At 62.1% G+C, this 57,671-nt stretch carries 46 protein-coding genes and 1 tRNA gene (2 of these 47 cut by a window edge); 27 read left to right on the top strand and 20 right to left on the bottom strand.

All coding sequences use genetic code 11. From position 1 onward, the window contains the following. Window positions 1-462 carry the 3' end of an alpha/beta fold hydrolase gene (locus EFQ99_RS20435; RefSeq protein ID WP_126923053.1) on the top strand. It extends 513 nt beyond the left edge of the window, so only the last 462 of its 975 coding nucleotides appear in the window; the start codon falls outside the window, past its left edge; its stop codon occupies window positions 460-462. Window positions 463-507: 45 nt separating this feature from the next. On the opposite strand, the gene hisN is transcribed toward EFQ99_RS20435, so the two are convergent. Further along, window positions 508-1,281: a histidinol-phosphatase gene (gene hisN / locus EFQ99_RS20430; protein WP_126923052.1), complete on the bottom strand. Its 774-nt coding sequence runs from the start codon at window positions 1,279-1,281 to the stop codon at window positions 508-510. 249 nt (window positions 1,282-1,530) lie between these two features. Then, window positions 1,531-2,412, bottom strand: coding sequence for an N-formylglutamate amidohydrolase (locus EFQ99_RS20425; protein ID WP_126923051.1), 882 nt, complete (start codon window positions 2,410-2,412; stop codon window positions 1,531-1,533). A 188-nt stretch (window positions 2,413-2,600) separates the two neighbouring features. On the opposite strand from EFQ99_RS20425, the gene cpdR1 reads away from it, so the two are divergent. From cpdR1 to EFQ99_RS20400, 5 genes are all read left to right on the top strand, one after another. Further along, window positions 2,601-2,963 carry a response regulator CpdR1 gene (gene cpdR1, locus EFQ99_RS20420; RefSeq protein WP_003542883.1) on the top strand — a complete coding sequence of 121 codons (363 nt, stop codon included), beginning with the start codon at window positions 2,601-2,603 and terminating at the stop codon, window positions 2,961-2,963. Between the two features lie 84 nt (window positions 2,964-3,047). Beyond that, a tRNA-Val gene (locus tag EFQ99_RS20415) sits at window positions 3,048-3,122 on the top strand. A 199-nt stretch (window positions 3,123-3,321) separates the two neighbouring features. Beyond that, window positions 3,322-3,663: a Rap1a family protein gene (locus tag EFQ99_RS20410; RefSeq protein WP_126923050.1), complete on the top strand. Its 342-nt coding sequence runs from the start codon at window positions 3,322-3,324 to the stop codon at window positions 3,661-3,663. Between the two features lie 456 nt (window positions 3,664-4,119). After that, on the top strand, window positions 4,120-5,163 hold the full coding sequence (locus EFQ99_RS20405; RefSeq protein WP_126923049.1) for a porin: 1,044 nt from the start codon (window positions 4,120-4,122) through the stop codon (window positions 5,161-5,163). A 454-nt stretch (window positions 5,164-5,617) separates the two neighbouring features. Further along, the gene (locus EFQ99_RS20400; RefSeq protein WP_126923048.1) at window positions 5,618-6,109 is read left to right on the top strand and encodes a hypothetical protein; all 492 of its coding nucleotides are present in this window, start codon (window positions 5,618-5,620) and stop codon (window positions 6,107-6,109) included. A 10-nt stretch (window positions 6,110-6,119) separates the two neighbouring features. On the opposite strand, the gene EFQ99_RS20395 is transcribed toward EFQ99_RS20400, so the two are convergent. From EFQ99_RS20395 to EFQ99_RS20390, 3 genes are all read right to left on the bottom strand, one after another. Next, window positions 6,120-6,839: a hypothetical protein gene (locus EFQ99_RS20395; protein ID WP_126923047.1), complete on the bottom strand. Its 720-nt coding sequence runs from the start codon at window positions 6,837-6,839 to the stop codon at window positions 6,120-6,122. A gap of 156 nt (window positions 6,840-6,995) precedes the next feature. Then, window positions 6,996-7,163 carry a hypothetical protein gene (locus EFQ99_RS35105; RefSeq protein ID WP_164736416.1) on the bottom strand — a complete coding sequence of 56 codons (168 nt, stop codon included), beginning with the start codon at window positions 7,161-7,163 and terminating at the stop codon, window positions 6,996-6,998. 42 nt (window positions 7,164-7,205) lie between these two features. Then, window positions 7,206-7,424, bottom strand: coding sequence for a hypothetical protein (locus EFQ99_RS20390; RefSeq protein ID WP_125848655.1), 219 nt, complete (start codon window positions 7,422-7,424; stop codon window positions 7,206-7,208). Window positions 7,425-7,776: 352 nt separating this feature from the next. Here EFQ99_RS20390 and EFQ99_RS20385 point away from each other — a divergent pair, with 352 nt between their 5' ends. Next, entirely contained in the window at window positions 7,777-8,868 is a 1,092-nt protein-coding gene (locus tag EFQ99_RS20385) for a DUF475 domain-containing protein (protein WP_126923046.1), read from the top strand. A gap of 103 nt (window positions 8,869-8,971) precedes the next feature. On the opposite strand, the gene EFQ99_RS35100 is transcribed toward EFQ99_RS20385, so the two are convergent. The 7 genes from EFQ99_RS35100 to EFQ99_RS20355 all read right to left on the bottom strand — a co-directional run bounded on the left by EFQ99_RS35100 (window position 8,972) and on the right by EFQ99_RS20355 (window position 16,314). Then, complete coding sequence (locus tag EFQ99_RS35100; RefSeq protein ID WP_164736415.1) at window positions 8,972-9,142, bottom strand: hypothetical protein; 171 nt, start codon at window positions 9,140-9,142, stop codon at window positions 8,972-8,974. Window positions 9,143-9,298: 156 nt separating this feature from the next. Continuing rightward, window positions 9,299-10,816 carry a tripartite tricarboxylate transporter permease gene (locus EFQ99_RS20380; RefSeq protein ID WP_126923045.1) on the bottom strand — a complete coding sequence of 506 codons (1,518 nt, stop codon included), beginning with the start codon at window positions 10,814-10,816 and terminating at the stop codon, window positions 9,299-9,301. Window positions 10,817-10,904: 88 nt separating this feature from the next. Continuing rightward, on the bottom strand, window positions 10,905-11,396 hold the full coding sequence (locus tag EFQ99_RS20375; RefSeq protein ID WP_126923044.1) for a tripartite tricarboxylate transporter TctB family protein: 492 nt from the start codon (window positions 11,394-11,396) through the stop codon (window positions 10,905-10,907). Then, window positions 11,393-12,337, bottom strand: coding sequence for a Bug family tripartite tricarboxylate transporter substrate binding protein (locus EFQ99_RS20370; RefSeq protein WP_126923043.1), 945 nt, complete (start codon window positions 12,335-12,337; stop codon window positions 11,393-11,395). The genes EFQ99_RS20375 and EFQ99_RS20370 overlap by 4 nt, the downstream gene beginning before the upstream one ends. Before the next feature lie 397 nt (window positions 12,338-12,734). Then, complete coding sequence (locus tag EFQ99_RS20365; protein ID WP_126923042.1) at window positions 12,735-13,781, bottom strand: ABC transporter substrate-binding protein; 1,047 nt, start codon at window positions 13,779-13,781, stop codon at window positions 12,735-12,737. 95 nt (window positions 13,782-13,876) lie between these two features. Beyond that, window positions 13,877-14,353 (bottom strand): chemotaxis protein CheW, encoded by a 477-nt coding sequence (locus EFQ99_RS20360; protein ID WP_126923041.1) that lies wholly within the window; start codon window positions 14,351-14,353, stop codon window positions 13,877-13,879. Beyond that, the gene (locus tag EFQ99_RS20355) at window positions 14,353-16,314 is read right to left on the bottom strand and encodes a methyl-accepting chemotaxis protein (protein WP_126923040.1); all 1,962 of its coding nucleotides are present in this window, start codon (window positions 16,312-16,314) and stop codon (window positions 14,353-14,355) included. The genes EFQ99_RS20360 and EFQ99_RS20355 overlap by 1 nt, the downstream gene beginning before the upstream one ends. A 681-nt stretch (window positions 16,315-16,995) precedes the next feature. On the opposite strand from EFQ99_RS20355, the gene EFQ99_RS20350 reads away from it, so the two are divergent. The 14 genes from EFQ99_RS20350 to EFQ99_RS20285 all read left to right on the top strand — a co-directional run bounded on the left by EFQ99_RS20350 (window position 16,996) and on the right by EFQ99_RS20285 (window position 40,994). After that, entirely contained in the window at window positions 16,996-18,864 is a 1,869-nt protein-coding gene (locus EFQ99_RS20350) for an adenylate/guanylate cyclase domain-containing protein (protein ID WP_126923039.1), read from the top strand. A 98-nt stretch (window positions 18,865-18,962) separates the two neighbouring features. Continuing rightward, window positions 18,963-19,640: a response regulator gene (locus tag EFQ99_RS20345; protein ID WP_126923038.1), complete on the top strand. Its 678-nt coding sequence runs from the start codon at window positions 18,963-18,965 to the stop codon at window positions 19,638-19,640. After that, the gene (locus EFQ99_RS20340) at window positions 19,637-21,019 is read left to right on the top strand and encodes a sensor histidine kinase (RefSeq protein WP_126923037.1); all 1,383 of its coding nucleotides are present in this window, start codon (window positions 19,637-19,639) and stop codon (window positions 21,017-21,019) included. The genes EFQ99_RS20345 and EFQ99_RS20340 overlap by 4 nt, the downstream gene beginning before the upstream one ends. A gap of 102 nt (window positions 21,020-21,121) precedes the next feature. Next, window positions 21,122-24,448, top strand: coding sequence for a transglutaminase family protein (locus tag EFQ99_RS20335; RefSeq protein ID WP_126923036.1), 3,327 nt, complete (start codon window positions 21,122-21,124; stop codon window positions 24,446-24,448). A 37-nt stretch (window positions 24,449-24,485) separates the two neighbouring features. Next, entirely contained in the window at window positions 24,486-26,906 is a 2,421-nt protein-coding gene (locus EFQ99_RS20330) for a circularly permuted type 2 ATP-grasp protein (RefSeq protein ID WP_126923035.1), read from the top strand. After that, on the top strand, window positions 26,903-27,790 hold the full coding sequence (locus tag EFQ99_RS20325) for a transglutaminase family protein (protein ID WP_126923034.1): 888 nt from the start codon (window positions 26,903-26,905) through the stop codon (window positions 27,788-27,790). The genes EFQ99_RS20330 and EFQ99_RS20325 overlap by 4 nt, the downstream gene beginning before the upstream one ends. A 113-nt stretch (window positions 27,791-27,903) precedes the next feature. Then, window positions 27,904-29,121, top strand: coding sequence for a TadE/TadG family type IV pilus assembly protein (locus EFQ99_RS20320; RefSeq protein WP_126923211.1), 1,218 nt, complete (start codon window positions 27,904-27,906; stop codon window positions 29,119-29,121). Between the two features lie 275 nt (window positions 29,122-29,396). After that, window positions 29,397-31,859: a glycogen/starch/alpha-glucan phosphorylase gene (locus EFQ99_RS20315; protein WP_126923033.1), complete on the top strand. Its 2,463-nt coding sequence runs from the start codon at window positions 29,397-29,399 to the stop codon at window positions 31,857-31,859. Then, window positions 31,856-34,063, top strand: a complete 2,208-nt coding sequence (glgB, locus tag EFQ99_RS20310; RefSeq protein ID WP_126923032.1) for a 1,4-alpha-glucan branching protein GlgB — start codon at window positions 31,856-31,858, stop codon at window positions 34,061-34,063. The genes EFQ99_RS20315 and glgB overlap by 4 nt, the downstream gene beginning before the upstream one ends. 18 nt (window positions 34,064-34,081) lie before the next feature. Next, window positions 34,082-35,344, top strand: a complete 1,263-nt coding sequence (gene glgC / locus EFQ99_RS20305; RefSeq protein ID WP_126923031.1) for a glucose-1-phosphate adenylyltransferase — start codon at window positions 34,082-34,084, stop codon at window positions 35,342-35,344. Between the two features lie 3 nt (window positions 35,345-35,347). Beyond that, window positions 35,348-36,790: a glycogen synthase GlgA gene (gene glgA / locus EFQ99_RS20300; RefSeq protein ID WP_126923030.1), complete on the top strand. Its 1,443-nt coding sequence runs from the start codon at window positions 35,348-35,350 to the stop codon at window positions 36,788-36,790. A 6-nt stretch (window positions 36,791-36,796) separates the two neighbouring features. Continuing rightward, window positions 36,797-38,428 (top strand): alpha-D-glucose phosphate-specific phosphoglucomutase, encoded by a 1,632-nt coding sequence (locus EFQ99_RS20295; protein WP_126923029.1) that lies wholly within the window; start codon window positions 36,797-36,799, stop codon window positions 38,426-38,428. Between the two features lie 12 nt (window positions 38,429-38,440). Further along, entirely contained in the window at window positions 38,441-40,414 is a 1,974-nt protein-coding gene (gene glgX, locus EFQ99_RS20290; RefSeq protein WP_126923028.1) for a glycogen debranching protein GlgX, read from the top strand. 91 nt (window positions 40,415-40,505) lie between these two features. Continuing rightward, window positions 40,506-40,994, top strand: a complete 489-nt coding sequence (locus EFQ99_RS20285) for a MaoC family dehydratase (protein ID WP_126923027.1) — start codon at window positions 40,506-40,508, stop codon at window positions 40,992-40,994. Window positions 40,995-41,008: 14 nt separating this feature from the next. On the opposite strand, the gene EFQ99_RS20280 is transcribed toward EFQ99_RS20285, so the two are convergent. The 5 genes from EFQ99_RS20280 to EFQ99_RS20260 all read right to left on the bottom strand — a co-directional run bounded on the left by EFQ99_RS20280 (window position 41,009) and on the right by EFQ99_RS20260 (window position 46,691). Next, the gene (locus tag EFQ99_RS20280; RefSeq protein WP_126923026.1) at window positions 41,009-41,410 is read right to left on the bottom strand and encodes a VOC family protein; all 402 of its coding nucleotides are present in this window, start codon (window positions 41,408-41,410) and stop codon (window positions 41,009-41,011) included. Window positions 41,411-41,455: 45 nt separating this feature from the next. Continuing rightward, entirely contained in the window at window positions 41,456-42,004 is a 549-nt protein-coding gene (locus EFQ99_RS20275) for a sarcosine oxidase subunit gamma (RefSeq protein WP_126923025.1), read from the bottom strand. Beyond that, window positions 41,997-44,990, bottom strand: a complete 2,994-nt coding sequence (locus EFQ99_RS20270; protein ID WP_126923024.1) for a sarcosine oxidase subunit alpha — start codon at window positions 44,988-44,990, stop codon at window positions 41,997-41,999. Before EFQ99_RS20270 ends, EFQ99_RS20275 begins: the two co-directional genes overlap by 8 nt. Beyond that, window positions 44,987-45,328, bottom strand: coding sequence for a sarcosine oxidase subunit delta (locus EFQ99_RS20265; protein WP_126923023.1), 342 nt, complete (start codon window positions 45,326-45,328; stop codon window positions 44,987-44,989). The genes EFQ99_RS20270 and EFQ99_RS20265 overlap by 4 nt, the downstream gene beginning before the upstream one ends. A 109-nt stretch (window positions 45,329-45,437) precedes the next feature. Continuing rightward, window positions 45,438-46,691: a sarcosine oxidase subunit beta family protein gene (locus tag EFQ99_RS20260; RefSeq protein WP_126923022.1), complete on the bottom strand. Its 1,254-nt coding sequence runs from the start codon at window positions 46,689-46,691 to the stop codon at window positions 45,438-45,440. Between the two features lie 308 nt (window positions 46,692-46,999). Between EFQ99_RS20260 and EFQ99_RS20255 the strand changes: the two genes are divergently transcribed. Continuing rightward, window positions 47,000-48,070: a FecR family protein gene (locus EFQ99_RS20255; RefSeq protein WP_126923021.1), complete on the top strand. Its 1,071-nt coding sequence runs from the start codon at window positions 47,000-47,002 to the stop codon at window positions 48,068-48,070. A gap of 7 nt (window positions 48,071-48,077) precedes the next feature. On the opposite strand, the gene EFQ99_RS20250 is transcribed toward EFQ99_RS20255, so the two are convergent. Beyond that, window positions 48,078-50,249, bottom strand: coding sequence for a CHASE2 domain-containing protein (locus tag EFQ99_RS20250; RefSeq protein ID WP_126923020.1), 2,172 nt, complete (start codon window positions 50,247-50,249; stop codon window positions 48,078-48,080). 229 nt (window positions 50,250-50,478) lie between these two features. Here EFQ99_RS20250 and EFQ99_RS20245 point away from each other — a divergent pair, with 229 nt between their 5' ends. From EFQ99_RS20245 to EFQ99_RS20225, 5 genes are all read left to right on the top strand, one after another. Continuing rightward, a complete protein-coding gene (locus EFQ99_RS20245) occupies window positions 50,479-52,101 on the top strand; it encodes an adenylate/guanylate cyclase domain-containing protein (protein WP_126923019.1) in 1,623 nt (540 codons plus the stop codon). A 158-nt stretch (window positions 52,102-52,259) separates the two neighbouring features. Beyond that, window positions 52,260-52,472, top strand: a complete 213-nt coding sequence (gene rpsU / locus EFQ99_RS20240) for a 30S ribosomal protein S21 (protein ID WP_003585885.1) — start codon at window positions 52,260-52,262, stop codon at window positions 52,470-52,472. A 135-nt stretch (window positions 52,473-52,607) separates the two neighbouring features. Continuing rightward, window positions 52,608-53,474, top strand: a complete 867-nt coding sequence (locus EFQ99_RS20235; protein ID WP_126923018.1) for a tetratricopeptide repeat protein — start codon at window positions 52,608-52,610, stop codon at window positions 53,472-53,474. Between the two features lie 404 nt (window positions 53,475-53,878). Continuing rightward, a complete protein-coding gene (locus EFQ99_RS20230; protein WP_126923017.1) occupies window positions 53,879-55,531 on the top strand; it encodes a sensor histidine kinase in 1,653 nt (550 codons plus the stop codon). Window positions 55,532-55,592: 61 nt separating this feature from the next. Continuing rightward, window positions 55,593-56,075, top strand: coding sequence for a DUF992 domain-containing protein (locus tag EFQ99_RS20225; RefSeq protein ID WP_126923016.1), 483 nt, complete (start codon window positions 55,593-55,595; stop codon window positions 56,073-56,075). A 51-nt stretch (window positions 56,076-56,126) separates the two neighbouring features. Here the strand turns inward: EFQ99_RS20225 and EFQ99_RS20220 are convergent, their stop codons facing one another. Both EFQ99_RS20220 and EFQ99_RS20215 read right to left on the bottom strand, forming a co-directional pair. Then, a complete protein-coding gene (locus EFQ99_RS20220) occupies window positions 56,127-57,521 on the bottom strand; it encodes an NAD(P)(+) transhydrogenase (Re/Si-specific) subunit beta (RefSeq protein ID WP_126923015.1) in 1,395 nt (464 codons plus the stop codon). 7 nt (window positions 57,522-57,528) lie between these two features. After that, window positions 57,529-57,671 carry the 3' end of a proton-translocating transhydrogenase family protein gene (locus tag EFQ99_RS20215; RefSeq protein WP_126923014.1) on the bottom strand. Its footprint extends 256 nt past the window's final position, so the window shows 143 of its 399 coding nt (coding positions 257-399); the start codon falls outside the window, past its right edge; the stop codon is at window positions 57,529-57,531.

Genomic DNA, 57,671 nt, shown 5'->3' with positions numbered 1-57,671 from the left:
GGTACGCTGACCGCCGTCGGCCTCGGCTTCATGCCGCTGACCTCGAAACTGAAGGAGCCGGATTTCCGCGACAACCCGCTGACCTCGGACGAACTCCGCTTCGAGCGCAATGTCGCGATGATGAAGGCCCATCCCGAGCTGACGGTCGGGCCACCCACAGCCCGCTGGCTGACCGAGGCCTTCCGCACGCAAGAGCGCGTCACCACGCCCAATCATCTCTTCTCGATCACCATCCCCACAATCGTCATTGCTCCGACGCGCGACGGCGTCGTGCCCTATACGGCGCAGGAGCGGCTCTCGCGCTATTTCCGCGCCGGTCAGCTGGTGCCCATCAACGGCGCCCGCCACGAGATCTTTCAGGAACGGGATATCTACCGCGCCGCAGCACTCGCCGCCTTCCACGCCTTCATTCCCGGCAGCGATGCCGAAGAAAACCAGGACGTCGCCGCCCTCGGCACGTAAGAGATCGGCTTTGCCGACTTGGGCATCGGCTTTGCCGAGCCCGGATTAACGCTGCAGGATGGCGATCGCCTGTTCGTAAACCGCCCGGCTGCCGGCGGCGATGATCGAGCCGCCGTTTTCCGGCCGTCCGCCGTCCCAGGTGGTGATGATGCCGCCCGCGCCCTCGATGACGGGAATGATGCCGCCGACGTCATAGGGCTTCAGGCCGTTTTCGATAACGAGATCGATATGGCCAGCGGCAAGCAGCGCATAAGCATAGCAGTCGCAGCCGTAGCGGAAGAGCCGCACTTGGCTCTCGATCTCGCGGTATTTCTCCATCTCCTCGCCGGCAAAGAGATGCGGCGAAGTGGTGAACAGGATGGCATTCGCCAGCGCCTCGCACTGGCGCGTCGCCAGCCGTCGCTCGCCTTCCGGCCCGGAATAGATCGATCCGTTCTGGTCAGCGAAATAACGTTCGCCGGTAAACGGCTGCTCGATCATGCCCATGATCGCCCGACCTTGCTTCTGCAGGCCGATCAGCGTCCCCCACACCGGCACGCCCGAGATGAAAGCGCGCGTGCCGTCGATCGGATCGATCACCCAGACGTGGTCGCGGTCGAGCCCGACATCGCCGTGCTCCTCGCCGAGAATGCCGTGGTCCGGGAAGTTCGCCTCGATCAGCGCCCGGATGGCAAGTTCGGCCGCCCTGTCGCCCTCCGTCACCGGATCGAAACCCGAGGAAAGCTTGTTCGTGACATCGAGGCCGGAGCGGAAGCGCGGCAGAGTCTCGGCCTTGGCGGCCTCCGCCAGGCGGTTGAAGAACGAGCGGTCAGGAAGCATGGTGGCACCGTTTGCTGGCGGGAATATCGCTTTCATAGCGAAAAGCAGCAGGAATGCAATTACGTGCCGGATGCCCAAAGATGTCGCAGCGCAATATATTGCTTGACATTTGTGCAATGCAATAGTAGCGTCCTTCGTACAGTCTTCTGACTGTAAATACCCTCCTTGGGTGTTTCCTCCCTAGACTAGCCGCGCTTCAAGCGCGGTTTTTTTTGGCCAGGGAAATCGAAGTCGCAGGGATAAGCGGCTTTATTCGGCGGCCAGCGCTCGATCGCCGGCGAATTTCTCGACATATTCCGCCATCTGCCGCATGAAACCGGTGACCGCATCGGCCACCGCGGCGAAATCGTCGCGCTTCTCCAGCGTCACTTCATCGACATAGATCGCCCGGTTCACCTCGATCTGCAGCGCGTGCAGCCCGCGTGAAGGCCGGCCGTAATGTTCGGTGATGAAACCGCCAGCGTAGGGCTTGTTGCGAACCGCCGCAAAACCCATTTCCTCGAGAATGGCGATCGCAGCGCGCGAAAGCTCGGCCGAAGCGCTGGTGCCATAACGATCGCCAATGATGAAATCGGGCCGCGCCGTACAGCCCGCGACTCGCACATTGCCGGGCATCGAGTGGCAGTCGATCAGCACGCCGAAGCCGAACTGCACGTGGGTTCGCGCAATCAGCCGGCGCAGCGCCGCATGATAGGGCTTGTAGACCGCTTCGACCCGGTCGAGCCCCTCCTGCACCGGCAGGCGCCGCGCATAGATTTCCATGTTCTCGGCGACGATGCGCGGAATGGTGCCGAGCCCGCCGGCGACCCTCAGCGAATTGATGTTGGCATAGGGCGGCAGCAGCCCGTCGAACATGCGCGGATCGAGCTCGTAGGGCTCGCGGTTGACGTCGAGATAGGCGCGCGGAAAGTTGGCCGCGAGCAGCGGCGCGCCGAGCGTTACGGCCGAGCCGAAGAGCTCATCGACGTAATGATCCTCGGAACGGCGGATGGCGATGCCCTCGAGTCTCGACTGGGCGATGAATTCCGGTGGATAAATCCGGCCGCTATGGGGGGAGTTATAGACGAAGGGAATGGTCTGCGACACGGGCTCAAGGACTTCAAAAAGCTCGTATTCGCCTATTTCCGGCACTTTCGGCCCTCTTTACCATGTCATGAACTGACTGCTTCGCCCATGTTGCCAGTTGCCTCGCCTCAAGTCCATACTATGTAGAAGGGATGGCGGTCGCATGCAGGCAATTCACCGGTTGTTTACCGGGTAAAGACTAGTGTAAACGGCTGGCAGCCCACCCAAAACCTATTGATCAGCGGTCTGGATTAATGACTCAGAAGATACTTCTCGCCGAAGACGACAACGACATGCGCCGTTTCCTGGTGAAAGCGCTCGAAAAGGCCGGCTACAAGGTCCTTTCTTATGACAATGGCGCCAGCGCCTATGATCGGCTGCGCGAGGAGCCGTTTTCCCTGCTGCTGACCGATATCGTCATGCCTGAAATGGACGGCATCGAGCTGGCGCGCCGCGCCACCGAGCTCGACCCCGACCTGAAGGTGATGTTCATCACCGGTTTTGCCGCCGTGGCGCTGAACCCTGATTCGAAAGCGCCGAAGGATGCGAAGGTCCTTTCCAAGCCTTTCCACCTGCGCGACCTCGTCGACGAGGTCAACAAAATGCTTGCCGCGTAAGGCTTGCCGGGCGGCTCGTCACAAAACTGAAAAAAGCCTATTGACGGCTCCAAAGGTTTTGTGATCTATGCGCCGCCATCGGATGGGCGTGTAGCTCAGCGGGAGAGCACTACGTTGACATCGTAGGGGTCACAGGTTCAATCCCTGTCACGCCCACCATCCTAATTCGCTGAAAAGCAAAGGCCTTTCGAGAAATCGAAAGGCCTTTATCGTTTTGGCGGTATCCCGGTTGAAAGCCTTCCTCACAGCCGTGCGGCGGAGCCGTTCTAACAGTGAGGCAGCCGCGTGAACTTCACGCGAACGAGGCTTGACCAGTCGGTTGCGATGTTGTTTCGGTCTCCATAGCTGGGGGGCACATATGAAAAAGCTTATTGGATTGATATTGCTGCTGGGACTGGGCGGGAGCCCGGTTTCCGCAAAAGACGACATGAAGTTCCGTACGCTGATGGAGAGCAAGGAAACGGATATCGTCACCATGCTTATTGGCGCGGCCGGATTGACGCTTTCATTTGTGAACAGCGAACTCGAAGGCCAAGGCAAGCAACCACTATATTGCCCGCCGCCGAAAGGCATTTCAAACAACGACTATGTCGCGATAGTGAAGAAATATCTGGAACACCACCCAAATGTCGGTGAGGAAACATTCCAGGTTTATCCCTATGTCTTGCTCGTATCGCTGAAGCAAATCTATCCCTGCTGAGAAGATAGGAAATCACGTCCGGCGCCCAACCGGGAAGCAAAGCGTGGCCACCGCTTCCAGATTTGCTTGCGCGATCATGCCAGTTGTCAGCACTTCCCCGATCCGCGCAGATCGCAGCCATGGCGGGTTCGCATATCAGCATATGCCTAAGCGAGCAAAAATTGCATACCTTCACACAAATTCAGCCCCTCGTTGGCCCGGCATCCAAAACTGCGATTTCGTGACGGCCAGATGACAACTTTATGACAAAATGCGTGTTATTTCAGCAACATAGAGGGTGTGGCCCAATGTCACAATCGGATATGTTGTTGCGGTGCAGCATCCCCTATGTCACTTCCGCGGCGAGGCAGGCGCCGAGCCAAAAAGGTGCCGCTTCAATCACACGGGGTGAAGATACGTAGGGACTGCCAATGGCAACGGTCTTCATCCTCTTGCATCTGAACTGGAGGTTATTCCATGAACATCAAGAGCCTTCTTCTCGGCTCCGCTGCTGCACTTGCTGCAGTATCCGGCGCTCAGGCTGCTGACGCTATCGTTGCTGCCGAACCGGAACCGGTTGAATATGTTCGCGTCTGCGACGCTTACGGCACCGGCTACTTCTACATCCCCGGCACCGAAACCTGCCTCAAGATCAACGGCTACGTTCGTTTCCAGGTTGACGTTGCTCCGCACGCCAGCTCGATCGGCGCCGGCGGCGGCGGTTCTGTCGCCAACGATTCGGACTGGGATGCCCGTACGCGCGGTCAGGTTCAGTTCACGGCCAAGAGCGACACCGAATACGGTCCGCTGACCGGCGTTATCGTCATGCAGTTCAATGCTGACAACGCTTCGGCCCAGAAGGCCCAGCTGGACTCCGCTTACCTCGACATCGCCGGCTTCCGCGCTGGTCTGTTCTACAGCTGGTGGGACGACGGCCTCTCCGGCGAAACCGACGACATTGGCTCTCCGGTCACGCTGCATAACTCCATCCGTTATCAGTACGAAACCGACGCCTTCTACGCTGGCATCAGCGTTGACGAGCTGGAAGACAGCCCGTTCTACAATGGCGAAACCGCCAACAACTGGGGCGTTGCCGTTGGTCTCGGCGGCAAGGCTGGTATCTTCAGCTACCAGATCACTGCTGGTTACGACACCGACAACGAAGAAGGCGCCGTCCGCGCTATGGGTACGGTTGCCGTCGGTCCGGGCACGCTCGGCCTCGCAGCTGTCTACGCAAGCAACCCGAACGCCTATTACAACAAGGCTGAATGGGCGATCGCTGCTGAATACGCCATCAAGGCGACTGACAAGCTGAAGATCACTCCGGCTGTTCAGTACTACGACAACTACGGTGTCACCGCTGGCAAGTTCAATGACGACGTCAACGCCTGGAAGGCCGGTGTAACGATCGACTACCAGATCGTCGAAAACCTCTCCGCAAAGGTCTCGGTTCAGTACCTCGATGCGGACAATGCCGATGACGTGACCTCGGGCTACTTCCGCCTGCAGCGCGCATTCTGATGAAAAGGCTGCCGGCCACTGCATAATTCCTTGAATTATGCAGCAATTCAAAGTGCTACAGCGTCCTTTGCGCGTCTGACAAGACGCGCGGCGCTGTAGGCCGGCAGCGACCAATTCCTGATCTGACTGACGTCCGATCGGGAAAGGATGGGTCCGGACTTCCCTGCCTGGGCCCATTCGCCTTGACCAGAAGTGCATCCGAGACGGCGGGCGCTCAATGAGCGCCTGCCATTGTCATGCACATCGGTTCGTCGTCGTCGATGTCAGGCCTCGCAACCAACAAGCTCAACCAACTTTTCGCTCATCTATCGCAGGTCGGCGAGCCAGCGCGGCCGCTGACGAAATCTTTGCGCTTCACGAAACACGAAACCAAATTCGGACACAGAACCGTGCCATGGCGAACTGAGGGCGAGGTAGCGATTCGCCTCGCCAGGACATGGGGTTTGAGATCGAAATGAAGTTATCCGCGCTTGCTGCCGCCGCAATTTTTTCCGCCCTCGCCTTGCCGGCCTTTGCCGCGTCGGCGCCTGCCCCCGAGACATTTCCCGGCGCGCCAGGCGTCATCACGCTTTCCGGCAAATGCGCCAAGCTCGTCGTCGCCAAGTTCGACGCCACCAAGGGCTGCAAGGACGAGCTTGCCAGCGTCACACTCGCCAATGGCTCGGTAACCTTCATCTTCACCTCGGACGGCAAGGCGCTCGGCTTCCAGGGCGACGGCAGCGGCATCAAGCCCGCCTCCAACGGCAATGCCCGGCTGCCGCTCAGCCTCGTCACCACGGGTGTCGGCAACAAGATGACTGGCCAGGTCAAGGTCGCCGGCTTCTGCACCTTCGGCAATCCCTATGCCGGCAAGCCAATAGCCATCGAATGCACCGCCGAAAGCAAGGATTCCTCCTTCGCCGGCAGCTTCCGCACCGGTGGCAAGCTGGTGAAGAAAGACAAATAGCCCAGCCTCGTCAGGCGGCGCACCATGCGCCGCTTGCAGCCCCCGGCTTGCGAGCCAGGCCCTCGTTGATCATCTGCACGCCGAAGGAGCGCCCCTCGCGCGAGACGACGCGTGGCGCGCCGGAGGGATCGGCCTTGCCCGCGGCATTCATGGTGAAGGGGCCGGCGTTCAGGAGCGCCAGAAGACGCGCCTTGCCGGCAAAGGCGACCCTGCGCTCGTCATCGCAACGCGCCCGGTCGACGATCGGGCTTGCCATGTCGGCGATCACGATCTTTTCGCCCTTGTACCAGAAGACGCCGCCGTCACCGACGCAGTTGATATGCGCGCCCTGCCCGCAATAGCCGAAAGCGGCCGTCCCGGTCTCCGTGGCGGCCGGAGAGGAAAGAGACGGTGTCGCCTTGACCGGCTGGACGGTCGGCGTGGGAATGGCTGCCGGCGGCAACGGCCCAGGCGTCGCCGGCGCGGCTTTCGGCACTGGCGCGGCGAGCGCCACCTGCTTCGGCGGCACATCCTTCCTGACGGCAGGCTTCTCCTCCGTCATTTCCCGTATCACCGCAGCCGGTTGCCGGCCAAGCATCGGCTTAATGCTCTTCCAATTGTCCGAGGCGGCGATGCCGGCGATCGCAGCTACGCCGATCACCATCCAGGGCAGCAGCCCGCTGCCGCTGCGCGCTTTGCTCTTCCCTCTCGCCGGCGCCTTGCGGCGGCTTCGTGTCGCTGTTTTGGCCATCTGTCCGATTCCCGTGAGGCCGGGATTATCGCCGCCCAATCCTTTCCGAAAGGTTGGCATGGCCCATCATCTTTGATGGGCGATCGGAACGAACCTCGATAGAAAAGCAAAACGCCCGGCATCATGCCGGGCGTCCATATCGTCGACTGCCTGTGCTCATTCAGGGTATGCGGTATCCCCGACCGGTGCCGGGCAACCGATGGACGAAGCAGGCGGCTTCGGACGCTTGCCGATATCGATGCGTTCGTCCGCCGCCTCACGGACGGCCTTCCATTCGTTCTCGTGCCGGATGAAGATGTCGCGGGGCACAAAATTCACGGTCATATGTTTCTCACCTGTTGCAAAATTGGAGACGTGCGAAAGCCGTTATTTCTTGCCCTTGATGTCGGGGCCGCCCTTGGAAAGATCCGCGCCGGTGACATGGGCCGGCACATGAATGTCATGGTAGACGCCCGGCGTGAGCGTCAGGTCGACATGGTGCGGCGGCAGCACCTGCGCCTTCTGCATCCGGTTCGGTCTTGCCCGCTTCATGCGGTCGGACGCCTCGGTGCGTTTGTCGGGAAGATGGGTCGAAGTGTGCATCATCGGCCTCCTTTTATTCAGCTCAACTGACCCTAACGGGTGAGCACCAGGATGGTTCCGGAGAAAATCGCAAATCGCATGTGACGACCGGCCTTGACTGGCCGGGGAAGTTCATTACCTAACAGCTACCCGCCCGCCTTCCAGACATCGGCTGACGGGGAAGTTTGGTGCCGGGCCCCTCTGGCGAGAGTTTTTACGGCGCTCTCGTGATGTCGGTACCGCCTGCAGCTTAGCCGGCGGATTTTTCATCGATGATAAAGCTCCCCATGCCTGACCCGCATGCCCGTTGTGGCATGTCGCGTTTCCCCAATATGCTCACCCTCTCCAACAAGGTTTGCGGCCGCGAGGTGCGGCCATGAACCAGTCAGCCACCCATAAATCCTCGCTCAGCTATTTCCACTGGGCCTTCATTGTCACCGTCCTTGGCCTCATTCTCGGCGCCGTGCTCGGTTGGCAGACGACGGGCACGATCGGCGGCATGGCGACCGTCTTCTTCATCTGCACAGTGCTTGCGGTGCTGGAGATCTCGCTCTCCTTCGATAATGCGATCGTTAATGCCAACAAGTTGAAGGAGATGACGCCGGTCTGGCAGAAACGCTTCCTCACCTGGGGCATCGTCATCGCCGTCTTCGGCATGCGCATCGTCTTTCCGCTGGCGATCGTCGCGATCGCGGCGCAGATCGGCCCCTGGGATGCGCTGGTGCTGGCTGCCCGCGAACCGGATGAATATGCCCGCATCATGAATGATGCCCATCTGCCGATCGCGGCATTCGGCGGCACCTTCCTGATGATGGTCGGCCTCAACTACTTCTTCGACCACAAGAAGGAAATCCACTGGCTTCCAGGCCTGGAAAGGGTGATGGCGCGTTCGGCCACCATCAAGGGCATCGAGATCGCCTTCGTGCTGGCGCTGATGCTTGTTTTCTCCTGGCTGATCGGCGGCGAAGAAGCCACTGTCTTCGTCCATTGCGCCATCTACGGCCTGCTCACCTTCCTCGCGGTCGAGGTGGTCGGCGGGTTGCTCGATGCCTCGCAGCAGACGATGAGCGCTGCCGCCAAGGGTGGTCTCGGCGCCTTCATCTATCTGGAGGTGCTCGATGCCAGCTTCTCCTTCGACGGCGTCATCGGCGCCTTTGCGCTGACGCAGAACCTCTTTGTCATCGCGATCGGCCTCGGCATCGGCGCCATGTATGTGCGCTCGATGACGATCATGCTGGTGGAGAAGGGAACGCTTGCCGAATACCGCTATCTCGAACACGGCGCCTTCTACGCGATCCTCATCCTCTCGGTGATCATGTATGCGCAGACCCTGGTGCATATCCCCGAGGTGATCACCGGCCTCGGCGGCGCGGCCTTGATCGGCCTGTCCCTCTGGTCGTCCATCCGCCACAACAAGCGTGAGCGGGTTGACGATCAGGAGACCCAGCGGGAAAAGCTTCACGCCTGACGATGCAGGCCGCAGCGCCCGGCGTTGCGGCCTGCATTCAGACAAAAATAAAGCCCGCGACCATCCGGTTGCGGGCTGTTTCATTCATGCATGCTTGTAGGTTTTAACGGATGACCTGGCCGAAGGAGACCGGGTCGATGCCGAGTTCCCTGAGGTCGCGGGCGCGCGGACGGCGGCCGGCTTCGACAGCGGCGCTGACGGCATTTGCGGCGCCGAGCGCGGCGAATGCGCGGCCAAGAAAACCAGTGTGGATTGCACTGCGGATAGCGGACATCGTCTTTTCTTTCGCTCTATGATTGACCCCTCATAGGTGGGAACGCCGGGATATCTCGACAACGCCTGTAAAATCACCTCAGCCATGCAAAAAAGAAGAGGCCGACCCATGTTGCCATGGCCGGCCTCCAGGGAGGGGTGGGCTCGTCTTCTTGTTTTAGTCTTCGTTTGCCGCGAGCTGCGACAGCACCTGGCCCCGGCCGCGAAGTCGCAGGATCAGCGGAATGAGGAAAGCGGCAGCCGCGACGATAAGCAGGCCCGCCGCGATCGGCGACATCACCAGCGTCGTGACGTCGCCCTGGCTGATCGCCAACGCCCGGCGCAGCTGCTGTTCGGCGAGCGGCCCGAGGATCAGGCCGACGACGGCAGGCGCGATCGGATAGCCGAAAAGCCGCATCACATAGCCGAGCAGGCCGAAGGCGAGCAGCATGCCGAGCTCGAACACCGACGGATTGGCGCCGATCGTGCCGAGCGTCGCAAACAGCAGGATGCCGGCATAGAGCCACGGCTTCGGAATGGTCAGTAGCCGCACCCAGAGCCCGATCATCGGCAGGTTCAGGACCAGGAGCATCGCGTTGGCGATGAGCAGGCTGGCGATCAGGCCCCAGACGAGCTGCGGATTGGTGGCAAACAGCAGCGGCCCCGGCTGCAGCCCGTATTGCTGGAAGCCGGCGAGCATGATCGCCGCCGTCGCCGTCGTCGGCAGGCCGAGCGTCAGAAGCGGCACCAGCGTACCGGCGGCCGAGGCGTTGTTGGCCGCTTCGGGACCGGCCACGCCTTCGATCGCGCCATGGCCGAATTCTTCCGGGTTCTTCGCCAGCCGCTTTTCGGTCGAATAGGACAGGAAGGTGCCGATTTCAGCGCCGCCCGCCGGCATCGCGCCGATCGGGAAACCGATCAGTGTGCCGCGCAGCCAGGGCTTCCACGAGCGCGACCAGTCCTCAGCATTCATCCAGAGCGAACCCTTGACCGCCTCAATCTTCTCCGCGATCCGGTTGCCCTGCGCGGCGATGTAGAGCGTTTCGCCGATCGCAAACATCGCCACGGCAAGCGTCGTCACCTCGACGCCGTCGAGCAGGTCTGGGATGCCGAAGGAAAGCCGCGCCTGTCCCGTCTGCTGGTCGATGCCGACCATGGCGAGCGCGAAACCGATGAACAGCGAGCTCAGACCTCTGAGCGCCGAATCACCGAAGGCCGACGAGACGGTGACGAAGGCGAGCACCATCAGCGCGAAATATTCGCGCGGTCCGAAGACCAGCGCCAGCTTGACGATATAGGGCGCGATGAAGGCGAGCCCGAGCGTGGCGATGAGGCCGGCGACGAAGGAGCCGATCGCCGCCGTTGCCAGCGCCGGTCCGCCGCGCCCGGCCCGCGCCATCTTGTTGCCCTCGAGCGCGGTGACGATCGAGGCGCTTTCGCCCGGCGTGTTGAGCAGGATCGAGGTCGTCGAGCCGCCATACATGCCGCCGTAATAGATGCCGGCGAACATGATCAGCGAACCGCCCGGATCAAGCTTGTAGGTGGCCGGCAGCAGCAGCGCCACGGTGAGCGCCGGGCCGATGCCGGGCAGCACGCCGACGGCGGTGCCGAGAGTGACGCCGACCAGCGCATAAACCAGGTTCATCGGCTGCATCGCAACCAGGATACCCTGCCATAGGAATTCGAATGTGCTCATCTTGGTGTCCCAGGCGGCATTCCCGGCCCTGCATTCCGCAATCGGGCGCCGCGAAAAATCAAAAGAGCTGACAGCACGTCCCGCGCGGTCAGAAGAACAGGTGTTCGAGCGGCCCAGCCGGCAGCGTCAGCTGCAAGAGCTGCGAGAAGATCGCCCAGACGACGAAGCTGAAAACGATGCCGAGGGGCAGCGAGATCCAAAGCTTGCGTTTGCCGAAGCCGCGCGCCGTCAGCGCAAACAGCACGCCTGTTGCAATCGAGAAGCCGGCTACGCGTAGAAGCAGCATCTGCCCGGCAAGACCGGCGACGATCCAGATGACGGGCGCCACTTCCTGCCTCTCACGTTCCGGAAATTCGCCGCGCCAGGCTTCGGCGACGGTCCAGACACCAAGACAGAAGAGGCCGAACGCCACCACTTCGGGCACCGTTGACGGGCCGATGCGGTCGTATTGCGCGATCGTTTTCAGGTGTGATGCATCCCAGGCCATCACGCCGGCGACGGCGAAGAGGAAAACGGCAATGATGAACGCCGCCCAATCAGGGCGGCGCTCGGTTGCCGAGGAGGTGTTTTCCTCGCTCATTGAACAAGTCCGATCTCTTTGAGAATGCCTTCGGTGGCGGCGACATCCTTTTCGAGCTGCGCCTTGAAGGCGTCGCCGGAGAGGTAAGTGTCGGCCCAGCCCTTGGTCTTCAGGGTTTCCTGCCAGGTGGCGGAACCGTGCAGCTTCTCGAAATCGGCGGTGACGGCTGCCACCTGCTCTGCCGAGAGGCCGGGGGCAGCAGCGACCATGCGCCAGTTCTGGATGCTGACGTCGGTGCCGGCTTCCTTCAGCGTCGGAGCATCCACGCCGTCGATACGCTTGTCGCTGGAGACGGCGAGCAGACGGAGCATGCCTGATTTGACCTGCGATTCGAACTCGCTGTAGCTCGAGACACCCGCGGTGACCTGGTTGCCGAGAATGGCGGCGAGCGCTTCACCGCCGCCGGAGAAGGCGACATAATTGATCTTGGTCGGGTCGACGCCGGAAGCCTTAGCGATCAGGCCGACGGTGATGTGGTCGGTGCCGCCGGCCGAGCCGCCGCCCCAGGAAACAGAGCCCGGATCCTTCTTCAGCGCCGCGACGAGATCGGCCATGGTCTTGATATCGGACGAGGCGGGAACGACGACGGCCTCATACTCGCCGGTCAGGCGGGCGATCGGCGTGACGTTCTTCAACGTTACCGGCGACTTATTGGTGAGGATCGCGCCGACCATGACATAACCGCCGACGATCAGCGAGTTCGGATTACCGGCAGCCTGGCTGCTGAACTGCGCAAGACCGATGGTGCCGCCGGCGCCCGGAACGTTCTGGACCTGTACGTTGCCGGCAATCTTCTCCTGCTGCAAAGCGGTCTGCAGCGAACGGGCCGTCTGATCCCAGCCGCCGCCGGGAGCGGCGGGCGCGATGATGGTGTAGTCGGCTGCATAGGCCGGCAGCGCGATGGCGGCTGCGAAAATGGTTGCGATGAAAGTATGCTTCACGATGTCCTCCGTGGGCGGCTGAGCGGCCGCCTGTTATTCTCAGGGAATCGGGAAGGATGGCCGGCCAGCGGACAAACTTGTCCTGTGTGACGAGCGGAACTCCTCCCAAGGCTTCAGCTCTCCGCCTCCACGGAGAAGAAGTAGCCAAAGCCACCACAACAAGCTGTCATCTAGCTGACACCAGCGAGATATCCAGAAGGAATGGACACTTTTTTGCCGTAATTGGTGGGCGCCGGTCTGAATTCGGCTCTTCAACGCCGCTCTGAGTGCAGGTTATCTCAGCAGAGTACTGACCGCAGACCTCATCTGAGATCCTCCAACTGGGCTCCCACCTCCAGCATCGTCCAAAAATGCGGAAACGTGTGAAAAGGATGAACCCGCCGAAGCGTGACGCGTTTCACTGCGCCCGCAGAACCTCGTTCCAATGCGCGATCAGCCGCGCCCGTTTCACCTGGTCGAGATAGACCATCAGCCCGGGGCTGACCGGCACCGGCCGAAGTTGGGCGCCGAGCAGTTCCTGCAGCGTATTGGCGGTATTTTCCCCCGCCACCTCGGGGCTGACGGCCGGGATCTGCAGCTCGCGCGCCATGATCGTCTGGCCCTCCTTCGACATGAAGAAGGCGAGATATCGGCGCCCGAGTTCCGGTTCGGCGGCGGCCTGCGGCACCAGTCCGATCCGCGACATGACCACCGTATAATCCTTCGGCAGCACGATGCCGACATCGGGGTCTCGCGAGGCCCAGTCGGCCGCATAGGAGCCGAGGATGTTGTAGCCGAGCACGAAGCGGCCGTCAGCGACGCGTTCGAGGATCGCCGAACTCGTCGAATAAAGCTTGACGCCCGCCGCCCCCATTGCCCCGATCACCGACCAGATGTCGCCGAACTGTTCCTGGTCGCGCGCCATGAAGAGAAAGCCGACGCCGGAGCGCTCGATATCGTAGGTGCTGATCCGGCCATAGACCGCATTGCCCTTGCGCTTCAGATATTCCACGAATTCCGCCCGCGAACTCGGCACCGGTTCATGCGTGAAGCTCGGCTTGTGATAGACGAAGACCGCCGGTTCGAAGGTCAGCGCATAGGCGGTGTTGCGCCAGTTCGCCCATTTCGGCCATGCCGCACTCATCGGCAGATTGCTGACCTGCGCATATCCGTCGTTGGAAAGCTTCACCTGCAGGTCCATCGCCGAAGAGAAGGCAAAATCCGCCGTCTTTCCGCCGGCATCCGTCTCCCTGACGATCCGGTCGTAGATGTCGCCAGTCAGCATGTCCTCGTATTTGACCGCGACCTCGGGATTGGCTTCCTGGAAGCCGCGGATCATCGGCTGGGCGAGCGGCTCGTCGAGCGAGGAATAAACGGTCAGCACCGGCGCATCGGCATTGCCCGATTTGGCCGGATAGAAGGCCTGATCGGCCAGCGCGCCACCAGGCCAAAGCGCCAGCAGCAAGATGAAAATTCTCCTCATGCCGCAACAATGCCCGAGCGGACAGAGAGGAGCAAGGGCGACGGCGGCCGGAGACGGCCGCCGCCTGCTTCATGGGGCTATGCGGCCGATGCGAATTCGATGGCTGCAAACATGTGGTCGAGATTGAGAAAACAGACCATTCCCTGATCGAAAGGAATGATCCCGTAGGAGAAAGCCGGGTCGTAACCGATGCCGAAATCCGGCACCGGCTGAATGCGATCCCCGCCGATCGACAGGATGTCGGACACGCGGTCCACCACGAGGCCGATGATGCTTTTTCTCACCTCGGCCACGACGATCGCGCTGCGATTGGCATCGATGGCGCTACGCACGCCGAGTTTGGCGGCAAGGTCGATCACCGGTATGACAGTGCCGCGCAAATTCATCACGCCGAGGACGTGCGCCGGCGCATGGGGCAGCGGTGTCGCCGCTGCCCATCCCCGGATTTCCCGGATTGAGGTGGTCTTGATGCAGAACTGCTGGTCGCCGAGATGGAAGGCGATGATTTCCAATGCCGCATCCGAGAGCTTCTCGTATTGTGCGACGTCGGCCATCAGAACTCGTTCCATTCATTGGCAGCGACAGCAGTCGCAGTTGCCGCTCTGCCACCAAAGGCGCCGGCGAGTTTCTGGCCGAGCGCGCGGGCGGGAGAGGATACCGGCTTGTTGCCAGGCGCGGCAGCGCGAACCGGCTGGCGAGCCGCGGAGGACCCAGTCCCGACCATGCCGTCGAGCTTGAACTGACCGATGAGACTGCGAAGCTTGACGGCTTCCTGCGCAAGGGTGCTGGAAGCAGCGGTCGACTGTTCCACCATCGCCGCATTCTGCTGCGTCGTCTGATCCATGGCATTCACGGCGGTATTGACCTCCGCAAGCCCGGTCGATTGCTCCTTGGCCGAGACCGCGATCGATTCCATATGGCTGTTGATTTCGATGATGAAGCCGCCGATCGTCTTCAAGGCTTCGCCGGTTTCACGCACCAGCTTCACGCCGCTCTCGACCTCTGCCGAGGAGTTGTGAATGAGGCCCTTGATCTCCTTGGCGGCCTGAGCCGAACGCTGGGCAAGTTCGCGCACCTCTTGTGCGACGACGGCGAAACCCTTGCCGGCATCGCCGGCACGCGCCGCTTCCACGCCCGCATTGAGCGCCAGAAGGTTCGTCTGGAAGGCGATCTCATCGATGACGCCAATGATATTGGAGATCTGCTGGGAGGAATCCTCGATCTTCGTCATTGCCTCTTCGGCGTGGCTGACGACCGCTGCCGACTGGACTGCCGATTGGTTGGCGCGGCTGGCGACGACGCGTGCTTCCTCGGTACGCTTGGTGGAATTGGAAACGTTGGCGGTGATCTGGTCGAGTGCGGCCGCGGTTTCCTCCAGCGAGGCAGCCTGCTGCTCGGTGCGCCTCGAGAGATCCTGGGCGCCTGAAGAAATTTCGCGGGTGCCGTTATCCATGCTGGAAACGGATTCGGAGATTTCCGCAAGCGTGGTTGCCAGCTGGCGGATGGACTGGTTGAAGTCGTTGCGCAGCGACTCGAAATTCGGTGCGAAGGCATCGTCCAGCTGGAAGGCCAGATCACCTGCCGCCAGCCGCTTCAGGCCCGTAGCAAGATTGCTGGTAACGAAGGCGACCTGTCCTGCCTCGGTTTCCTTGACGCGGTTGATTTCTTCCTGCTCCCTCGCCTGGCGTTCGCGGTTTGCCTCGGCATCCGCCTCGAGTTTGCGATTTGTCACCGCTGCCTGGCGGAAAACTTCGACGGCGCCGGCAATTGCGCCGATCTCGTCCCGGCGGCCGGCGCCGCTTACGGTGATGGAGGTATCCCCCTCGGCGAGCTTGCGCATAACGGCCGTCATGCCGGCAAGCGGGCGGATCATGGCTCCGTTCAGAACGAACAGCATAAGGAGACCAAAAACGATCATGGCGACGGAGCCTGATATGATCGCATAACGCGCCGTCACGGCTGCGTCGGCTGCCTCGGCAGAGCGCGTCTTCAGGAGGGCCTGCTCGATGCCGGCGATTTCAGCTGCTTTGGCGCGGATCTGATCCATCCATTTCTTGCCGACGCCGGAGACCTCAAGATCGCGCGCCTGCTGCACGGTCTCCTTGGCCGACATCAGCTTCGTTTCCTGGACGACGACATCCTTCGTCCAGCCATCGACCAGGGAAGCCAGCTCGTCCAGCCGTGCCTGCTGGGCCGGATTATCCGCTGTAAGGCTGCGCACCTTCTGCATGTTGTCGGCGTAGGACTTGGCTCCGGCCTTCTGCGGCGCGAGGAAATTTTCGTCTGCCGACAATAGGTAGCCGCGCATGCCGGTTTCCTGGTCGACCATGGCCGCGACGATGTTGTTCAGGGTTCCCAGCACCGTATAGGTATGTTCGGTCCAGCCCGCGGCCTTCTCCTGGGTCGCCAGTGAACTGTAGCTCAGGACGTTGATAATGGTGCTGAGGGCGAGCAACAGCGAAAAGACGAGCGCCATTTTGCCCAGAATTCTGATGTTATTGAAAAAAGTAAACATGATCGTTCCGCTTCACTTCGGCGAATGAAAGATGTCAGGGTGGAGAAAGCCATATCGAGTCATTCGAGCGGCGCAGGGGACTTGAAAAGGCCAGGCAGTGCGCGCCCCTGGAACGATTACTTGTCGGCAATGACTAACAAGATTCTACTTTTGTACAGCCACGTGAAATCTGCTGCACAATTTGGCTATCGGTTGTAAAAATTGGATAGTTTTTCGACGAAATTTTCACGGCAAATCATCCTGTAGCTGCAGAAATCCCCTCCCTGCAGCCTTCGACGCAACGACTCGTCGAATCATCTAGCTGATTGCAACGCACGACCGGCTTCATGACCGCCGCAAAGGAATGCTCCACTCAGCCTGCCATTCGGAGTTGACGCAACCATGGATTTCTTCCGAGCGATCTCAGTACAGGCCCTCGGTTTTTGCCAAGCCCGGAAACTATAGGCATACGACGAAAATATTTCGTTCGTCCGTCCCGAAGCCATTTTTCACCATAAAGGATTATGGCTTGACACCATCCTTCACCCATACAGAGTATTGATGAAGATCGGCGACGCTATATGGTCGCGCGGCCGCGTCAAAACGTCGAAGCCACCCGAATTTCTTGTTCGGGGGACGACTCTATGCGACAAAAACTCTATAAAAAGCTAGATTAATCTAGAAAGATCCTTGGGAGGGATCATGGAACGACGACTGAGCGCTATTCTCGCTGCGGATGTCGTCGGCTACAGCCGGCTGATGGGCATCGATGAGTCAGGCACACTGCAGGCGCTGAACCGCCATCGCTGCGAGTTGGTCGACATTCGTATTTCGGACTACAAGGGCAGGATCGTCAAACTCACCGGCGACGGCATCCTTGCCGAGTTCCAGAGCGTCGTGAATGCGGTCGCCTGCGCCGCCGAAATCCAGCGCAGCATGTCGGCCCGCAACGAGAGCGTCCCGAAGGACGAGCGCGTCGAATTCCGCATCGGAATCAATCTTGGCGACGTCGTGGTCGAGAACGGCGACATATTCGGCGACGGCGTCAATCTGGCGGCGAGGCTCGAACGCATCGCCGCGCCGGGCGGCATCGCCGTGTCGGCCTCGGTGCGCGATCAGGTCGGCTCGCGCCTCAATCTCGGCTTCGAATTCATCGGCGAGCATACGCTGAAGAACATCAGGCAGCCGGTTCAGGTCTATACCGTCGCCCTGGCGCCGCCGCCCTCCGCCCGGCTGGTCGCGCAGAACCGCAATACCTGCTTCATCGCGGTGCTGCCCTTCACCAATATGAGCGGCGACGCCGACCAGGATTATTTCTCCGACGGCATCACCGAAGACATCATCACCGATCTCTCCAAGATCTCCAGCCTGCATGTCGTGCCGCGCAACACCATCTTCACCTACAAGGGCACCTCGGTGAAGGTGAAGCCGCTCGCCCAGGAACTCGGCGTGCGTTACGTGCTCGAGGGAAGTGTGCGCATCTTCGGCAAGCGCGTGCGCATCTCCGGCCAATTGATCGACACCGCCAACGGCGACCATCTCTGGGCGGAGCGTTACGACCGTGACCTGACCGACATCTTCGCGATCCAGGACGAGATCACCCACGCGATCGTCGGCCAGTTGAAGGTACGTCTGCTGCCGGAAGAGAAGAAGGCGATCGCCAACGAGCCGACAGCCAATGTCGAGGCCTATACCTATTATCTCAGGGGGCGGCAGCTCTCGCACACCTGGACGAAATCATACCTGGAGCTTGCCAGGCGCATGTTCTGCAAAGCGGTCGAGCTCGACCCGGATTATGCCCGCGCCTATGCCGGCATCGCCGATTGCGACGCGGCGATCCGCGATTGGGCGCCCGACGACGTGCCTCTGCGGCGCATCCTCGACATGAGCGCCCGCGCCCTGGAGCTTGATCCCGATCTTCCCGAGGCCCAGGCTTCCCGCGGTCTGGCTTTGCATCAGAGCGGCGATGACGAAAGGGCGGCGGCGGCTTTCGAACGGGCATTGGCGCTCGATCCGAACCTCTACGAGGCCAACTTTCACTATGCCCGTTTCTTCTTCATGCGCGGCGACTTCGCCGAATCCGTTCAATATTTCACCCGCGCCGCGGAGATCCGTCCCGACGACTACGTCTCGCCGATCCATCTGATGGCCGCCTATCGTTCGCTCGGCCGCGAGGTCGACACGGTAAATTGGGCGCGGCTCGGCCTGCAGCGCGCCGAACGTGCGCTGAACCTCAATCCGGAAAATTCCGGTCCGGCCCATCGCGGCGCACTGGCGCTTGCCCATCTCGGCGACGTCACGAGCGCGCGCCAATGGGCCGCGCGCGCCATCGCCATCGATCCCGACGACATCGTCGCCCAATATAATCTTGCCTGCGTCCACTCTGTTCTCGGCGACGTCGACCAGGCGATAGACCTTCTGGGAAGGCTGCTGCCGTACAGCTCCGTCTACCATATCAAGTGGTTCAACAATGACTCCGATCTCGACAACATCCGCCACGACCCCCGCTTCCAGAAGATGCTGGCCGCCGCGATGACTCACCGCGAGCAGATGGAAAGAACCGGAAGCTGAAGCTGGCTCCTTCCAGGGCCATTCACCCAACCCCCAAAATCGCTGTGACATCCCTTCGTCACCTCTGTAATCTCCTTTGAAAAACAGGGGGAACATCCGTGCGCATCCTGCTCACCGAAGACAATATCGCGCTGGCCGACGGCCTGTCGGCGATCTTGCGCGGCACGGGCCATGCGGTCGATGTCGTCCATGACGGCGCATCCGCCAATGCCGTCATCGCGGCTGAGAATTTCGATCTTGTCATCCTCGACCTCAACCTGCCCGAGATGGATGGGCTCGACGTGCTACGCGCCATGCGCGCCCGGCAGAACCAGGCGGCCGTCCTCATCCTGACGGCGCGCGGCGCGCCGGAAGAGCGGGTGAAGGGTCTCGATCTCGGCGCCGACGATTATCTGATCAAACCTTTCGACATCGCCGAATTCGAGGCGCGGGTGCGCGTCTTGCTGCGCCGCCAGGCGGGCTTGCGTTCGGCGACCGTCGGCTTCGGCGGCATTTCCTTCGACCTCACCTCCCGCACCTTTTCATCGGGCGCGACCCCCCTCGACATTCCCGCCCGCGAGCTCGGCCTGCTCGAAATCCTCTTCATGCGGGCCGGCAAGGTCGTTGCCAAGGAGGCGATCATGCAGTCGCTGACGGCCTTCGATGACGACATTTCCGCAAATGCGATCGAACAATATGTCAGCCGTCTGAGGAAACGCCTCTCGCCGCACGGGCTGACGGTCAAGACCGCCCGCGGCATCGGCTATTATCTCGACAAGCTGCCAGAGGCCTTATGAAAGCTGCCTACTCCCTCAGGCGCCGGCTGCTCTTCTGGCTGCTCGTCTCGACAGCCGTCATCGGTACGCTGGCGCTTGCCGATACCTATCGCGAGGCCGTCCAGACCTCGAACATCGTTTCGGACCGCGTGCTCGCCGGCTCGGCTCTCGCAATCGCCGAACGCGTCGTCGTCGCCGAGGATGGGACGCTGCAGGTCGACATCCCCTATGTCGCGCTTGAAATGCTGACCTCGGCCGCGCAGGATCGCGTCTTTTACCGGGTCGATGGCCCGCCGGGCCAGTTCATCACCGGCTACCAGTCCCTGCCGGTCCTGAAGAAGGCGCCGGGCGATGCCGCCGCTTTTGCCGACGACACCTTCCGCGGCGAGCCGATCCGTGTGGCGACGCTCGAACGTTCCGCCTCGACCGGCATCCGCTCCGTGCCCTTCGTCGTCACGGTGGCGGAAACCACCATCGCCCGCCGGCAACTGGCGCAGGCGATCCTCGTCCGCTCGGCGCTGCGCCTCGCCTTCATGATCCTGGGCGCGGCCGTCATCGTCTGGATCTCGGTCACGGTGGCGCTCCGCCCGCTCTACAAGCTCGGCGACGCCATCGGCGAGCGCAGCCCCGACGACCTGCATCCGATCGAAGAGACGGTGCCGAGCGAGGTCGAGCCGCTTGTGGATACGGTGAATTCCTTCATGGTCCGCCTGCAGTCGGCGCTCGATGCACTGCGCCATTTCACCGGCAATGCCAGCCACCAGCTGCGCACGCCGCTCGCGATCATCCGCACCCAGCTTGCCCTTTCCGCCCGCGCCGGCTCGCTGGATGAAGCCCAGGCGGCGGCGCTGAAGGGCGATCAGGCGGTGGCGCATGCCGAGCGCATCCTTGCCCAGCTTCTGTTGATGGCCAAGATCGACGCCGCCACCGCCAAGGAAGCGTTGACCGCTTCCGCCATCGATCTTGCGGCCATCGCCCAGGAAATCACCGGCGAACAGATCCCGGCGGCCGCCGTCGCCGGCATCGATCTCGGCTTCGAGGGCGAGAGCCCGGCGATGATCCGCGCCGAGCCGCTGCTGATCGGCGAAATGCTGCGCAATCTTGCCGGCAATGCCATCGCCTATGCCGGCAAGGGAGCCGAGGTCACCGTCCGCATCATCGCCGCACCTGAGACGATCCGCCTCGAGGTCGAGGACAACGGCCCCGGCATTCCGCACGAGAAACTGGAGGCCGTGCGCCGGCGTTTTTCGCGCGGCAATGATTCCGGTGCGCCGGGCGCCGGCCTCGGCCTGCCGATCGTCGAAGAAATCGCCAATCTTTTCAACGCCGCCCTGACGCTGGAACCGGGAACGGACGGCCGCGGCCTGAAGGCCGCCGTCACCTTCGCCAAGGCAGCATAGAAGCCGGCCGCCTTTGCACCTTGCTTTCTTTCGCTGCATTGCACACACTGATTTCGGGAACAGCAAGCCGCACAACGATGCGCGCCGGATAAAAAGAGAAATATGTCGATCAAAGCCAGCATCTATCATCTGACGCACTATACCTATGACAAACCGGTCCGCCTCGGCCCACAGATCATCCGGTTGAAACCGGCCTCGCATTCGAAGACGGGGGTGCTCAGCCACTCGCTGAAGGTCACGCCCTCCAACCACTTCGTCAACCTGCAGCAGGATCCCTACGGCAACTATCTTGCCCGCTACGTCTTCCCGGATCCGGTGACCGAGTTCAAGATCGAGGTCGACCTCGTCGCCGACATGACGGTCTACAATCCCTTCGACTTCTTCGTCGAAGAGGAAGCGACCAAATGGCCCTTCGACTATCCTGAAACGATCCGCGAGGATCTGTCGATTTACATGACGCCGGACCCGGCCGGCCCGCGCCTGAAGGCGCTGCTGCCGACGCTCGATTGGTCTCCCGGTCAGCCCACCGTCGATATGATCGTCGGTTTGAATGCCCGCCTGCAGCGGCAGATCGGTTATGTCATCCGCATGGAAGCCGGCGTCCAGACGCCGGAGGAGACGCTGGAAAGCGCCAAGGGTTCCTGCCGCGACACCAGCTGGCTGCTCGTCCAGATTCTCCGCCATCTCGGCCTTGCCGCCCGCTTCGTCTCCGGCTACCTCATCCAGCTGACGCCCGATCTGAAAGCGCTCGACGGTCCTTCCGGCACCGAAGTCGATTTCACCGACCTGCATGCCTGGGCGGAGGTTTATCTGCCCGGCGCCGGCTGGGTTGGCCTCGATCCAACCTCAGGTCTCTTGACCGGCGAAAGCCATATCCCGCTTGCCGCCACGCCGCATTTCCGTAACGCCGCCCCGATTTCCGGCGGTTATTTCGGCGAGGCCGAAACCGAATTCGCCTTCGACATGAAGGTCTCGCGCGTCGCCGAGCACCCGCGCATCACCAAGCCCTTCTCCGATGAGAGCTGGGACGAGCTCAATCAGCTCGGCGAAAAGGTCGACCGCGTCCTCGAAGCCGAGAACGTGCACCTGACGATGGGCGGCGAGCCAACCTTCGTCTCGATCGACGACTTCCAGTCCGAGGAATGGAACACCGCCGCCGTCGGCCCGACCAAGCGCGAAAAGGCCGACAGCCTGATCCGCAGGCTGCATGAACGCTTTGCCCCTGGCGGCTTCCTGCATTACGGCCAGGGCAAATGGTATCCGGGCGAAAGCCTGCCGCGCTGGACCTTCTCGCTCTATTGGCGCCGCGACGGAAAGCCGGTCTGGCAGAACCTCGATCTGGTCGCCGCCGAAGGCAAGGACACCGGCGTTGCGGCCGAGGATGCCGAAAAACTCCTGGCAGCGATCGCAAAGGAGCTGGCGATCAAGCCCGACATGGTGCAGCCGGCCTATGAAGATACTGCCGACTGGATCATCAAGGAGGGCAATCTTCCCGATAATGTCGATCCGGCAAATTCGAAACTGAAAGATCCGGAAGAACGCAACCGCATCGCCCGCGTCTTCGACCGCGGCCTCACCGTGCCCACCGGCTACATCCTGCCGGTTCAGGCATGGAACGCCAAAGCAGCCGAAGCCCGAGTCTGGGTCAGCGAGAAATGGCGCACCCGCCGCGGCAAGATCTTCCTCGTCCCGGGCGACAGCCCGATCGGTTACCGCCTGCCGCTCGGCACATTGCCCTATGTTCCGCCGGCACGTTATCCCTATATCCACCCGGCCGATCCGACGATTCCGCGCCAACCGCTGCCTGACGTTTTCGTGCCGGCCGGCCGGGCCATGCCGGAAGCTTCCTTCCATGCCGACGAGAGCAATCGCGGACGGATTGAACAGACGCTGGGCGAAATCGGCGGCGCCGTGCGCACCGCCATGTCGGTCGAGCCGCGCGACGGCAGGCTCTGCGTCTTCATGCCGCCGGTCGAGCGCATCGAGGATTATCTCGAGCTGATTGCCGCTGCCGAAAACGCCGCCGCCGAGCTCAAGCTTCCCGTCCATATCGAAGGTTACCCGCCGCCGCAGGACGAGCGCATCAACGTCATCCGCGTTGCTCCGGATCCCGGCGTTATCGAGGTCAACATCCACCCGGCCTCGAACTGGAAGGAATGCGTCGATATCACCACGGCGATCTACGAAGAGGCACGCGCCACCCGGCTCGGCGCCGACAAATTCATGATCGACGGCCGCCACACCGGCACCGGCGGCGGAAATCATGTCGTCGTCGGCAGCGCCAATCCGAACAACAGCCCGTTCCTGCGCCGTCCCGATCTCTTGAAGAGCGTCGTCCTCCACTGGCAGCGCCACCCATCGCTCTCCTACCTCTTCTCCGGCATGTTCATCGGCCCGACCAGCCAGGCGCCGCGTATCGACGAGGCTCGCCACGACACTCTCTACGAGCTGGAGATCGCCATGGCGCAGATCGGAGCACCCGGTCGCGGCCAGCAGCCTTTGCCCTGGCTCGTCGACCGCCTGTTCCGCAATCTTCTGACCGACGTCACCGGCAACACCCACCGCGCCGAGATCTGCATCGACAAGCTGTTTTCGCCCGACGGCCCCACAGGACGCCTCGGCCTCATCGAGTTCCGCGGTTTCGAGATGCCGCCGAACGCGCGCATGTCGCTTGCCCAGCAATTGCTGGTTCGCGCGCTCATCGCCCGTTTCTGGGTAAACCCTGTCGACGGCAAGTTCGTCCGCTGGGGCACCACCCTGCACGACCGTTTCATGCTGCCGCATTTCGTCTGGGCCGATTTCCTCGACGTGCTCGCCGATCTCCGCGAAAACGGCTTCGACCTCAGCCCCGAATGGTTCAAGGCCCAGCTCGAATTCCGCTTCCCCTTCTGCGGCGAGGTCGAATACGAAGGCTCGAAGCTGGAACTGCGCCAGGCGCTGGAGCCCTGGCATGTCATGGGCGAGGAGGGCGCGCCGGGCGGGACCGTCCGCTATGTCGACAGCTCCGTCGAGCGCCTTCAGGTACGGCTCGAAACCAGCAATACCGCGCGCTATACCGTCACCTGCAACGGCCGCACCCTGCCGCTGACGCCGACCGGCACGTCGGGCGTCTCGGTCGCCGGCGTCCGCTACAAGGCCTGGCAGCCGGCCTCCGGCCTTCATCCGGTGCTTCCGATCAACACGCCTTTGACTTTTGACATTTATGATACATGGTCGAAGCGTTCGATCGGCGGCTGCATCTATCATGTTGCCCATCCGGGCGGCCGGACTTATGACACCTTCCCGGTCAACGGCAACGAGGCGGAAGCAAGGCGGCTTGCCCGGTTCGAGCCGTGGGGACATACGGCGGGCGGTTATATCCCGCGCGCCGAGGCGCCTTCGCCGGAATTCCCGCTGACGTTGGATCTGAGGCGGCCCGCCGGAATTTGAGGCCGGGGCAAAGGCCGAGGGTTGAGGTTGGGTTTAGATGGGTAGTAAGAGACCGGCAGTGGAGCGCAAAGAGGAGGCTGGGCGCAGCATCGGCAAGGATGCGGCCTTCGACTATGCGCCGCTTTCCGGCTCGGCCGACGAAATGGTCGACAACAAGGGCGCGGTCCGCCCCGTCTGGCAGCGTTTCCTCTCCCATCTCGGCGCAATGCCGGAGAAGGATCTTGCCGAGCGTTTCGCCCGCGCCGACCGTTATCTCAGGGATGCCGGCGTCTTCTATCGCGCCTATGGCAGCAAGGGCACCGGCGAACGCGCCTGGCCGCTTTCGCATATTCCCGTGCTGATCGACGAGCGCGAATGGCAGGCGCTGTCGGCGGGCCTCGTCCAGCGCGCCGACCTCCTGGAAGCAATCGTCGCCGATATTTACGGCGAGAACCGGCTGGTCCAGGAAGGCCTCCTGCCGCCGGCGCTGATCGCCGCCAATCCCGAATTCCAGCGTCCGCTTGCAGGCATCCGGCCGGCATCCGGCCACTATCTGCATTTCTGCGCCTTCGAAATCGGCCGCGGCCCTGACGGCAACTGGTGGGTGCTGGCCGACCGGACGCAGGCCCCGTCCGGCGCCGGTTTCGCGCTGGAAAACCGCGTCGCGACGACCCGGGCCTTCTCGGATATCTACGCCGAAACCCCGGTCCACCGTCTTGCCTCCTTCTTCGGCGCTTTCCGCGACGCGCTGCAGGGCATGAAACATTCGGGCGACGACCGCATCGCGGTGTTGACGCCCGGCCCCGCCAACGAGACCTATTACGAACACGCCTACATCGCCCGCTATCTCGGCTTCATGCTGCTCGAGGGCGAGGATCTCACCGTCGTCAAGGGCCGCATCATGGTGCGCACGGTCGCCGGCCTCAAGCCGATCGGTGTGCTCTGGCGCCGTCTCGATTCGGCTTTCGCCGATCCGCTGGAACTGAACCAGAATTCGCATATCGGCACGCCAGGCCTGGTCGAAGCGCTGCGCGCCGAAAGCGTCACCATCGTCAACGCGCTTGGCACCGGCATTCTCGAAACCCGGGCGCTTCTCGCCTTCATGCCGACCATCTGTCGGCATCTCCTGGGGACGGATTTGCAGCTGCCGTCGATTGCTACATGGTGGTGCGGCCAGCAGGATGAGCGCGAGCACGTCGCCGAGAACATCGAGAAGATGGTGATCGGCCCGGCCTATTCCCGCGCCCCCTTCTTCGACGACAACGGCGAATCCGTGCTCGGCTCGTCGTTGCGTGCGACTGCCAAGGATTCGATTACCGACTGGCTGAGTTCTGACGGCCCGAAACTGGTCGGCCAGGAGGTCGTCACGCTCTCGACGACGCCGGCCTGGGTCGACGGCAAGCTCGTGCCGCGGCCGATGTCGCTGCGCGTTTTCGCCGCTCGCACGGCAAACGGCTGGCAGATCATGCCCGGCGGTTTCGCCCGTATCGGCTCCGGCGCCGATGTTGCGGCAATCGCCATGCAGTCGGGCGGAGCGGCCGCCGACGTCTGGATCGTCAGCGACAAGCCGGTCGAGCGCCACACGCTGCTGCCGGCCGAAGGCAGCTTCACCCGCAACATGCCCGGCAGCCTGCCGAGCCGGGCGGCCGACAATCTGTTCTGGCTCGGCCGCTACATCGAGCGCGCCGAAGGGGCGCTGCGCATCCTGCGCGCCTGGCATGCGCGTTTTGCCGAAGCCGCCGATCCGAACCAGCCGCTACTTGCCGACGTCTCCGCCTATCTCGCGGCCGTCGATATCGATACCGCCGAACCCGTGCCGGAAACGCTGCTGCGCAATATCGACAGCGCCGTTTATTCGGCGAGCAACATCCGCGACCGTTTCTCGCCCGACGGCTGGCTGGCGCTTAACGATCTCGCCAAGACCGCGCACCGGTTCCACGTCACCGTCTCCGCCGGCGATGACGCCAGCCATGCGATGACCATCCTTCTGCGTAAGCTCGCAGGCTTCGCCGGTCTCGTGCACGAGAACATGTACCGCTTCACCGGCTGGCGCTTCCTCTCGCTCGGCCGCTATATCGAGCGCGGCCTGCACATGACGCGCCTGCTTGGCCACATGTCCGGCCCGGAAGCACCCGACGGCGCGCTCGACATGCTGCTCGAAATCGGCGACAGCGTCATGACCCACCGCCGCCGCTACAACGTCAACACGGCGCGGCTGACCGTCACCGACCTGCTGGCGCTCGACCCCCTCAACCCGCGCTCGGTCCTCTTCCAGGTCAACGAGATCCACCACGAGGTCGAGCAGCTGCCAAACGCCCTGATCAACGGTCAGATGTCACCCTTCTACCGTGAAGCGATGCGGCTTCATTCCGGCCTGGCGGTGATGACGCCGGAAGGCATGGGGATCGAAGTCTATCAGCGGCTGGAACGCGAATTGGAGCAGCTTTCCGATCTGCTCGCCCAGACCTATCTCGGGTGACATCAGTGCTCTACGATCTCACTCTCCGCATGGGTTACAGCTACGACGTGCCGGCCTCCGGCGCCCGTCACATCATGCGCCTGATGCCGCTGTCGCTGACCAACCGGCAGCGCCTGGTCGCCGGCTCGATCACCATCTCGCCGACGCCGGACGAGCAGTCGCATTTCGTCGATTTCTTCGATCATTCCGCCACCTCCTTCATGCTGCGCGCGCCGCACGAGGCGCTCGACATTCGCATGCAGGCCCGGGTGCAGGTGGAAAGCCAGCCGATCGCCGCCGATTTCTCGCCGCTGCTTGCCGACCTGCCGGAGGAGATAGCAGGCATCTGGTCGCTGGCGCCGGATTCGCCGCACCACTTCCTCGGCGACAGCCCGCGCCTGACGCAAGCACGCGAGATCGCCGACTATGCGCGAAACTGCGCCACGCCTCATCTGACGGCGATGCAGATCGCCCATGCGCTCTGCGCCCGCATCAACAAGGATTTCACCTACGATCCCGAAGCGACGACGGTGGACACCACGCCGCTCGAAGCGTTCAGGCTGAAGCGCGGCGTCTGTCAGGATTTCACCCACATCATGATCGTAGCACTTCGAAGCCTCGGCATTCCGGCTGGCTACGTCTCCGGCTTCCTGCGCACCATCCCGCCGCCCGGCAAGGAACGGCTCGAAGGGGCGGACGCCATGCATGCCTGGGTGCGCATCTGGTGCGGCGAAACGATCGGCTGGATCGAACTCGATCCGACCAACAGCATTCCCGCCGGCATGGATCACATCGTCGTCGCCTATGGCCGGGATTATTCCGACGTCGTCCCCGTCATCGGCGTCTTGAAAAGCTATGGCGGTCAGCGCGCCGTCCAGGCGGTCGACGTGATCCCGCTGAAATAATCCCAAAACTGGAAAAATCCGCCGATTCGTTAAAATTGTATTGATGCCGTAAGGACGCCGGAAAGGAGAGGCGTGCCTAATGTCACCCACAGGGTCTATTTCGGGTGAACATGATGAGCACCTCCTTGCATCCCTGCCTGCGTCGCATGTTCAGCGACCGTGGCGGCAATTTCGGCCTCATGACGGCGATCATGATGCCCGTTCTTCTCGGCGTCGCCGGTATGGCGATTCAGGTTGGCGATATGCTGCTCGCCAAACAGCAGCTCCAGGAAGCGGCCGATTCAGCCGCGCTCGCGACCGCTACCGCACTAGCGAACGGCACGATCCAAACGTCGCAGGCCGAGGCCTTTGCGCAAAATTTCGTTGCCGGGCAAATAGCGAACTACCTGCAGAGCGGCACCGACATCAAGAACACGACGAGCGTCGGTGTCCAGACAACGACATCAGGCAAGTCGACATCCTATCAGGTGACGGTTTCACCGAGTTACGACCTCACGGTCAACCCGCTGATGCAGGCGGTTGGCTTCAAGACGCAACATCTCTCGACCTCCAGCACGACGGTCGGTGGTCACTCAGAGACCCAAGGCTCGATCTCTATGTTCCTCGCACTCGATAAATCGGGGTCGATGGGAGATCCTACCACCACTGTCACGACGGAACCATACACCTATGACTGCAACCCTCACCCCAACAAAAAGGGCAAGACAGTCTACGACACCTGCACCGGCACGCGTACGCGTTTTTACACAAAGATAGAAGCGCTGAAGCTCGCCGCCGGCAAACTCTTTGGTCAGCTCGATAGCGCGGATCCCAATGCCGAATATGTGCGCACAGGCGCGGTATCCTATGATATCGTTGAATACCCCGCCAGCAGTCTCGCCTGGGGAACTGCCGCTGTCACGAGCTATGTCAACGCACTTCAGTCAGGAGGTGGCACGAATTCAAGCGGCGCAGTGAACACGGCTTACACGTCTCTCACCGCCAAGAACGCCGCGGGCAATGACGCCGAAGACGCCGCCCACCGGCAGAAGACCGGGCAAGTACCCAAGAAGTACATCGTCTTTATGACGGACGGCGACAACAACAATGATAGCAGCGGCGGCCGTTCCTACGACACCGCGACGAAGAAGACATGTGACGACGCGAAATCTAAGGGCATCGAAATCTATACGATTGCCTTTATGGCACCCGCGGGCGGACAGGCGCTGTTGCATTATTGCGCCTCCGACGACTCCCATTATTTCCAGGCTGAAAAAATGGAAGACCTCCTTGCGGCCTTTCAGGCGATCGGTGCGAAAGCCTCCGCTCAGCTGACACGTCTGACGAACTGAGCATACGGCTACGAAAAAGGGCAAAGGAAAAGCCGCGCCGGAACAAACCGGCGCGGCTTTTCGTTATTCTCGTCCAACCCATCTGATCGGGAAAAGCGATTGAAATCAATACCCTCGAGTCTCGTGAATATGAAGCTTTCGCAAATTTTTCGTTTGTCCAAATCCTTTGTTGCAAGTGCTTCCTAACGATGCATAAACTGTCGGAGTACAGGCGACAAATCGATTAAATCAGGCATAACATCCTGAAACCAAATTAAAATTGGCGAGATCTGACCATGAATACCGTTTCCAAGCCGGTTATCCCCTCCCCCGCCCCGCGCAGCTCAAAGCCGGAAATTCTCGCCGAAGAAATCATCGAACGCCTGACCTACCGCATCGGCAAGGACGCCAAGGTGGCAAAGCCGCATGACTGGCTGACCGCGACGATCCTGGTGGTGCGCGACCGTATCATCGACAAATGGATGGCTTCCACCCGCGAGGTTTATGCGACCGGCGCCAAGCGCGTCTATTATCTATCCCTCGAATTCCTGATCGGCCGCCTGATGCGCGACGCCGTCTCGAACCTCGGCCTGATGGAGGAGGTGCGCGATGCGCTCGCCTCGCTCGGCGTCGATGTCAACGTCATCGCCGGCCTTGAGCCGGATGCCGCACTCGGCAACGGCGGCCTCGGCCGTCTGGCCGCCTGTTTCATGGAAAGCATGGCAACTGTGAACGTGCCCGCCTATGGCTACGGCATCCGCTATGTCCACGGCTTATTCCGCCAGCAGATGGCTGACGGCTGGCAGGTGGAACTGCCGGAAAACTGGCTCGCTCACGGCAATCCCTGGGAATTCGAGCGCCGCGAGAGTTCCTACGAAATCGGCTTCGGCGGCGCGGTCGAATTCATCACCACCCATGACGACCAGCCGCGCTATGTCTGGAAACCGGCCGAGCGCGTCATTGCCGCCGCCTTCGACACGCCGGCGGTCGGCTGGCGCGGCAAGCGCGTCAACACGCTGCGCCTTTGGTCGGCGCAACCGATCGACCCGATTCTGCTCGACGCCTTCAACGCCGGCGACCACATCGGGGCGCTGCGCGAAAGCAACAAGGCCGAAAGCCTGACCCGGGTTCTTTATCCCGCCGATGCCACGCCCGCCGGCCAGGAGCTGCGCCTGCGCCAGGAATTCTTCTTCTCGTCCGCCTCGCTGCAGGACATCCTGCGCCGCCACCTGCAGCAATATGATGATTTTACCTCGTTGCCAGACAAGGTGGCGATCCAGCTGAACGACACCCATCCCGCCGTCTCGGTGGCCGAACTCGTGCGCCTCCTCTGCGACGTGCACGGCATGGATTTCGAGCAGGCCTGGGATATCACCCGCCGCACCTTCTCCTACACCAATCACACGCTTCTGCCCGAAGCGCTGGAAAGCTGGCCGGTGCCGCTGTTCGAGCGACTGCTGCCGCGCCACATGCAGATCGTCTATGCAATCAACGCCAAGATCCTGCTCGACGCCCGCAAGGGCAAGAACTTCTCCGATGGGGAAATCCGCTCGATCTCGCTGATCGAGGAGAGTGGTGACCGCCGCGTGCGCATGGGCAATCTCGCTTTCGTCGGCTCGCATTCGATCAACGGCGTCTCGGCCCTGCACACCGATCTGATGAAGGTGACGGTCTTCGCCGACCTGCACAAGCTCTATCCCGACCGCATCAACAACAAGACCAACGGCATCACGCCGCGCCGCTGGCTGCAGCAGTGCAATCCTGGCCTCACCGGATTGATCCGCGAGGCGATCGGCGACGAATTCCTCGATGATGCCGAAAAGCTGCGCGCCCTCGACGTGCATTCTTCCGATCCGGCTTTCCAGCAGAAATTCGCGGCGGTCAAGCGCGCCAACAAGGTGGCGCTCTCCAACCTCGTCGCCAGCCGCATGGGCGTCAAACTCGATCCGTCGGCAATGTTCGACATCCAGATCAAGCGCATCCATGAGTACAAGCGCCAGCTGCTGAACATCATCGAGGCCGTCGCCCTTTACGATCAGATCCGCTCGCATCCCGAACTCGACTGGGTGCCGCGCGTGAAACTCTTCGCCGGTAAGGCGGCGCCGAGTTATTACAACGCCAAGCTCATCATCAAGCTGATCAATGACGTCGCTCGTACGATCAACAACGATCCGTCGGTACGCGGCCTGCTGAAGGTCGTCTTCGTACCGAACTACAATGTGTCGCTTGCCGAAGTCATGGTTCCGGCCGCCGATCTCTCCGAGCAGATCTCGACCGCAGGCATGGAAGCATCAGGCACCGGCAACATGAAGTTCGGCCTGAACGGCGCGCTGACGATCGGCACGCTTGACGGCGCCAATGTCGAGATGCGCGACAATGTCGGCGCAGACAACATCGTCATCTTTGGCCTTACGGCCGACGAAGTGTCGAAGGTCCGCAGTGATGGCCACAATCCCCGCGCCATCATCGAGGGCTCGCGCGAACTCGCGCAGGCGCTTTCCGCCATCGGTTCCGGCGTCTTCTCGCCCGATGACCGCAACCGCTACACCGCGCTGATCGACGGCATCTATTCGCACGACTGGTTCATGGTCGCCGCCGATTTCGACGCCTATGCCCAGGCCCAGCGCGAAGTCGACCAGATCTGGACCAACCAGTCCGCCTGGTACACCAAGACGATCAACAATACGGCGCGGATGGGCTGGTTCTCTTCCGACCGTACGATCAGGCAATATGCAGACGAAATCTGGAGAGCCGGATGAAAACGCCGAAAGCAGTCCCTGAAGTAAAGCTTTCCTGGGAAATTTCGGCAGATGAAATCACGGCGATCCTTGCCGGCTCGCATTCCAATCCTTTTGCCGTCCTAGGCGTGCACCCGGCCGGCGACGCTTTCGTCGCCCGGTGCTTCATTCCGGGCGCTGAGGAAGTGACCGCCATGACGCTCGACGGCGGCGTCATCGGCGAACTGAAACAGCTCCATGCCGACGGCTTCTTCGCCGGCCCGGTTTCACTCACCAAGCTGCAACCGGTGCGTTACCGCGCCCGGCGCGGCGATTCCGAATGGGCGGTGACCGATCCCTACAGCTTCGGTCCGGTGCTCGGGCCGATGGACGACTACTATGCCCGCGAAGGCTCGCATCTGCGACTGTTCGACAAGATGGGCGCCCATCTCATCAAACATGACGGCGCCCAGGGTATCCACTTCGCCGTCTGGGCGCCGAATGCGCAGCGCGTCTCCGTCGTCGGCGATTTCAACAACTGGGACGGCCGTCGCCATGTCATGCGCTTCCGCGCCGACAGCGGCATCTGGGAGATTTTCGCCCCTGACGTACCGCTTGGCGTTGCCTACAAGTTCGAGATCCGCGGCCACGACGGCGTGTTGCTGCCGCTGAAGGCCGATCCCTTCGCCCGCCGCAGCGAGCTCAGGCCGAAAACCGCCTCCGTCGCCGCCGCCGAGCTGGAGCAGGTCTGGGAGGACGAAGCCCATCTGAAGCACTGGCGCGAGACCGACAAGCGCCGCCAGCCGATCTCGATCTACGAGGTACACGCCGCCTCCTGGCAGCGTCGGCCGGACGGAACCATGCCCTCCTGGGACGAACTCGCCTCCAGCCTCATCCCCTACTGCGTCGACATGGGCTTCACCCATATCGAATTCCTGCCGATCACCGAGCATCCCTACGACCCTTCCTGGGGCTATCAGACGACCGGCCTTTACGCGCCGACGGCCCGCTTCGGCGAACCGGAGGGTTTTGCCCGTTTCGTCAACGGCTGCCATAAGGTCGGCATCGGCGTCATCCTCGACTGGGTGCCGGCGCATTTCCCGACCGACGAACACGGCCTCGGCTGGTTCGACGGGACGGCGCTCTACGAGCACGAAGACCCGCGCAAGGGCTTCCATCCCGACTGGAACACGGCGATCTATAATTTCGGCCGCACCGAGGTCGTCTCCTATCTCGTCAACAATGCCCTCTACTGGGCCGAGAAGTTCCATCTCGACGGCCTGCGCGTCGATGCCGTCGCCTCGATGCTCTATCTCGATTATTCCCGCAAGCACGGCGAATGGATCCCGAACGAATATGGCGGCAACGAGAACCTCGAAGCCGTCCGCTTCCTGCAGGATCTCAATATCCGCATCTACGGCCAGCATCCAAACGTCATGACCATCGCCGAGGAATCGACCTCCTGGCCGAAGGTCTCGCAGCCCGTGCATGAAGGCGGCCTCGGCTTCGGCTTCAAGTGGAACATGGGCTTCATGCACGATACGCTGAGCTACATGAGCCGCGATCCCGTGCACCGCAAGCACCATCACAACGAGCTCACCTTCGGCCTGCTCTACGCCTATTCGGAGAACTTCGTCCTGCCCCTGTCGCATGATGAGGTCGTCCACGGAAAAGGCTCGCTGATTGCCAAGATGCCGGGCGACGACTGGCAGAAATTCGCCAATCTGCGCGCCTACTACGCCTATATGTGGGGTTATCCCGGCAAGAAGCTCTTGTTCATGGGCCAGGAATTCGCCCAGTGGAGCGAGTGGAGCGAGGAGAAGTCGCTCGACTGGAATCTGCTTCAGTACCGTATGCACGAGGGCATGCGCCGCCTGGTGCGCGACCTCAATTTCACCTACCGCAGCAAACCGGCTCTGCATGAGCGTGACTGCGAGGGCGACGGCTTCGAATGGCTGGTGGCCGACGACGGTGAGAATTCCGTCTTTGCCTGGCTGCGCAAGGCGCCCGGCCAGAAGCCCGTCGCCGTCATCACCAACTTCACTCCTGTCTATCGCGAGAACTACTCGATCCGTCTGCCGTCCGCAGGCCGCTGGCGGGAGATCCTGAATACCGATGCCGACATCTATGGCGGCAGCGGCAAAGGCAATGGCGGGCGCGTGCAGGCCGTCAATGCCGGCGGCGACATCACCTGCTCGATCACGCTGCCGCCTTTGGCGACAATCATGCTTGAACCTGAAAATTAAGACTGGTGGGAGGAGAAAATGGTAGAAAAGCGTATTCAGCCACTTGCCCGCGATGCAATGGCCTATGTTCTGGCGGGCGGCAGGGGGAGCCGTCTCAAGGAACTCACCGACCGGCGTGCCAAGCCCGCCGTCTATTTCGGCGGCAAGGCGCGCATCATCGATTTCGCTTTGTCGAACGCGTTGAACTCGGGTATCCGCCGCATCGGCGTCGCCACGCAGTACAAGGCGCATTCGCTGATCCGGCACATGCAGCGCGGCTGGAACTTCTTCCGCCCGGAGCGCAATGAGAGCTTCGACATCCTGCCCGCCAGCCAGCGCGTCTCCGAGACGCAATGGTACGAAGGCACCGCCGATGCCGTCTATCAGAACATCGATATTATCGAGGACTACGGCGTCGAATACATGGTCATCCTCGCTGGCGACCATGTCTACAAGATGGACTACGAGTGGATGCTGCAGCAGCACGTCGACTCCGGCGCCGACGTCACCATCGGCTGCCTGGAAGTGCCGCGCATGGAAGCGGTGGGCTTCGGCGTCATGCATGTCGACCAAAAGGATAATATCATCGCCTTCGTCGAGAAGCCCGCCGACCCGCCGCCCATTCCCGACAAGCCCGATTTCGCGCTCGCCTCGATGGGCATCTACGTCTTCCACACCAAGTTCCTGCTCGACGCGCTGCGCCGCGACGCCGCCGATCCGAACTCGAGCCGCGACTTCGGCAAGGACATCATCCCCTATATCGTCAAGAACGGTAAGGCGGTCGCTCACCGCTTCGCCAAATCCTGTGTCCGCTCCGATTTCGAGCACGAGCCCTATTGGCGCGACGTCGGCACGATCGATGCCTACTGGCAGGCCAATATCGACCTGACGGCGATCGTGCCGGAGCTCGATATCTACGACAAGTCGTGGCCGATCTGGACCTATGCCGAGATCACACCGCCGGCGAAATTCGTGCATGACGACGAAGACCGCCGCGGCTCGGCCACCTCCTCCGTTGTGTCAGGCGACTGCATCATCTCGGGCGCCAGCCTCAACAAGAGCCTGCTCTTCACCGGTGTCAGGGCCAATTCCTTTTCCAAGCTGGAAGGGGCGGTCATCCTGCCGAACGTGAAGATCGGACGGCGCGCCCAGCTCAAGAACGTGGTGATCGACCATGGTGTCGTCATTCCGGAAGGCCTTGTCGTCGGCGAGGATCCCGAGCTCGATGCTAAACGCTTTCGTCGGACGGAAAGCGGCATCTGCCTGATCACGCAACCGATGATCGACAAGCTGGATATCTGACTTATGAAAGTTCTTTCGGTTTCGTCCGAAGTCTTCCCTTTGATCAAGACAGGGGGCCTGGCAGATGTGTCCGGCGCCCTGCCCATCGCTCTGAATGCTTTCGGGATCGAGACCAAGACCCTTCTGCCCGGCTATCCCGCCGTCATGAAGGTCATTCGCGATCCCGTCATAAGGCTTGAATTTCCCGACCTGCTCGGTGAGCGGGCAACCGTTCTGGAAGTTCAGCACGAGGGCCTGGATCTCTTGGTCCTCGATGCGCCCGCCTATTACGACAGGCCGGGCGGCCCCTATCTCGATCCGCTCGGCAAGGATTTTCCCGACAACTGGCGTCGTTTCGCAGCTCTTTCGCTCGCCGCATCCGAGATCGCCGCCGGCCTGCTGCCCGGATGGCAACCGGATCTCGTCCACACTCATGACTGGCAGGCAGCGCTGACGTCGGTCTATATGCGCTACTATCCGACGCCGGAACTGCCGAGCGTGCTGACCATCCACAACATCGCCTTTCAGGGCCAGTTCGGCCGCGAAATCTTTCCCGGCCTGCAGCTGCCCGATCACGCCTTCGCCCTCGACGGCATCGAATATTACGGCACTATCGGCTTCCTCAAGGGCGGCCTGCAGACCGCCCATGCGGTCACGACAGTCAGCCCCTCCTATGCCGATGAAATCCTGACAGCTGAATTCGGCATGGGGCTCGAAGGCGTCATCGCCAGCCGCATCGATAATCTCTCCGGCATCGTCAACGGCATCGACACCGATATCTGGAACCCGGCGACCGATCCCGTCGTCCACACCCATTATGGCCCGACGACGCTGAAGAACCGCGAAGAGAACCGCCGGTCGATCGCCGAATTCTTCCACCTCGATAATGACGATGCCCCGATCTTCTGCGTCATCAGCCGGCTCACCTGGCAGAAGGGCATGGATCTCGTCGCAAACGTCGCCGACGAAATCGTCGCCATGGGCGGCAAACTTGTCGTTCTCGGCTCCGGTGAAGCGGCCCTTGAAGGCGCGCTGCTTGCCTCCGCCACCCGGCATCCCGGACGCATCGGCGTCTCGATCGGCTATAACGAGCCGATGTCGCACCTGATGCAGGCCGGCTGCGACGCGATCATCATTCCCTCGCGCTTCGAACCCTGCGGTCTCACGCAGCTTTACGGCCTGCGCTACGGCTGCGTGCCGATCGTCGCGCGTACCGGCGGGCTCAACGACACCGTCATCGACGCCAATCACGCCGCACTTGCAGCGAAAGTGGCAACCGGCATACAATTTGCGCCCATAACCGAAGCGGGCATGCTACAGGCAATCCGCCGTGCGATGCATCTTTATGCGGACCGAAAACTCTGGACCCAATTGCAAAAGCAAGGCATGAAATCGGATGTCTCCTGGGAGAAGAGCGCCGAACGCTACGCTGCCCTCTATTCAAGCCTCGTCTCGAAAGGCATGTGACCTAAAATGAACAAGTCCGTACCCACCACGCCCTATCTCGACCAGAAACCCGGCACGTCGGGTCTGCGCAAGAAGGTTCCGGTCTTCCAGCAGCCGAACTATGCGGAGAACTTCATCCAGTCGATCTTCGATTCGCTTGAAGGTTATCAGGGCAAGTGCCTCGTCATCGGCGGCGACGGACGTTACTACAATCGCGAAGTCATCCAGAAGGCGGTCAAGATGGCTGCCGCCAACGGCTTCGGCAAGGTCATGGTCGGCAAGGGCGGCATTCTGTCGACGCCGGCCGCATCCCATATCATCCGCAAATACAAGGCCTTCGGCGGCATCATACTCTCGGCCAGCCACAATCCCGGCGGCCCGACCGAAGATTTCGGCATCAAGTACAACATCAACAATGGCGGCCCGGCGCCGGAAAAGATCACCGACGCGATCTATGCGCGCTCCAAGACGATCGACAGCTACAAGATCGCCGATTTCGCCGACGTCAATCTCGACCGCATCGGCAAGGACGAGCTTCCCGGCGGCATGATCCTGTCGGTCATCGACCCGGTCGAGGATTATGCCGCGCTGATGGAAGAGCTGTTCGATTTCGGCGCTATCCGCAATCTGGTCAGCCTCGGCTTCCGCATCGCTTTCGACGGCATGAGCGCCGTCACCGGCCCTTACGCCAAGGAAATTTTCGAAAATCGCCTCGGCGCGCCCTCAGGGTCGGTGCGCAACTTCATGCCGTTGCCGGATTTCGGCGGCCATCATCCCGATCCGAACCCGGTTCACTGTAAGGAACTCTTCGATGAGATGATGGGCGACGACGCGCCCGATTTCGGCGCTGCCTCCGACGGCGACGGCGATCGCAACCTCATCATCGGCCGCGGCATCTTCGTGACGCCCTCCGACAGCCTGGCGATCCTTGCCGCCAATGCCAATCTCGTCCCCGGCTATTCCGGCGGCCTCGCCGGCATCGCCCGCTCGATGCCGACATCGGGTGCGGCCGACCGTGTCGCCGAAAAGCGCGGCATCGGCATGTACGAAACGCCGACCGGCTGGAAGTTCTTCGGCAACCTGCTCGACGCCGGTATGGCGACGATCTGCGGCGAGGAAAGCTCCGGCACGGGCTCCAATCACGTGCGCGAAAAGGACGGCCTCTGGGCCGTGCTGCTGTGGCTGAACATCCTTGCCGTGCGCGGCGAGAGCGTCGCCGATATCGTCACCCAGCACTGGCAGACCTACGGCCGCAACTACTATTCACGTCACGATTACGAAGGCCTCGATACCGATGCGGCGAACGGCCTGGTGGACAATCTCCGCAGCCAGCTTTCCTCGCTTCCCGGCAAAAGCTTCGGCAACCTGAAGGTCGAGAAGGCTGACGACTTCGCCTATCACGATCCGATCGACAAGTCGGTGAGCGAGCATCAGGGCATCCGCGTGCTCTTTGCGGGCGGCTCCCGCGTCGTCTTCCGCCTATCCGGCACCGGCACGTCTGGCGCAACCTTGCGTGTCTATATCGAACGCTACGAGCCGGATTCGACTCGCCACAACATCGAAACGCAGGAAGCGCTCGCCGATCTGATCGCGGCCGCCGAAAGCATTGCCAGCATTCGTGAGCGCACGGGACGCGATGAGCCAACCGTGATCACCTGATCCGGGGGGACCATGCGGGATAGCAATTCGGCGCGCGGCGCGATCGTCTTCGAGACCGGCGTCGAATTTGCCGCGTGGTCGCATCATGCCGCACAGATCGAACTCTGCCTCTTTGAGGATGACGGCAACAGGGAGTTCGCACGCCTGCCGATGGCGCGCGACAGCAATCATATCCATCGCCTTTTCGTCGACGGTCTGAGGCAAGGCGCTCGCTACGGCTACCGCGCCGACGGTATCTATGCGCCCGACAACGGCCTCTGGTTCGATCCCTCCAAACTGCTGATCGACCCTTACACCAAGGAAATAGACCGGCCGTTCCGCTACGATCCCCGCCTCGGCATCTATGGCGAGGACAGCCAGGATCTGATGCCGAAGGCGATTGTCACCACCGATATCAGAGCCGCAATCGGCAAGCCGCGCTTCAAACCGGGCGGCTTCATTTATGAAGTGGCGGTGCGGCCCTTCACCATTCTCCACCCCGATGTGCCGGAAGCCCAGCGTGGCACGGTCGCAGCCCTTGCCCATCCCTCCGTCGTCGCGCACCTGAAACGGATCGGCGTCGATGCCGTCGAGCTGATGCCGATCACCGCCTGGATCGACGAACGCCATCTGCCGCCGCTTGGCCTCACCAACGGCTGGGGCTACAATCCCGTCGGCCTGATGGCGCTCGACCCGCGACTTGTTCCCGGCGGCATGGCGGAACTGCGCGAAACGGTCGCGGCTCTCCACGCCGAAGGGATCGCGGTCATTCTCGACCTCGTCTTCAATCATACCGGCGAGAGTGATCGCTATGGCGCAACGCTGTCGCTGCGCGGCCTCGACAACCTGCACTATTACCGTCACGCTCAGAACAGTCCCGGCGAACTCATCAACGATACCGGCACCGGCAATACCATCGCCTGTGATCACCCCGAGGTCCGGCGCCTCGTCATCGACAGCCTGCGCCACTTCGTACTCCACGCTGGCGTCGACGGTTTTCGCTTCGATCTCGCCCCGGTGCTCGGCCGCACCGCCACGGGCTTCGAGCGCGATGGAACACTTGCCGCGATCCTGGCCGACGATGTGCTTGCCGACCGCATCATGATCGCCGAACCCTGGGATATCGGCCCGGGCGGTTATCAACTCGGCAATTTCCCCAGCCCCTTCCTCGAATGGAACGACCGGGTTCGCGACGACCTGCGCTGCTACTGGCGCGGCGACCACTGGAAGACCGGCGCGCTCGCGACAGCGCTTGCCGGCTCCTCCGACATTTTCTCCCGCAACGACGGCACGGGCACGCGCAGCGTCAATTTCCTCGCCGCCCATGACGGCTTCACGCTGATCGACCTCGTCTCCTACGCCGCCAAGCACAATGACGCCAATGGCGAACACAATCGCGACGGCCACAACGAGAACCATTCCTGGAACAACGGCGTCGAGGGCGAAACCCTCTATCCCACGATCCGCAGGCGCCGAGTCAGCGACGTGATGGCGCTGATATCAACGCTCTTTGCCACGCGCGGCAGCATCATGCTGACGGCGGGCGATGAAGGCGGCCGCAGCCAGCACGGCAACAATAACGCCTATTGCCAGGATAACGAGATCACTTGGCTGGACTGGAAGGCGCTGAACGAAGATCTCGTCGCCCACACCGCCTTCGTGTCAGGGCTGCGCCGCCGCTTCACCGTCTTTTCGGAAGCCGGCTTCCTCTCCGGAAATGGAGATGTCGAATGGATTTCGCTCTCCGGCGAAGCGATGACCGTCGCCGAATGGGAGACGCCGTCGCTCTCGACCCTCGGCATGCTGCTTATAACAGGCGACCGCTCCTCCCGGGGCGGGCAGACCCGCCTTGCCGTGCTCTTCAACCGCTCCGACAGCCGCCAGATCTTCACGCTTCCCTCGGAAGGCGAGGCGGCCTGGCGGCAGTTGACGCCGGAGGGAACGAAAAAAGCTGGCGCCGGCGTTACCGTCGAGCCACGCTCCGTCGCCTTTTTCGTAGAAAAATGACCCCCTCGGCCCGCCTGGCCGAATCCTTGTCGCAATCGTCATAAATGCACGATAAGGCTTTGAAGCGGCGCGCTTATCTCACGAGGAATGCATGGGCATGGAAATTTCACTCTCCGACGTGCGGGGATTGATCGGCATGGAAACGGGCCTTTCGGATTGGATCACCGTCGATCAGACGATGATCGACGCCTTTGCAGGAGCGACCGACGACCATCAGTTCATTCACGTCGATCCGGAGCGCGCGGCGGCCGAGAGCCCCTTCGGCGGCACCATTGCTCATGGCTTCCTGACATTGTCTCTCTTGTCGACGATGAATTACAACTGCCTGCCCAGAGTGCGCGAGCAGACCATGGGCATCAATTATGGCTTCGATCGCGTCCGCTTCATGACGCCGGTAAAGAGCGGCGCCCGCGTGCGCGGCCGCTTCCTGCTCTCCGAGGCACGCTTTCGCGGCGGCGGCATGCTGATGACCACCTATGACGTGACCATCGAAATCGAAAACGAGAAGAAGCCCGCCCTGACGGCAAAATGGATCACCATCATTCAGTTCGATCCGAAGGACCGCCCCGAGGACGCGTAAGCCAAACGCGGCTCTTATTCCTCCGGCGAATTGATCACCGCTTCGAGAGCGTGTCCGTCCGGATCGATGACGAAGGCGGCATAATAATGCTCGCCGTAATCGAGCCGCAGACCAGGACCGCCATTGTCACGGCCGCCATGCGCAATGGCCGCCGCATGAAATCGATCGACCGCCGCGCGGCTCGGCGCGGCAAAAGCCAGATGAAAACCCGGGCCGGGAGGACGTTGGCCCTTAGGCCGATGCTTGATCGCCAGCTTGTCTCCGCCGCCGGGAGGACCGTAGCCGACCGCCTGGTCTGTTTGCCCAGGCCTGATGTCGTCCCAGACCCTGACATACCCGAGCGCGGCAAGGGCGGCATCGTAAAATGCCGCCGACCGTTCGATATCGGAAACGCCGAGGGAAGCGTGATGCAGCATTCGCCTATCCCTTGAACAGAGTGCTATGCAGGAATTGCCCCGGCCTCAATGTCCCGCATCACCGGCCGCTTCGGCCAGCAACCCGAAGACGAAGTCCGAAAACGACCGCCAGCACTCGACCCGGAACGTGTCCTCTTCGGTGCGCAACAGCACGATCTCCGCCTTGCCGAAGATCGTGCGCGATGCGGCGCCGACCGGGAAGGAAAACAGCGACAGATCCTGCGGGCAACCGGCCGAAAGCGTATTCTCCGCACCAGGTCCCGAGACGATGATCGCGACATTGCGATGGGAAACGTCGGTCGCCGAATGCAGCACTCCGGCGCCAGCAAATACTGCCATCAGATCGGCGCCGGCCTCATCGATCACCAGCCACTCATCCGGCCCGATCCAGAGTACCGATCGGGCACCGGCCCGGCTCGATGTCTTCGGCGCGGTCGGCACGGACAAGCCGAGCGCGGAGGAAAGTGCTTTAAGCGATTCCGCCGGCGCGCGCAGCGCCACCCGGCTCGCGACCGGGGCCACCGTGAGCCGCACGTTTGCGGAGCCGCCGAGACGGCCGTCAAGCACCGGCCTGCGAATTGCGACATCAGCCATGGATGCGGCCTCCTTCCTTGTCAAAGAACACCAGATCCGTCACTTCAACGGCGATCGTCCGGTCCGGCATCGGCACGTAGAGCGTCTCGCCCATCCGCGCCCGACCGCCGGCGACAAGCGCGAAGGCGATCGACCTGCCGCAACTTTCGGACCAGTAGGCCGAGGTGACGTGACCGAGCATGGTCATCGGCTTGGGCTCATTCGGGTTGGCAACGACCTGCGAGCCCTCTTCGAGTACCAGCTTCGGATCCTTGGTGACGAGACCGACGAGCTGCTTACGTCCCTCCTTGACGAGGTCCGGCCGCTGGAGCCCGCGAATGCCGACGAAATCCTTCTTTTTCTTGGAAACCGCCCAGGCAACGCCGGCGTCATCGGGGGTCACGGTGCCGTCAGTATCCTGGCCGACGATAATGTAGCCCTTCTCGGCGCGAAGGACGTGCATTGTCTCTGTGCCGTAGACGCAAGCGCCGAGCGGTTCGGCATTGGCCCAGACGGCTTCGAGCACCGACTGGCCGTAGTCGGCCGGCACGTTGATTTCGAAACCGATTTCGCCGGTGAAGGAGACGCGGAAGAGCCGCGCCGGCACGCCGCAAACCGAGCACTCGGCAACGCTCATATGCGGGAAGGCTTCGTTCGAAAGGTCGACCCCTTCGACCAGCGGCGCGACGATCTCGCGCGCCTTCGGCCCCTGCACGGCGATGACGGCCCATTGTTCGGTCACCGAGGTGAGCCATACCTTCAGATCCGGGAATTCCGTCTGCAGGTAGTCCTCCATGTGATGGAGAACGCGCGGCGCGCCTCCGGTCGTCGTCGTCACATGGAAACGGTCCTCTGCCAGACGTCCGACGACGCCGTCATCGTAAACGAAGCCGTCCTCGCGCGTCATGATGCCGTAACGGGCCTTGCCGGGCTTCAGCGTGTCCCAGGCATTCGTATAGATAAGGTTGAGGAATTTCGCCGCATCCGGTCCCACCACCTCGATCTTGCCGAGCGTCGAAGCGTCGAAGATGCCCGCCGACTCGCGTGCCGTCCGGCATTCGCGCGCGACCGCCTGATGCATGGTCTCGCCGGCCCGGGGATAGAACCAGGCGCGTTTCCAGTTGCCGACATCTTCGAAGACTGCGCCGTGGGCTTCTTCCCAGGCGTGCAGCGGCGTCTTGCGTGTCGGATCGAACAGTTCACCGCGCGAATGGCCGACCAGCGTGCCGTAGCTGACAGGGGTATAGGGCGCGCGGAAGGTGGTGAGCCCGACCTGGGGGATTTCCTTACCCAGCATTTCGGCGGCGATCGCCAGGCCGTGCATGTTGGAAAGCTTGCCCTGGTCCGAAGCCATACCGTTCGTCGTGAAACGCTTGATATGCTCGATCGAATGCATGCCTTCGCGCACCGCAAGGCGGATATCCTTGGCACAGACGTCGTGCTGGAAATCGATGAAGGCCTTGGCGTTCGTCTTCGGCCCGGCGCCTTCGGCAGCGCCGATCATACCGCCGGTCCACTCATAGGCCTGCTCACCCGAGAGCGCGATCTTCTCGCCACCGCTCTTGCCGCTGGCCTTCGCCATCAGCTCGCCCGCGGCAAGTGATTCCTCGATCGTCCGCTGCAGGTCGTCGGTACCATTGCAGGCGCCGACCGAGAGGCAGTCCTGCGCGTAGGTTCCGGGCAGGAAGCGCTGGCTTTCGGCATCGAATGCCACCTTGCCGCGCGACTGCGAGAACAGATGGACGGACGGCGTCCAGCCGGCCGAAACCAGCAGCGCATCGACCGCGATCTTGCGCGACGAACCGCCACCGTTGCGCGCCACCGTCATCGATGAGATGCGCAGCCGCCCTGCCGTGTTGACGACCGACTGGCCGACGAGGACATCAATGCCGAGCGCGCGCGCCTCTGCCAGCACCGCCGCACCCGGAGCCTGCCTGACATCGACGATGGCGGCGATCGAAACGCCAGCCCGCTTCAGGTCGAAAGCCGCCTCGTAAGCCGAGTCATGCGCCGTATAGATGCCGACATTCTTGCCGACGGCAACGCCGTAATGGTTGAGATAGGTCCGCGCCGCCGAGGCCAGCATGATGCCCGGCCGGTCGTTGTTCGGGAACACCATGTGCCGTTCGATCGCGCCGTTGGCGAGGATCACCCGCTTAGCCCGGACCTGCCAGAGCCGCTCGCGCGGAAGATCATGGGAGGGGTTGGCGAGATGATCGGTGACGCGTTCGGCAAGGCCGACGAAATTGTGGTTGTAGTAGCCGAAGGCAGTCGTGCGCAGCAGCACTTCGACATTGTCCATCGCCTTCAGCTGCGCCACGGCCTTCTGCGCCCAGGCGAAGCCTTCCTGCCCATCGATTTTGGCGCCGGCATCGTAGCGCAGCGCCCCGCCGGCTTCCGCCTGCTCATCGCAGAGGATCACCCGGGCGCCGGTCTGGGCCGCGGCCAGCGCCGCCGAAAGACCGGCAACGCCGGCGCCGACCACGAGCACGTCGCAATGTGCATAGCGGCTCGCATAATGATCCGGATCGCCTTCGGTCGGCGCAACGCCGAGGCCGGCGGCGCGACGGATAAGCGGTTCGTAGACATGCTTCCAGGCGGCGCGCGGCCACATGAAGGTCTTGTAGTAGAAACCGGCGGCGAAGAACGGGGACATCAGATTGTTGATGGCGCCGACATCGCGGGCGAGCGAGGGCCAGCGGTTCTGCGACTTGACGATCATGCCGTCGAAGACTTCCTGCACCGTCGCACGCACGTTCGGCTGCTTGCGCGCCGCATCGCGGGCGACGTCGATCAGCGCATTCGGCTCCTCGGCGCCCGCCGAGAGAATGCCGCGTGGGCGGTGATATTTGAACGACCGTCCCAGAAGATGCACGCCGTGGGCGATCAGCGCCGAGGCGACGGTATCGCCTTCAAGCGCCGCATAGGTCTGACCGTCGAAGCTGAAGCGCGCGGTCTTGGCCGGCGTCAGGCGCCCCTTGCCGGCGATACGGTTGACGCCGCTCATTGGGCCTCTCCTTCCAGAGCTTCGTATGTCTCGACAGGCTGGTGCTGCTCGGCTTCCGCGCCGATCCGCGGCCTCGGCTCACCCGCCTTATAGGTCGTGATGAACCTGTCACTGACCGTGTCGCGCGCCGCATTGAAGAAGCGCCCGCAGCCGTGAATATGGCGCCAACGTTCGAAGATCAGCCCTTTCGGGTTGTCGCGCAGAAAGAAGTAGGCCTCGAATTCCTCGTCTGAAATCGAAGCGATATCGGTGGGTCGCGCGATATGCGCGTCACCCGCGCCGCGGAATTCGAGCTCGGAGCGCTCTTCCTGGCAGTAAGGGCAATGGATCAGCAGCATGTGGAAATTCCTTCTCCTCCCCTTCTCCCCAGCGGAGAGAAGGTGCCTGCAAGACGGATGAGGGGGTGAGCAACGAAAGGAGCGAGCATCCGAGCGAAAGCACTCATCATCAGTGCGCCACCGCCGCGGCCGCCGCCTCGTCGATCAGCCGGCCGCTGCGGAAGCGCTCCAGCGTCAGCCCGGCATTGAACTTATGCGGCTCGTCGCGGGCGATCAGATGCGCGAAGAGATTGGCCGAGCCCGGCGTTGCCTTGAAGCCGCCGGTGCCCCAGCCGCAATTGACGTAAAGCCCGGGAACCGGCGTCTTCGACTGGATGGCCGAGCGATCCGGCGTGTTGTCGACGATGCCGCCCCATTGCCGCATCATCTTGACGCGCCGGAACATCGGGAAAAGCTCGCAGATGGCGTCAAGCGTATGGGTGATGATCTGCAGCCCGCCGGTCTGCGAGTAGGAATTGTACTGGTCGGTGCCGGCGCCGATGACGAGCTCTCCCTTGTCGGACTGGGAGATATAGGCATGCACCGTGTTCGACATGACGACGCAGGGGAAGATCGGCTTCAGCGGCTCGGAAACCAGCGCCTGCAGCGGGCTCGATTGCAGCGGCACGCGTACATCAGCCATCTTCATGACCGTCGTCGTGTGGCCGGCTGCAGAGACGCCGACCTTCTTGGCGCCAATGAATCCGCGCGAGGTCTCGACCCCGGTCACCCGTCCGTCAGGACCGCGCCGGATACCCGTTACTTCGCAATTCTGGATGATATGGACACCACGATCCGATGCCGCCCGTGCATAACCCCAGGCGACCGCATCGTGACGCGCCGTGCCGCCGCGCCGCTGCAGCGCTGCACCATTAATCGGGTAGCGCGCGCTGGCCGAGATGTCGAGCGGCGGACAATAGGCCTTCGCCTGTTCCGGCGTCAGCCACTCGTTGTCGATGCCATAGAGCCGGTTGGCATGGATATGCCGCTTGAAGGACTGCTGGTCGTGAATATTGTGCGAGAGCATCATCACGCCGCGCGGCGAATACATCACATTGTAGTTGAGCTCCTGAGAAAGCCCTTCCCAGAGCTTCATCGAATGCTCGTAGATGTGCATGCTCTCTTCGTAGAGATAGTTCGAGCGGATGATCGTGGTGTTGCGGCCGGTATTGCCGCCGCCGAGCCAGCCCTTCTCGATTACCGCCACATTGGTGATGCCGTGCTCTTTGGCGAGATAATAGGCAGCTCCGAGACCATGGCCGCCGGCGCCGATGATGACGACGTCGTATTCGGCGCGCGGCTCAGGCGAAGTCCACTGCTTCTCCCAGCCTCTGTGGCCGCGCAGGGCCTCCCGCGCCACGGCAAAAACCGAATATTTCCGCATCCGCCTTCTTCTCCTATAGGGCAAGGGCTGTTCTCCGCGCCCATACAAATCGCAAATCCAAATGCGGCACAACGGTTCTTTTGCGACGCGCGAGAGCCCTGCTTTTGACACTGCGCGACATGACGTCGAAAACTGCGCGGTTTTGTGTCAATGCCATGCTCGACCTCGGATCTCGGACGACACCGTTTGCAAGGGGCGTAAAAGCCGGCAGGTCCGTTCGATCGCTGATGCCGCTTAGCCCAACTGGGCGAGAAGACAAGCAGTTACTAAAATGTTAATTCTCCCTATGTTCCCGGGGTACGTGTATCATGTGGGGTTGGCGTTCATTCATCGCGGCGCTGTGCATCGCGCTCGGCAGCGCACAGCCCGCGCCCGCAGCTGAGCCAGTCGGCCAGGCCGTCGTCATCAAGACCGAAGTCACGGGGCAGGACGGCCCGATTGAGGTCAACACCAGCGTTCACCGCGACGAGCGCATCCGGACATCGCAATCCGGCCTCGGCCAGTTTCTGTTTCGCGACGGCACCAAGCTTGCGGTCGGCTGGGGTTCTTCGGTCGTCATCGACAAATATGTCTTCGACGATTCACAATCCGTCCAGAAACTCACCATTAGGGCCGCGAAGGGAACTTTCCGCTGGGTCAGCGGCAATTCGAAATCCTCAGCCTACCAGATTCTCACCCCCGCGGGCACCATCGGCGTGCGCGGTACCGCATTCGATTTCTATGTCGACCCGGACGGCACCACCGCCGTCGTGCTGCTGAACGGCGCAGCCAGTTTCTGTGGTCCTGGCGGCTGCCGGCAACTGCAGCAACACTGCGACTGCGTCGTCGCCAAGCCAAACGGCAATATGACGGCCACCCGCCCCGCCGACCGCCGCGTTCTCGCGGCGCTCGGAAATCAGCGCGCCCTGCCCTTCCTTTCCGGCAACCAGCGGCTTTCGGGCCGCCTCGGCATGCTCGGGGGCTGCAACATGGCTTCAGCCGCGCCGGAAAGAAGCGACAGACCCGCGCCAGATCCGGCCCCGCCGCCCAGCCCGCCGCGGCAGGAACCGCCGCAGAGGCCCGCCGAGCCGCAGAAAGAACGGTCGGAAAAGCCTGACAGGCCCCATCACGACAAGCCTGATAAGCCCGACAGGCATGAGGAGCATGATACGCCGGACGGCTACGGACAGCACGATCATGATGATCATCATGACAGGCCGGACAGGCACGACGATGGCGACCATGGAGACCGCAGCGATGACGGCGGGCGCAACCACGACCGAGATCACGATCACGACGGAGATCATGGCGGAGATCACCATCGCGGCGGAGACCATGATGGCGATCGGGACGGGCACCACGACCGCGACAGAGGCCGGAATTTCGGTCACAACCGCTAAAGGCCCGTCAATCGACGGCGCTCTTTCCGATCCCGTCCTGCACCTCCCGGAAATGATCGGTCCTACCCGATATTCGTTGGTAGAATTCCGCCAGACCGCCGATCACCTGCGCCGCCCTGAGCTTTGCCGTACCGACAAGCTTCCTGGTGTTCTTCGAATGCGAATGCAGGGCCTGCGTCAGTTGACGGTGAACGACCTCGAGGGCGGCGAATTCCGAGGATGCCGCAACGCGCTCGTCGCCAACGACGGCAAGGATCTGCGTTCGGCTGCTCTTGCCCTTGAGCGGAAGAGCGCCGGCCTCGATCAGCGCCATTCCCTGCACCAATCGTGCCGTACTGTCTGATATGAGGATATCGAAGCCGACTTCCTTGCAGCATGACTCGATGCGCGCCGCGACGTTGACGGCATCGCCGACCGCCGAATAGTTGAAACGGGTCTTGGCGCCCATATTGCCGACGCAGGCAAGGCCCGTATGAATGCCGATGCCGATCCCGACCTCCTGCCCCGGTCCGAAGCCGAAGGCGTCGCCGGCATTCAATTCCGTGAGCGTCTCGCGCATGGCAAGGGCAGCGCGAACCGCTTTGGTTGCATGGTCCGCCACGTCGACGGGCGCGTTCCAGAAGGCCATGATCGAATCGCCGATGAACTTGTCGAGCGTGCCTTCATTGGCGACCACGTGACGGCTCAACGCATCGAGCAAGGTATTCAGAAAGGCGACGACATCGGTCGGCGCCAGTCGCTCGCTGATTTCGGTGAAACTCCTGACGTCGACGAACATCATCGTCAATTCGCGATCGTCTCCGCCGAGGCGCAAGGCATCACGGTTATGTTCGATGCGGTGAAGCAGCGACGGAGAGAGATAATGGCCGAAGGCGCGCCGCACCTCGCGCCGCTCCCGGTCGATCACCAGGATGCGGAACGAGGTCGCGGCAAAATGGGTGATCGAGCCGCTGATGATCGGAGCCAGCGGATCGAACAGAAGCCCCGCATAGAGAAATGAGAGCCAGGACGCCACGAGCGCCATCGCCGTGATCAACAGTCCGCAGATCAGAGCGACGGCGGGGCTGACGAAGGTCGTCACCACCACGAGCAGGCATCCGAGGATCGCGATCGTCATGATCTCAAGCCCGTCCGCCCAGTCGGGCCGCGATAAGAAATGGCCAGAGAGGATCTGCTCGACCGCCTGCGCATGCAGCGAAACGCCTGGAACGTTCTCGCCGAGCGCGGTGACACGGATATCCTGCAGGCCGGCGGCCGATGTGCCGACGAAGACGATGCTGCCCTCGATGGCGGTGGCGACCTCTGGCGAGGGTCCGGCGGCGGCAAGCACCTGCCGGACGGATATATACCGCTCCGCCCGGTCGGGCGTGACATAGAGCCAGAGTTCGCCCGCCGCCGTCAGCGGCACGACGTACTCCCCGATCTTCACCGATGTCATGATGCCGGCCCGCTCGGGCGCTCCGGAGACTACATAGGTCGTCTCTCCCTGCGCGACGCGCAGCGCCTCGATCGCGAGATTGGGATAGAGCTGCTGGCCATCGGTCAGGAACAAGGGAACGGCGCGCACCACCGGCGACGGATTGCCGGGGTTGAGGCTGATATGACCGAGTCCCGCCGCACTGGCCTCCAACTGCGGCCTGAGCGGTGTCGAGGCGCCGAGATAGGGCGGAGCCTCGACGGGGCTTTCGTCCTTGATGGCGAAGTGCGCTTTCACAGGCGGCCGATAATTGCCCTTATTGGAAAGGCCGAAACCGAGCACGACAGGCTTTTCGGCAATCGAGCGGGCGAATATCTCGTCATTATCGGGCAATTTCTCTGCAAGCGAGGGATCGACCCCTGCGACCTCCCTAACAACATTGCGCGGCGACAGCCGGTCCGGCTCGGAAAAGAGGACATCGAAGGCAATGGCCGAGGCACCCATATTAGAAAGCCGGTCCACCAGCAGGGCCAGCCGGTCTCGTGGCCAGGGCCATTGGCCGAATTCCCGCAGCGACGCCTCGTCGATATCGATCACCCGGACCGGCATCGGCTCGAAGGTGCGGGGAAGCAGCCGCTGATACTCGTCGAAAGTCACGCCGCGGATCAGCTTGAACATCCCGGGATCGCCAGCCCGCAGCATCGTGAGGAAAGCCACGATCGCCAAGCCGATAACGACACCGATTTGCTGCGCGCGCGTCATAATCTTACCGGCAGTCCCCTCCGCGGTCGGCGGGGCGATCCGCTCCTGCCGACAGACAGGCTACGCCGCTTTCGATCCAAACGCCATTCGCACATGCGTTCCCGATCCTCACTTTTGGCCCGTCGTGCGACGCTTCCAGTTTTGGCCGGAATGACAACGCTTCGATCTTGCCGGGCACGCGGCGAAATGTTCTTGTAGCGATCGAAAATCGGATGTTTTCCAGAAAAGAATGAGGGGCGCCTTGATTTCCGAATCCGCCGCGCGCCGGAGCGGCTATTGGCTGATCGTCGTCGTGCTGGCAATGCTTGCAGGGCTGCCGCTTGCCGTCTGGCTCGACATCAGCGATCTCTCGGGAAATACGTTGCGGCGTCAGGCGCGCGACATGAGCTCGCTGATATCGAGCATCCGCTCCTATTACTCCACCAATGTCGTAGGGCGCGTTCTGGCCGCGCATGCCAACGGCACGACCGAGGGGACGGTCGTCTCCCATAACTACGCGAATATACCGGGCGCCATCCCGCTGCCGGCCACACTTTCCCTGGAACTCGGCGACGTCATCAAGGAGCAGCAGGCCAACATTACCTACCGCTTCGTCTCCGACCTTCCCTTCAAGAGCCGCGCGCCCCACGAACTCGACGACTTCGAGAAACGAGCGCTCACAGCCTTGCGCGCCAATCCGCAGCAGACGCTGACCGACCTCACCCGTGTCGGATTGACCGATACCCTGCGCTTCGTCACCCCTGTCGTCATGGGTCAGGCCTGCGTCGCCTGTCACAATACCCATCCCGAAAGCCCGAAGACCGATTGGAAGGTCGGCGATGTGCGTGGCATTCAGGAAGTCATCATACGGCAGCCCTACGCGAGCAATGTCTTCGCCTTCAAATACCTACTCTGCTATTTCCTATTCGTCGCCGTCATCGGCATCAGCTTCATCGCGCTCCAGCGGCAGCAGACGCGCACAATCCACAGCGCCAACCAGGATCTGGAAATGGCGAACGAATTCCTCGCCAGCGTTTCCCTGAAGATTTCGCGCTATCTCTCGCCACAGATATACAAGAGCATCTTCAGCGGCCAGAAGGACGTCGTCGTCCATACCGAGCGCAAGCGCCTGACGATTTTCTTCTCCGACATCAAGGATTTCACGGCGACCACCGAGCGCCTGCAGCCCGAAGCCCTGACGGAGATGCTCAACGAATATCTGACCGAAATGTCAAACATTGCGCTCGAGCATGGCGGCACGGTGGACAAGTTTATCGGCGACGCGATGCTGGTCTTCTTCGGCGACCCGGAAACCAAGGGGCCGGAGGAGGATGCGAAAGCATGCCTGCGCATGGCCGTCGACATGCAGCGCCGTCTCGGCGAACTCAAGGACAGATGGCGCAGGAACGGCACCGAAGAGCCTTTCGTCGTGCGCATGGGAATCAACAGCGGATACTGCAACGTCGGCAATTTCGGCAGCAACGACCGGATGGACTACACGATCATCGGTGCGGAGGCCAATCTCGCAGCCCGTCTGCAATCGATCGCCCAGGGCGGAGAAATCGTCATCAGCTACGAAACCTATGCGCTGGTGAACGAAATCGTCGACGCCCATCCCCTGCCGCCGATCACGATGAAGGGTATACAGCGCGAGATCGTGCCCTATGCCGTGGACGGGCTGACACTCGGCGCCGACCACAAGAGCCGCGTTCTGAGCGAACATCTCTCCGGGCTCGACCTGCATCTGGATATGAGCCGGCTGGAGCCTGCCGACCGTCTGCGGGTCCGCGCGGCGCTCAAGGAGGCGATTGCCGCGCTGGATGAAGCCCAGCCCGAAACCCCGGATCGTAACCGGATATCGGGCGAAACGTGATTTTTCCGGCGGCCTTCCCATATCTATCTGGACTTCCCATACCCGATCTGCTATCCCGCATCACCAATCGCAAGGCTGCGGCCGCGCGAACGTAATTTTTTTGCCCCTGGCGCTGCGCCGCCTCAGGCATCAACCAAAACCAAAGGAACGTGATTCTCGTGCAGGTACTTGTCCGCGATAACAATGTCGATCAGGCTCTCCGCGCTCTCAAGAAGAAGATGCAGCGCGAAGGCATTTTCCGCGAAATGAAGATGCGCGACTACTACGAGAAGCCGTCGCAGAAGCGCGCTCGCGAAAAGGCTGAGGCTGTTCGCCGCGTTCGCAAGCTGGCCCGCAAGCGCGCCCAGCGCGAAGGTCTGGTCGCACGCTGAGCGTTGCCGTCGTTTTTTCGACGTTTTCAGATGCATTGTGGCGGGGGCGATAGGTTCGCCGCCGCCTTTTTAGTTTTGCCGCTGAAGATCGCATATCCGCGAACCGGATATGCCGCATGGGGAAAGCGAGCCCGAATGGCTGTTACCACCTTCAATCCGTCCCGCGCCTCGCGCTTGCAGAAAACCGCATTCCTGCCCGCTTTGGCGCTGGCGGCAATGTTCGGCCTCGCCGGCTGCGACACGACCAACACCACGGATGCCGTGATCCACATCGACAAGGCGCAGGGTTCGGAAGAGAACATCGCCTCGCTGACGGCTGTGATCAACGCCAATCCGAAGGATCCGGAAGGGTATAACGTCCGCGGCTCCGCCTATGGCCGCGGCGGCCAATTCCGCCAGGCGCTGAACGATTTCAACACGGCGCTGCAGATCAATCCGCGTTTCTTCCAGGCCTATGCCAACCGCGCCCTGGTCTATCGCAACATGGGCCAGCAGCAGCAGGCGATTGCCGATTACAACGCCGCCCTGCAGATCAATCCGAGCTATGACGTCGCCTATATCGGCCGCGGCAATGTCTATCGCATGGCCGGCCAGGACGACCCGGCCTTCAATGATTTCAGCAAGGCGATCCAGCTCGGCACCACCGACGGCCGCGCCTACCACAATCGCGGCCTGATCTTCCAGAAGCGCAATCAGCAGGATAAGGCGATCGACGATTTCTCGAAGGCGATCTCGCTCGCGCCGAATTCGCCCGAACCCTATAATGGTCGCGGCATTTCCTATATCGCGCTGAACGACGACGACAACGCCTTTGCCGATTTCAACCACGCGATCGAGCTCAACGGCAACATCGCCGAATCCTGGGCCAACCAGGCGCTCGTCTACGAACGCCGCGGCGACAAGGCCAAGGCCGCCCGCTCCTATCGCCACGCCGTCGGCCTCGATCCCAAATACCAGCCGGCGCGCGACGGCCTGGCCCGTGTCGGCGCATCGGCCGGCTAACGACATCGGTGAGGCGGCCTGAGACATCGGCCGCCCACAACGGCCGCTTGCCACCGCAGCCGCCTCTCGAAATGCCGGCCAAGATCGTGCCAATTCAACCGAATCTCCCGGCCGGATCCTCAAAAACATGCCTGATCCCGTGCCGTCCGGAGACCCCAGTTCTTCCCCGCGAAGGCAGCCCTCCAAGTTAAAAGGCGAGCCGAAAAAGCAGCGGCCGCCCCCAGCAGCACGTCATACTATGTTGCAACCTGCTCTTGCTCCCCCTAACATGGGCCTGCTTCGATAGCCTGCTATCGGGCGTCCGAAAACCTGTTGAGGGCGGTTTGCGAGAGATGCGGATCTTTGCTTTCCCAACCGCAAGCGAAAACTGTTGCGGACTGCGCGCATACGAAATGGCGCACTAGATGAAGATCGTCGCCCTGTTCTTTCCCAAGGCCTCGATCGGCACCTATCTCGTCGCCATGGCGGTAGCGATCGTATTGCCGATTTTCGCCTTCGTGGCGCTGCTTCTGCTGCAACTGGAGGATAACCAGCGTTCGACACTGAAGCGCGAGACGACGCAGGATGCGCTTGCCCTTTCACGCATCATCGACCGTCAGCTTCAGGATATGGCAACGACGCTGCGGCTGCTGTCGAGCTCGCCGGAGCTGGAAAACGGCAACCTCGCGGCCTTCCACCAGCGCACGGAAACGGCCCTGCGGGACAATACGATGTTCGTCATCGCCGTCGATCGCACCGGCCAGCAACTCCTGAACACGCGCCGGGCATTCGGCACGCCGCTCGACAAGGTAGCGAACATGCCTGCGCTCGAGTCGGCCATGACCTCCGGCCACATCGAGGCGTCCGACGTCTTTCGCGGCCGGATCAGCGGCGATTGGGTCTACAACGTCACCCTGCCGCAAGCCGACGATCCGGTCGCAGCCCTCATTATCACGCAGGACGCCAGGGATCTGGGTAAACTCGTGACGACCGAGGGCCTTGCCCAAGGCTGGTCGGCCGCGGTCGTCGACCAGAGCGGCCACGTCGTCGCCTCCACGGGGCCCACCCACCTTGAGCCCGGCACGCCCTTCGACCCGCGCATCCTGCCGGCGCTGACCGCTTCCCGTGGCGTCTTCCAGGACGAGAAGATCATGCCGCACATGCTGCTTGGTTATGCCAAGATCCCCGGCTGGTCATGGAAGACGGTGATCTGGGGACCGATCGCCCAGGCTTCGATCCTCAGCACCTGGCGCTTCCTCATCATCGGTGGCGTAGCACTCGTGCTTGTCGCCGTGCTGGCCGCCTATGCAGTCGCAAGGCAGGTGCGCACCACCATCCGCGAGATCGCCGACATGGCGAACCGCATGGGCGAGGGCCACATCGTCTCGCCGGTCGAGACCAGCGTCATCGAGGCGAACCAGGTGGCGATCGCCCTTTCGAACGCTTCCTTCGATCGCAGCCAGACCGAGGATCGGCTGCGCTTCGTCATGCACGAGCTCGTTCACCGCACCAAGAATCTTCTGACGCTCGCTCAGGCAATGATGCGCCAGCTTGCCAAGCAGGCCGACAGCGTCGAGAGCTTCAGCGCCGCCGTCGCCGATCGCCTCGAAGGGCTCGCGCGTTCGATCGAGCTCCTGACCAGCGAGCAATGGGGAGGTGTGTCGCTGCGGCGGGTCGTCGACATTCATCTGCAGGCCTTCCCGCAATCGCGCGAACAGATCGAGGTCAGCGGCAACGATTTCGTGCTGAAGCCGGATGCGGTGCAGAATCTCGGCCTCGCCTTGCATGAACTCGCCACCAACTCGGTAAAATACGGCGCGCTCTCCGTGCCGCAGGGCCGTGTCCGCTTCCAATGGCGAGACGTCAGGGAGGAAGACAAGCCGGAGCCCCTGCTCCGTTTCACCTGGGAGGAGAGCGGCGGCCCGCCGGTCGTCGAGCCGTCGCGCTCGGGCTTCGGCACGACCGTGATCAAGGCTCATGCCGCCGCCGCCTTCCGCGGCACGGTCGATGTCGATTTTCGACCCGAAGGCCTGTTATGGGTGCTGACTGCGCAACGCGCCACGCTTGAGCGGGAATAGACTCCAGGAACAATCACCATCTCCACTCGTTTCGGACAGGTCGTTCCAAAGGAGAAAGACCATGTTCAAGCAAACGATGGTCGCCGCCATGGCTTTGGCGGGCGCAGCCTGGGCAAGCCCGGCGGGCGCGGAAAATTATGTCACGCTTGGCCGTCTCGTCTGTGGATCGGATGGCGGCCAGGGCCTGATCATCACCTCGCAGAAGAACCTCATCTGCACCTATACGCCGGCATCAGGCGGCGCCAAGGCGGTCTACGCCGGCAAGATCGAGAAATTCGGCCTCGACGTCGGCCAGACCGGCAAGAGCGTGATGATCTGGCAGGTGCTGGCAAAGACCGGTACGGATATCCCGCAATTTGCCCTTGCCGGTGAATATTACGGGATAGGCGCCGATGCGAGTTTCGGTGCGGGCGCCGGCGCCAAGGTGATTGCCGGCGGCACCGACAAGGCCTTCATGCTTCAGCCGCTGAATGTCCAGGCTCAGGAAGGTCTTAACCTGGCGATCGGCGTCGAGAAGATGACACTCGTACCGGGCGAGATATAGCAATAGATCTGAATCGAACAGCCGCCCGAGGGGCGGCTGTCTCTCAGTCGATCAATGCGCGATCGCCTTGTTGATATCCTCGGTCATCTTCTTCGCATCACCGAGCAGCATCATCGTGCCGTCCTTGTAGAACAGCGTATTGTCGATGCCGGCATAACCCGAGCCGAGCGAACGCTTGACGAAGAGGCAGGTCTTGGCCCGGTCGACGTCGAGGATGGGCATGCCGTAAATCGGCGAGGTCTTGTCGTCACGTGCCGCCGGATTGGTGACGTCGTTGGCGCCGATGACATAGGCGACGTCGGCCTGGGCGAATTCCGAATTGATGTCCTCGAGCTCGAAGACCTCGTCATAGGGAACATTGGCTTCGGCGAGCAACACGTTCATGTGGCCGGGCATGCGGCCTGCAACGGGATGGATCGCATATTTCACTTCGACGCCGTTTTTCTTGAGATTGTCGGCGAGTTCACGCAGCGCATGCTGGGCCTGGGCGACCGCCATGCCGTACCCGGGCACGATGATGACCTTGGACGCATTGGCCATCAGATAGGCCGCATCCTCAGCCGAGCCGAGCTTGACCGTCCTGTCCGATGTGTCGGGTCCGGCAGACGCCGTCTCGCCGCCGAAACCGCCGAGGATCACGGAGACAAAGGAACGGTTCATGCCCTTGCACATGATGTAGGAAAGGATCGCGCCGGAGGAGCCGACGAGCGCGCCGGTGATGATCAGCGCCAGATTGCCGAGCGTAAAGCCGATGCCGGCCGCAGCCCATCCGGAATAGGAATTCAGCATCGAGACGACGACGGGCATATCGGCCCCGCCGATCGGCACGATCAGCAGAACACCAAGCGCCAGCGACAAGGCCACCACAGCCCAGAAGTCGAAATGGCTTTCGGTGGCGGCAAGCCCGATGATGAAGAGCACGATCAACACCAGCAGGCTCGCATTGATCAGGTGCCGATAGGGCAGCAGGATCGGCTTGCCGGACATGCGACCGTCGAGCTTCAGGAAGGCGATGATCGAACCGGTGAAGGTCAGCGCCCCGATCGCGACACCGAGTGCCATCTCGATGCGCGCTTCAGTGTGGATCTGGCCGATCTCGCCGATGCCGAAGGAAGCAGGCGTGTAGAGCGCCGACGCCGCGACCAGCACGGCCGCAAGGCCGACCAGCGAATGGAAACCGGCAACGAGTTGCGGCATCGAAGTCATTGGGATGGTGCGGGCGACATAGGCGCCGACGCTGCCGCCGATGGCAAGGCCGAGAATAATCAGCACGAAGCCGCCGAAATTGGGTGTCGCAAGCACGAGTGTCGTCAGGATGGCGATCCCCATGCCGACCATGCCGTAGAGATTGCCTTTGCGGCTGGTGGCCGGATGCGACAGGCCGCGCAGTGCCAGGATGAAGAGGACGCCCGAGACGAGATAGAGGAAGGCTGCGATATTGGTCATCGGTCGCTTACCTGTCCTTCTTGCGGTACATCGCCAGCATGCGCTGCGTGACGAGGAAGCCGCCGAAAATGTTCACCGAGACGAGCACCAGGGCGACGAAGCCGAAACCGGTCGCAAGCCCGCTTTCGGAGATGCCGACCGCCAGAAGCG

It is taken from the genome of Rhizobium vallis (assembly GCF_003985155.1).
GTDB lineage: Bacteria > Pseudomonadota > Alphaproteobacteria > Rhizobiales > Rhizobiaceae > Rhizobium > Rhizobium vallis.
This window is presented reverse-complemented; position numbering and strand designations above follow the sequence as displayed.

Coding starts and splice junctions, on each gene's coding strand:
- hisN (WP_126923052.1), bottom strand. CDS start 1,281: ATGCTTCCTGACCGCTCGTTCTTCAACCGCCTGGCGGAGGCCGCCAAG.
- cpdR1 (WP_003542883.1), top strand. CDS start 2,601: ATGACTCAGAAGATACTTCTCGCCGAAGACGACAACGACATGCGCCGT.
- EFQ99_RS20410 (WP_126923050.1), top strand. CDS start 3,322: ATGAAAAAGCTTATTGGATTGATATTGCTGCTGGGACTGGGCGGGAGC.
- EFQ99_RS20405 (WP_126923049.1), top strand. CDS start 4,120: ATGAACATCAAGAGCCTTCTTCTCGGCTCCGCTGCTGCACTTGCTGCA.
- EFQ99_RS20400 (WP_126923048.1), top strand. CDS start 5,618: ATGAAGTTATCCGCGCTTGCTGCCGCCGCAATTTTTTCCGCCCTCGCC.
- EFQ99_RS20395 (WP_126923047.1), bottom strand. CDS start 6,839: ATGGCCAAAACAGCGACACGAAGCCGCCGCAAGGCGCCGGCGAGAGGG.
- EFQ99_RS35105 (WP_164736416.1), bottom strand. CDS start 7,163: ATGACCGTGAATTTTGTGCCCCGCGACATCTTCATCCGGCACGAGAAC.
- EFQ99_RS20390 (WP_125848655.1), bottom strand. CDS start 7,424: ATGATGCACACTTCGACCCATCTTCCCGACAAACGCACCGAGGCGTCC.
- EFQ99_RS20385 (WP_126923046.1), top strand. CDS start 7,777: ATGAACCAGTCAGCCACCCATAAATCCTCGCTCAGCTATTTCCACTGG.
- EFQ99_RS35100 (WP_164736415.1), bottom strand. CDS start 9,142: ATGTCCGCTATCCGCAGTGCAATCCACACTGGTTTTCTTGGCCGCGCA.
- EFQ99_RS20380 (WP_126923045.1), bottom strand. CDS start 10,816: ATGAGCACATTCGAATTCCTATGGCAGGGTATCCTGGTTGCGATGCAG.
- EFQ99_RS20375 (WP_126923044.1), bottom strand. CDS start 11,396: ATGAGCGAGGAAAACACCTCCTCGGCAACCGAGCGCCGCCCTGATTGG.
- EFQ99_RS20360 (WP_126923041.1), bottom strand. CDS start 14,353: ATGGCCGACGTCGCACAATACGAGAAGCTCTCGGATGCGGCATTGGAA.
- EFQ99_RS20355 (WP_126923040.1), bottom strand. CDS start 16,314: ATGTTTACTTTTTTCAATAACATCAGAATTCTGGGCAAAATGGCGCTC.
- EFQ99_RS20350 (WP_126923039.1), top strand. CDS start 16,996: ATGGAACGACGACTGAGCGCTATTCTCGCTGCGGATGTCGTCGGCTAC.
- EFQ99_RS20340 (WP_126923037.1), top strand. CDS start 19,637: ATGAAAGCTGCCTACTCCCTCAGGCGCCGGCTGCTCTTCTGGCTGCTC.
- EFQ99_RS20335 (WP_126923036.1), top strand. CDS start 21,122: ATGTCGATCAAAGCCAGCATCTATCATCTGACGCACTATACCTATGAC.
- EFQ99_RS20330 (WP_126923035.1), top strand. CDS start 24,486: ATGGGTAGTAAGAGACCGGCAGTGGAGCGCAAAGAGGAGGCTGGGCGC.
- EFQ99_RS20320 (WP_126923211.1), top strand. CDS start 27,904: ATGAGCACCTCCTTGCATCCCTGCCTGCGTCGCATGTTCAGCGACCGT.
- EFQ99_RS20315 (WP_126923033.1), top strand. CDS start 29,397: ATGAATACCGTTTCCAAGCCGGTTATCCCCTCCCCCGCCCCGCGCAGC.
- glgB (WP_126923032.1), top strand. CDS start 31,856: ATGAAAACGCCGAAAGCAGTCCCTGAAGTAAAGCTTTCCTGGGAAATT.
- glgC (WP_126923031.1), top strand. CDS start 34,082: ATGGTAGAAAAGCGTATTCAGCCACTTGCCCGCGATGCAATGGCCTAT.
- glgA (WP_126923030.1), top strand. CDS start 35,348: ATGAAAGTTCTTTCGGTTTCGTCCGAAGTCTTCCCTTTGATCAAGACA.
- EFQ99_RS20295 (WP_126923029.1), top strand. CDS start 36,797: ATGAACAAGTCCGTACCCACCACGCCCTATCTCGACCAGAAACCCGGC.
- glgX (WP_126923028.1), top strand. CDS start 38,441: ATGCGGGATAGCAATTCGGCGCGCGGCGCGATCGTCTTCGAGACCGGC.
- EFQ99_RS20285 (WP_126923027.1), top strand. CDS start 40,506: ATGGGCATGGAAATTTCACTCTCCGACGTGCGGGGATTGATCGGCATG.
- EFQ99_RS20280 (WP_126923026.1), bottom strand. CDS start 41,410: ATGCTGCATCACGCTTCCCTCGGCGTTTCCGATATCGAACGGTCGGCG.
- EFQ99_RS20275 (WP_126923025.1), bottom strand. CDS start 42,004: ATGGCTGATGTCGCAATTCGCAGGCCGGTGCTTGACGGCCGTCTCGGC.
- EFQ99_RS20270 (WP_126923024.1), bottom strand. CDS start 44,990: ATGAGCGGCGTCAACCGTATCGCCGGCAAGGGGCGCCTGACGCCGGCC.
- EFQ99_RS20265 (WP_126923023.1), bottom strand. CDS start 45,328: ATGCTGCTGATCCATTGCCCTTACTGCCAGGAAGAGCGCTCCGAGCTC.
- EFQ99_RS20260 (WP_126923022.1), bottom strand. CDS start 46,691: ATGCGGAAATATTCGGTTTTTGCCGTGGCGCGGGAGGCCCTGCGCGGC.
- EFQ99_RS20255 (WP_126923021.1), top strand. CDS start 47,000: ATGTGGGGTTGGCGTTCATTCATCGCGGCGCTGTGCATCGCGCTCGGC.
- EFQ99_RS20250 (WP_126923020.1), bottom strand. CDS start 50,249: ATGACGCGCGCGCAGCAAATCGGTGTCGTTATCGGCTTGGCGATCGTG.
- EFQ99_RS20245 (WP_126923019.1), top strand. CDS start 50,479: ATGAGGGGCGCCTTGATTTCCGAATCCGCCGCGCGCCGGAGCGGCTAT.
- EFQ99_RS20235 (WP_126923018.1), top strand. CDS start 52,608: ATGGCTGTTACCACCTTCAATCCGTCCCGCGCCTCGCGCTTGCAGAAA.
- EFQ99_RS20230 (WP_126923017.1), top strand. CDS start 53,879: ATGAAGATCGTCGCCCTGTTCTTTCCCAAGGCCTCGATCGGCACCTAT.
- EFQ99_RS20225 (WP_126923016.1), top strand. CDS start 55,593: ATGTTCAAGCAAACGATGGTCGCCGCCATGGCTTTGGCGGGCGCAGCC.
- EFQ99_RS20220 (WP_126923015.1), bottom strand. CDS start 57,521: ATGACCAATATCGCAGCCTTCCTCTATCTCGTCTCGGGCGTCCTCTTC.